Annotated in this window: 49 protein-coding genes (1 of these 49 cut by a window edge); 19 read left to right on the plus strand and 30 right to left on the minus strand. The window is 71.3% G+C overall.

What is annotated here, in order from left to right; all coding sequences use genetic code 11:
- Positions 1–825: 825 nt before the first annotated feature.
- Positions 826–1,179: a hypothetical protein gene (locus ACFVJQ_RS17490; RefSeq protein ID WP_385510971.1), complete on the minus strand. Its 354-nt coding sequence runs from the start codon at positions 1,177–1,179 to the stop codon at positions 826–828.
- A 303-nt stretch (positions 1,180–1,482) separates the two neighbouring features.
- Here ACFVJQ_RS17490 and ACFVJQ_RS17495 point away from each other — a divergent pair, with 303 nt between their 5' ends.
- Positions 1,483–1,968 (plus strand): GNAT family N-acetyltransferase, encoded by a 486-nt coding sequence (locus tag ACFVJQ_RS17495; protein ID WP_385785118.1) that lies wholly within the window; start codon positions 1,483–1,485, stop codon positions 1,966–1,968.
- Between the two features lie 27 nt (positions 1,969–1,995).
- On the opposite strand, the gene ACFVJQ_RS17500 is transcribed toward ACFVJQ_RS17495, so the two are convergent.
- From ACFVJQ_RS17500 to ACFVJQ_RS17510, 3 genes are all read right to left on the minus strand, one after another.
- The gene (locus ACFVJQ_RS17500) at positions 1,996–2,571 is read right to left on the minus strand and encodes a hypothetical protein (protein ID WP_385784771.1); all 576 of its coding nucleotides are present in this window, start codon (positions 2,569–2,571) and stop codon (positions 1,996–1,998) included.
- A gap of 73 nt (positions 2,572–2,644) precedes the next feature.
- Entirely contained in the window at positions 2,645–5,230 is a 2,586-nt protein-coding gene (locus ACFVJQ_RS17505; protein ID WP_385784774.1) for a bifunctional FO biosynthesis protein CofGH, read from the minus strand.
- A gap of 38 nt (positions 5,231–5,268) precedes the next feature.
- Positions 5,269–6,117: an LLM class F420-dependent oxidoreductase gene (locus ACFVJQ_RS17510; RefSeq protein ID WP_385510974.1), complete on the minus strand. Its 849-nt coding sequence runs from the start codon at positions 6,115–6,117 to the stop codon at positions 5,269–5,271.
- A gap of 57 nt (positions 6,118–6,174) precedes the next feature.
- Between ACFVJQ_RS17510 and ACFVJQ_RS17515 the strand changes: the two genes are divergently transcribed.
- Positions 6,175–7,689 (plus strand): CehA/McbA family metallohydrolase, encoded by a 1,515-nt coding sequence (locus ACFVJQ_RS17515; RefSeq protein WP_385785121.1) that lies wholly within the window; start codon positions 6,175–6,177, stop codon positions 7,687–7,689.
- Here ACFVJQ_RS17515 and ACFVJQ_RS17520 read toward each other — a convergent pair.
- Both ACFVJQ_RS17520 and ACFVJQ_RS17525 read right to left on the minus strand, forming a co-directional pair.
- The gene (locus ACFVJQ_RS17520; RefSeq protein WP_385510975.1) at positions 7,676–8,074 is read right to left on the minus strand and encodes a protease inhibitor I42 family protein; all 399 of its coding nucleotides are present in this window, start codon (positions 8,072–8,074) and stop codon (positions 7,676–7,678) included. The genes ACFVJQ_RS17515 and ACFVJQ_RS17520 overlap by 14 nt on opposite strands.
- Positions 8,075–8,403: 329 nt before the next feature.
- Positions 8,404–9,228 (minus strand): endonuclease/exonuclease/phosphatase family protein, encoded by an 825-nt coding sequence (locus ACFVJQ_RS17525; protein ID WP_385784777.1) that lies wholly within the window; start codon positions 9,226–9,228, stop codon positions 8,404–8,406.
- A gap of 82 nt (positions 9,229–9,310) precedes the next feature.
- Between ACFVJQ_RS17525 and ACFVJQ_RS17530 the strand changes: the two genes are divergently transcribed.
- Positions 9,311–9,718, plus strand: coding sequence for a nitroreductase/quinone reductase family protein (locus ACFVJQ_RS17530; RefSeq protein WP_385510979.1), 408 nt, complete (start codon positions 9,311–9,313; stop codon positions 9,716–9,718).
- A gap of 3 nt (positions 9,719–9,721) precedes the next feature.
- Here the strand turns inward: ACFVJQ_RS17530 and ACFVJQ_RS17535 are convergent, their stop codons facing one another.
- The 6 genes from ACFVJQ_RS17535 to ACFVJQ_RS17560 all read right to left on the minus strand — a co-directional run bounded on the left by ACFVJQ_RS17535 (position 9,722) and on the right by ACFVJQ_RS17560 (position 17,128).
- Positions 9,722–11,164: an aldehyde dehydrogenase family protein gene (locus ACFVJQ_RS17535; protein WP_385784780.1), complete on the minus strand. Its 1,443-nt coding sequence runs from the start codon at positions 11,162–11,164 to the stop codon at positions 9,722–9,724.
- Entirely contained in the window at positions 11,161–12,891 is a 1,731-nt protein-coding gene (locus ACFVJQ_RS17540) for an amidohydrolase family protein (RefSeq protein ID WP_385784783.1), read from the minus strand. The genes ACFVJQ_RS17535 and ACFVJQ_RS17540 overlap by 4 nt, the downstream gene beginning before the upstream one ends.
- Positions 12,892–12,987: 96 nt before the next feature.
- Complete coding sequence (locus ACFVJQ_RS17545; RefSeq protein ID WP_385510983.1) at positions 12,988–14,106, minus strand: LLM class flavin-dependent oxidoreductase; 1,119 nt, start codon at positions 14,104–14,106, stop codon at positions 12,988–12,990.
- A gap of 101 nt (positions 14,107–14,207) precedes the next feature.
- Positions 14,208–14,978 (minus strand): SDR family NAD(P)-dependent oxidoreductase, encoded by a 771-nt coding sequence (locus tag ACFVJQ_RS17550; protein ID WP_385784785.1) that lies wholly within the window; start codon positions 14,976–14,978, stop codon positions 14,208–14,210.
- Between the two features lie 9 nt (positions 14,979–14,987).
- A complete protein-coding gene (locus ACFVJQ_RS17555; protein ID WP_385784787.1) occupies positions 14,988–15,908 on the minus strand; it encodes an LLM class F420-dependent oxidoreductase in 921 nt (306 codons plus the stop codon).
- Positions 15,905–17,128, minus strand: coding sequence for an amidohydrolase family protein (locus ACFVJQ_RS17560; RefSeq protein ID WP_385784790.1), 1,224 nt, complete (start codon positions 17,126–17,128; stop codon positions 15,905–15,907). The genes ACFVJQ_RS17555 and ACFVJQ_RS17560 overlap by 4 nt, the downstream gene beginning before the upstream one ends.
- Positions 17,129–17,394: 266 nt before the next feature.
- Between ACFVJQ_RS17560 and ACFVJQ_RS17565 the strand changes: the two genes are divergently transcribed.
- The 3 genes from ACFVJQ_RS17565 to ACFVJQ_RS17575 all read left to right on the plus strand — a co-directional run bounded on the left by ACFVJQ_RS17565 (position 17,395) and on the right by ACFVJQ_RS17575 (position 21,926).
- A complete protein-coding gene (locus tag ACFVJQ_RS17565; protein ID WP_385784793.1) occupies positions 17,395–20,352 on the plus strand; it encodes a BTAD domain-containing putative transcriptional regulator in 2,958 nt (985 codons plus the stop codon).
- A 204-nt stretch (positions 20,353–20,556) separates the two neighbouring features.
- The gene (locus tag ACFVJQ_RS17570; RefSeq protein WP_385784795.1) at positions 20,557–20,733 is read left to right on the plus strand and encodes a hypothetical protein; all 177 of its coding nucleotides are present in this window, start codon (positions 20,557–20,559) and stop codon (positions 20,731–20,733) included.
- A 740-nt stretch (positions 20,734–21,473) separates the two neighbouring features.
- On the plus strand, positions 21,474–21,926 hold the full coding sequence (locus tag ACFVJQ_RS17575; protein WP_385784798.1) for a phospholipase: 453 nt from the start codon (positions 21,474–21,476) through the stop codon (positions 21,924–21,926).
- Positions 21,927–22,021: 95 nt separating this feature from the next.
- Here the strand turns inward: ACFVJQ_RS17575 and ACFVJQ_RS17580 are convergent, their stop codons facing one another.
- Entirely contained in the window at positions 22,022–23,611 is a 1,590-nt protein-coding gene (locus ACFVJQ_RS17580; RefSeq protein WP_385784801.1) for a FadD3 family acyl-CoA ligase, read from the minus strand.
- Positions 23,612–23,703: 92 nt separating this feature from the next.
- Between ACFVJQ_RS17580 and ACFVJQ_RS17585 the strand changes: the two genes are divergently transcribed.
- Genes ACFVJQ_RS17585 through ACFVJQ_RS17595 form a run of 3 tightly spaced genes read left to right on the plus strand, consistent with a single transcriptional unit; the run spans position 23,704 to position 26,038 of the window.
- The gene (locus ACFVJQ_RS17585; RefSeq protein WP_385784804.1) at positions 23,704–24,852 is read left to right on the plus strand and encodes a lipid-transfer protein; all 1,149 of its coding nucleotides are present in this window, start codon (positions 23,704–23,706) and stop codon (positions 24,850–24,852) included.
- Positions 24,853–24,857: 5 nt separating this feature from the next.
- Positions 24,858–25,268 (plus strand): Zn-ribbon domain-containing OB-fold protein, encoded by a 411-nt coding sequence (locus ACFVJQ_RS17590; protein WP_385784807.1) that lies wholly within the window; start codon positions 24,858–24,860, stop codon positions 25,266–25,268.
- Positions 25,265–26,038 carry an enoyl-CoA hydratase/isomerase family protein gene (locus ACFVJQ_RS17595; protein WP_385784810.1) on the plus strand — a complete coding sequence of 258 codons (774 nt, stop codon included), beginning with the start codon at positions 25,265–25,267 and terminating at the stop codon, positions 26,036–26,038. Before ACFVJQ_RS17590 ends, ACFVJQ_RS17595 begins: the two co-directional genes overlap by 4 nt.
- Before the next feature lies 1 nt (position 26,039).
- Here the strand turns inward: ACFVJQ_RS17595 and ACFVJQ_RS17600 are convergent, their stop codons facing one another.
- From ACFVJQ_RS17600 to ACFVJQ_RS17610, 3 genes are all read right to left on the minus strand, one after another.
- A complete protein-coding gene (locus ACFVJQ_RS17600; RefSeq protein ID WP_385784812.1) occupies positions 26,040–26,564 on the minus strand; it encodes a hypothetical protein in 525 nt (174 codons plus the stop codon).
- A 220-nt stretch (positions 26,565–26,784) separates the two neighbouring features.
- The gene (locus tag ACFVJQ_RS17605; RefSeq protein WP_385510999.1) at positions 26,785–29,160 is read right to left on the minus strand and encodes a PQQ-binding-like beta-propeller repeat protein; all 2,376 of its coding nucleotides are present in this window, start codon (positions 29,158–29,160) and stop codon (positions 26,785–26,787) included.
- Between the two features lie 178 nt (positions 29,161–29,338).
- Positions 29,339–30,073: a VOC family protein gene (locus tag ACFVJQ_RS17610; protein WP_385784815.1), complete on the minus strand. Its 735-nt coding sequence runs from the start codon at positions 30,071–30,073 to the stop codon at positions 29,339–29,341.
- Positions 30,074–30,282: 209 nt separating this feature from the next.
- Between ACFVJQ_RS17610 and ACFVJQ_RS17615 the strand changes: the two genes are divergently transcribed.
- The gene (locus ACFVJQ_RS17615; protein WP_129796363.1) at positions 30,283–30,930 is read left to right on the plus strand and encodes a TetR family transcriptional regulator; all 648 of its coding nucleotides are present in this window, start codon (positions 30,283–30,285) and stop codon (positions 30,928–30,930) included.
- A gap of 57 nt (positions 30,931–30,987) precedes the next feature.
- Here the strand turns inward: ACFVJQ_RS17615 and ACFVJQ_RS17620 are convergent, their stop codons facing one another.
- Positions 30,988–32,199 carry an acyl-CoA dehydrogenase family protein gene (locus ACFVJQ_RS17620; protein WP_385784818.1) on the minus strand — a complete coding sequence of 404 codons (1,212 nt, stop codon included), beginning with the start codon at positions 32,197–32,199 and terminating at the stop codon, positions 30,988–30,990.
- 101 nt (positions 32,200–32,300) lie between these two features.
- On the opposite strand from ACFVJQ_RS17620, the gene ACFVJQ_RS17625 reads away from it, so the two are divergent.
- The 3 genes from ACFVJQ_RS17625 to ACFVJQ_RS17635 all read left to right on the plus strand — a co-directional run bounded on the left by ACFVJQ_RS17625 (position 32,301) and on the right by ACFVJQ_RS17635 (position 34,731).
- Entirely contained in the window at positions 32,301–33,467 is a 1,167-nt protein-coding gene (locus tag ACFVJQ_RS17625; RefSeq protein ID WP_385511002.1) for an acetyl-CoA acetyltransferase, read from the plus strand.
- A 112-nt stretch (positions 33,468–33,579) separates the two neighbouring features.
- Positions 33,580–34,005, plus strand: coding sequence for a pyridoxamine 5'-phosphate oxidase family protein (locus ACFVJQ_RS17630; RefSeq protein ID WP_385511004.1), 426 nt, complete (start codon positions 33,580–33,582; stop codon positions 34,003–34,005).
- A gap of 60 nt (positions 34,006–34,065) precedes the next feature.
- Positions 34,066–34,731 (plus strand): pyridoxal 5'-phosphate synthase, encoded by a 666-nt coding sequence (locus tag ACFVJQ_RS17635; RefSeq protein WP_385784822.1) that lies wholly within the window; start codon positions 34,066–34,068, stop codon positions 34,729–34,731.
- Positions 34,732–34,762: 31 nt separating this feature from the next.
- Here the strand turns inward: ACFVJQ_RS17635 and ACFVJQ_RS17640 are convergent, their stop codons facing one another.
- From ACFVJQ_RS17640 to ACFVJQ_RS17650, 3 genes are read right to left on the minus strand one after another with little or no spacing between them, the layout of a single operon-like run.
- The gene (locus tag ACFVJQ_RS17640) at positions 34,763–35,365 is read right to left on the minus strand and encodes a GNAT family N-acetyltransferase (protein ID WP_385784825.1); all 603 of its coding nucleotides are present in this window, start codon (positions 35,363–35,365) and stop codon (positions 34,763–34,765) included.
- 41 nt (positions 35,366–35,406) lie between these two features.
- Positions 35,407–35,793 (minus strand): Zn-ribbon domain-containing OB-fold protein, encoded by a 387-nt coding sequence (locus tag ACFVJQ_RS17645; protein ID WP_385511007.1) that lies wholly within the window; start codon positions 35,791–35,793, stop codon positions 35,407–35,409.
- On the minus strand, positions 35,790–36,242 hold the full coding sequence (locus tag ACFVJQ_RS17650) for a DoxX family protein (RefSeq protein WP_385511009.1): 453 nt from the start codon (positions 36,240–36,242) through the stop codon (positions 35,790–35,792). Before ACFVJQ_RS17650 ends, ACFVJQ_RS17645 begins: the two co-directional genes overlap by 4 nt.
- A gap of 111 nt (positions 36,243–36,353) precedes the next feature.
- Between ACFVJQ_RS17650 and ACFVJQ_RS17655 the strand changes: the two genes are divergently transcribed.
- From ACFVJQ_RS17655 to ACFVJQ_RS17670, 4 genes are all read left to right on the plus strand, one after another.
- A complete protein-coding gene (locus ACFVJQ_RS17655; protein ID WP_385784829.1) occupies positions 36,354–37,532 on the plus strand; it encodes a flavin-containing monooxygenase in 1,179 nt (392 codons plus the stop codon).
- 117 nt (positions 37,533–37,649) lie between these two features.
- The gene (locus ACFVJQ_RS17660; protein ID WP_385784832.1) at positions 37,650–39,878 is read left to right on the plus strand and encodes an acetate--CoA ligase family protein; all 2,229 of its coding nucleotides are present in this window, start codon (positions 37,650–37,652) and stop codon (positions 39,876–39,878) included.
- Between the two features lie 16 nt (positions 39,879–39,894).
- Positions 39,895–40,752 (plus strand): enoyl-CoA hydratase/isomerase family protein, encoded by an 858-nt coding sequence (locus ACFVJQ_RS17665; RefSeq protein WP_385511012.1) that lies wholly within the window; start codon positions 39,895–39,897, stop codon positions 40,750–40,752.
- 171 nt (positions 40,753–40,923) lie between these two features.
- Complete coding sequence (locus ACFVJQ_RS17670) at positions 40,924–41,514, plus strand: flavin reductase family protein (protein ID WP_385511013.1); 591 nt, start codon at positions 40,924–40,926, stop codon at positions 41,512–41,514.
- A 40-nt stretch (positions 41,515–41,554) separates the two neighbouring features.
- Here the strand turns inward: ACFVJQ_RS17670 and ACFVJQ_RS17675 are convergent, their stop codons facing one another.
- Both ACFVJQ_RS17675 and ACFVJQ_RS17680 read right to left on the minus strand, forming a co-directional pair.
- Positions 41,555–43,927, minus strand: coding sequence for a SpoIIE family protein phosphatase (locus ACFVJQ_RS17675; protein ID WP_385784836.1), 2,373 nt, complete (start codon positions 43,925–43,927; stop codon positions 41,555–41,557).
- A gap of 65 nt (positions 43,928–43,992) precedes the next feature.
- Entirely contained in the window at positions 43,993–45,324 is a 1,332-nt protein-coding gene (locus tag ACFVJQ_RS17680; RefSeq protein WP_385784840.1) for an MFS transporter, read from the minus strand.
- 71 nt (positions 45,325–45,395) lie between these two features.
- Here ACFVJQ_RS17680 and ACFVJQ_RS17685 point away from each other — a divergent pair, with 71 nt between their 5' ends.
- Positions 45,396–46,442, plus strand: a complete 1,047-nt coding sequence (locus ACFVJQ_RS17685; RefSeq protein WP_385784843.1) for a GlxA family transcriptional regulator — start codon at positions 45,396–45,398, stop codon at positions 46,440–46,442.
- On the opposite strand, the gene ACFVJQ_RS17690 is transcribed toward ACFVJQ_RS17685, so the two are convergent.
- The 4 genes from ACFVJQ_RS17690 to ACFVJQ_RS17705 form a co-directional block, all read right to left on the minus strand.
- Complete coding sequence (locus tag ACFVJQ_RS17690) at positions 46,347–47,597, minus strand: MFS transporter (protein ID WP_385784846.1); 1,251 nt, start codon at positions 47,595–47,597, stop codon at positions 46,347–46,349. The two genes, ACFVJQ_RS17685 and ACFVJQ_RS17690, sit on opposite strands and share 96 nt — an antisense overlap.
- Before the next feature lie 73 nt (positions 47,598–47,670).
- The gene (locus ACFVJQ_RS17695) at positions 47,671–48,720 is read right to left on the minus strand and encodes a Zn-dependent alcohol dehydrogenase (protein WP_385511019.1); all 1,050 of its coding nucleotides are present in this window, start codon (positions 48,718–48,720) and stop codon (positions 47,671–47,673) included.
- Between the two features lie 12 nt (positions 48,721–48,732).
- Positions 48,733–49,881, minus strand: coding sequence for an acyl-CoA dehydrogenase family protein (locus ACFVJQ_RS17700; protein ID WP_385511020.1), 1,149 nt, complete (start codon positions 49,879–49,881; stop codon positions 48,733–48,735).
- Between the two features lie 129 nt (positions 49,882–50,010).
- The gene (locus tag ACFVJQ_RS17705) at positions 50,011–50,925 is read right to left on the minus strand and encodes an SDR family NAD(P)-dependent oxidoreductase (RefSeq protein ID WP_385784850.1); all 915 of its coding nucleotides are present in this window, start codon (positions 50,923–50,925) and stop codon (positions 50,011–50,013) included.
- Positions 50,926–51,008: 83 nt separating this feature from the next.
- Here ACFVJQ_RS17705 and ACFVJQ_RS17710 point away from each other — a divergent pair, with 83 nt between their 5' ends.
- Positions 51,009–51,935 (plus strand): cyclase family protein, encoded by a 927-nt coding sequence (locus ACFVJQ_RS17710; protein ID WP_385784853.1) that lies wholly within the window; start codon positions 51,009–51,011, stop codon positions 51,933–51,935.
- Positions 51,936–52,352: 417 nt separating this feature from the next.
- Here ACFVJQ_RS17710 and ACFVJQ_RS17715 read toward each other — a convergent pair whose 3' ends face one another.
- From ACFVJQ_RS17715 to ACFVJQ_RS17730, 4 genes are all read right to left on the minus strand, one after another.
- Entirely contained in the window at positions 52,353–52,835 is a 483-nt protein-coding gene (locus tag ACFVJQ_RS17715; RefSeq protein ID WP_385511266.1) for an ATP-binding protein, read from the minus strand.
- Between the two features lie 482 nt (positions 52,836–53,317).
- Positions 53,318–54,316 (minus strand): acyl-CoA dehydrogenase family protein, encoded by a 999-nt coding sequence (locus ACFVJQ_RS17720; RefSeq protein WP_385784856.1) that lies wholly within the window; start codon positions 54,314–54,316, stop codon positions 53,318–53,320.
- Position 54,317: 1 nt separating this feature from the next.
- Complete coding sequence (locus ACFVJQ_RS17725) at positions 54,318–55,451, minus strand: acyl-CoA dehydrogenase family protein (protein ID WP_385511025.1); 1,134 nt, start codon at positions 55,449–55,451, stop codon at positions 54,318–54,320.
- Positions 55,451–56,053: the 3' portion of an amidohydrolase family protein gene (locus ACFVJQ_RS17730; RefSeq protein ID WP_385784860.1), read on the minus strand. It continues 591 nt past the right edge of the window; the window shows 603 of its 1,194 coding nt (coding positions 592–1,194); the start codon falls outside the window, past its right edge; its stop codon occupies positions 55,451–55,453. Before ACFVJQ_RS17730 ends, ACFVJQ_RS17725 begins: the two co-directional genes overlap by 1 nt.

Here is a 56,053-nt window from a genome sequence, read left to right on the forward strand (position 1 = left end):
CGAGGCGAAGACCATCGCGAAGCGGCGGCCCCGCCGCTTGGACTTGACGTCGTTGCGGGTGTCGGCGTTGGAGGTGTGAACGTTGCGAGTCATGGATTTTCTCCTTATGAGATGGATTTCTGACCTGCCCCGGAAACTCGGGACAGTGGCCGACGGACCGGTTCCGACCGGGACCGCCATGCCGGAATAACCAGCGATTCAGTGAGAGGGAGAACCCTCATCGAGGAGGATTACCGCCGCACCGTGCGGTCTCATTTCCTTCTCGGTGAGGCCCGCACTTCAATTAGGCCTGATCGACAAAGCGTCGTCATGCTCCGAGGACTCGGGACTTGACGGAGTCGGAGGCGTCGGGTAAAAGCCCGAGGAACTGCCGCCGGGCGCCCATGGCCGTTCGGGGTCCCGGTGGCCACGGCAGGGTCAAGTACGTCCTGAATAACCATCAATTTTTCAGGTTATTAAGGCTTCTGACGGGCCATCTGGTCGGCATTGCTCGACGCGGGCGTCGCCCACCTGTGGCGCGCTCCCGTGCGCTCAGCCGGGGACGCGCTTGCGCGGACCAGGCGGCGCCGGCGTGTCAGGACAAGAGGGGCGCCGGTGCCGTCGCGGTCACCGCTGCGGCCATTGGCGACAGCGGCGACCGCGGCATGGGCGACGGCGCGGGCGGCGAAAAACAGACGACGCGTCCGGATATTGCTGTGCATGAGAATTTTCCTTCCTCTTTCACGCGCTCTCGAGAATGATCGAAAATTTTCCTGCGGACATACGAACGGCCTGGCTGGGCGTTGCCGCCCAGCCAGGCCGTGAACTCGATGCTGCCTGCAGAAGTCAGGTCAGAGTGTTGCCGTTCCCATTGCCATTCCCATTGCCGTTGACGGTGTTGTTGTTCCCGATGACGATGATGGTGACGGGGCCGTTCCCATTACCGTTCCCATTACCATGCTTGGTGCTGCCGTGGCGGTTGTTCTTGTTGTGCTTGTTGTACTTGCTGTACTTTTTGTGCTTGCCGTGACCGTCGTGACCGCCGTGGCCACCGTGGTCGACTGCAGCCGTGGCCACAGTGCCGGCATGCGGCGTCGCCGGGGCGGCGAACGCATTGGTGGGCATCATCACACCTCCGGCAGCCAGGGCGGTCGAGGCGGTAGCCATCAGAAGGCGCTGCGTCCGAGAGGTGCGGGGCATGGGAATTCTCCTCCAGCGAGAAAAGTCGGGGGTGGGCCGGCTGCTCTGCGTGGGCCCATGCCTCAAGTAAGCCCTGGCAGACGAATCGCGTCATGCCGCTGAAATTCGGGACTTGACAGCTGGTGGCGATCCCAATAGGGGGCCATGGCCCCCGATCGACACGCGTCTCCCACCGCTTCGAAATCGCTGGACGCCTCCGGGCCAGTCGGCGAGCATTCGCAGGTGACAGACGAAGCCGATCACCTGAGGCCGCTCACGCAGAGCCCGAGACGTATCCGTTTTGTCGAGCTGTCCGGCGGGGTGATGTCCGCTTTGCTGGAGGGAGACCTGTCCGGAGCCAGCAGGATGGCCGGGGTTTCGCTGACCGAGTACTTCGTGACCGACAGAGCACGGTGGCTGTGGCAGTTCCGGCTCGACCAGATGGCCGCCGATCCCGGCCATGCGCGGTGGATGGTGCGGCAAGCGGTCGTCGGCGACAACGGTCTCGTCGTCGGACATGCCGGGTTCCACGGACCGCCCGATGAGGTCGGCATGGTCGAGATCGGCTATTCCGTCGCTCCCGACTTCCGTCGCCAGGGATATGCCCGCTCCACGCTGATCGAGTTGCTTCGCCGGGCAGCAGCGGAAACCGCAGTCACCACCGTGCGGGCGACGATCGGCCCCGACAACGTGGCATCCCTGGCCACGATCGCGGGCTTCGGCTTCGTCGAGGTCGGAGAGCAGTGGGATGAGGAGGACGGTCTCGAACTCGTCTTCGAGGTCCCTGCCTGCCGTGTTCCACCCGCATGACGGGAAGGTTCGCGGCAGAACGCCGAGCTACTCGACCACCGCCACCGTCGTCCCCGCGGTCCCGAACGTCCACAACGCCGAGCTGTCGGACGTCTTCATGCGGATGCCGCCGGTCTGGACGCCGGACGCGGCCGGTGGGGGCGAGGAGCCGTCGACCGCGGCGGAGAAGGCGATGTTGACGCCGGACTTGGCGGCGAAGTACACGACGTGCTCGATCTCCACGCCGTCGGAGCCCGTGGTGGCCTCCGTCCGCGTCCCGACCGTGTACGTGCCGGGGTCCGGGTCGACCGTGCCGGGCCACACGGTGAACGTACGGCGGGCGCTGTCGCTCGCGTCGACCAGCCACACGCGCCGCTCACCGAGGGAGTAGACGATGCGCCGCCCGGTACCGGAGCCGTCCGGTACTGCGGCGGGCCGGGATTCCGTCGGCGCGGTCGAGGGCTGCGCGCTCGCGGACGCCGAAGGGCCGGGCCGGGCCGCCGTGGCCGTGGGCCGGGGCCCCTCCTCGGCCTGGACGGCCAGGACGGCGACCCCCGCGATCGCCCCCACGGTCAGGCCGGTCACCCAGGCCCACGTGGGAAGCAGTCGGGCAGGCACGGGCACGCATCTCCTCAGTCTCCGACCCCCGGTGCCGGGGGTCGGATCATCGTACTGTGAGGGACCGAGCCCCCATCCCTCAGTCCAGTACCGGCAGCAACTCCGGCAGGTGTCCGTCCGAGGCCGCCGCCGCCCGCTGCCGTTCCTCCGGCACCTCGCCGTACAGCGTCGTCCGCGGCTTCGCCGGGCGGCCGGCCGCCTCGGCGACGGCCACCAGGTCGCGCACCGACTTGTACGAGCCGTAGGAGGAGCCCGCCATGCGGGAGATCGTCTCCTCCATGAGCGTGCCGCCGACGTCGTTCGCGCCGGAGCGGAGCATCTCCGCCGCGCCCTCCGTGCCCAGCTTCACCCAGCTGGTCTGGATGTTGGGGATGTGCGGGTGGAGGAGGAGGCGGGCCATGGCCGTCACCGCGCGGTTGTCCCGCATGGAGGGGCCGGGGCGCGCGATGCCCGCCAGGTACACCGGCGCGTTGGTGTGGATGAACGGCAGCGTCACGAACTCCGTGAAGCCGCCCGTCCGTTGCTGGATGCCGGACAGGGTGCGCAGGTGGCCGAGCCAGTGGCGGGGCTGGTCGACATGGCCGTACATCATCGTCGACGACGAGCGGATGCCCAGCTCGTGCGCCGTCGTGATCACCTCGATCCAGGTCGCCGTGGGCAGCTTGCCCTTGGTCAGGACCCAGCGGACCTCGTCGTCCAGGATCTCCGCCGCCGTGCCGGGGATGGAGTCGAGGCCGGCCTCCTTCGCCGCCGTCAGCCACTCGCGGATGGACATGCCGGTGCGGGTGGCGCCGTTCACGACCTCCATCGGGGAGAAGGCGTGCACGTGCATGCCGGGGACCCGGTCCTTCACCGCCTTCGCGATGTCGAAGTATGCCGTCCCGGGCAGGTCCGGGTGGATGCCGCCCTGCATGCAGACCTCGACCGCGCCCACGTCCCACGCCTGCTGCGCCCGGTCGGCGACCTGGTCCAGCGACAGCGTGTACGCGTCGGCGTCCGTGCGGCGCTGGGCGAAGGCGCAGAAGCGGCAGCCCGTGTAGCAGACATTGGTGAAGTTGATGTTCCGCGTGACGATGTACGTGACGTCGTCACCGACCGCCGACTTGCGGACGTCGTCGGCAACGCGGGTGAGTGCGTCCAGCGCCGGGCCGTCCGCGTGCAGCAGTGCCAGCGCCTCCTCGTCGGTCAGCCGGGTCGGGTCGTCGGCCGCCACCCGCAGCGCCGCACGCACATCCGTGTCGATGCGCTCCGGTGTCATACCGGGGGCGGCCGCCTCGCGCAGGGCCTCCCAGTCGCCGTAGACGACGTCGAAGTCCTCCCGGCGGTCGCCGGTACGGCCCTCGGTGTCGATCGTGGTGTGCAGGTCCGTACGGCCCGACGCCGTGAACGCCTCCTCCGGCTCCTGCCACGGGTGGCCCTCCACCACCGCGTCCGGGCGGGCGAGGCCGGTCTCCGGGTCCGCCAGCGCGCGGACGTGCGGCAGCAGTCGTGGGTCCAGCCAGGGTTCGCCCCGCGTGACGAACTCCGGGTACACGCACAGACGTTCCCGCAGCTCGAAGCCGGCCGCGCGGGACTTCTCGGCGAGTTCCTCGATCTGCGGCCAGGGGCGTTCGGGGTTGACGTGGTCGATCGTCAGCGGCGACACCCCACCCCAGTCGTCGATGCCGGCGCCGATCAGACGCTCGTACTCGGCATCCACGAGGTTCGGCGGGGCCTGGAGGCAGGCCGACGGGCCCATGATGTGCCGGGCGACCGCCACCGTGGCGACCAGCTCGTCCAGCTCCGCGTCCGGCATGCCGCGCATCGCGGTGTCCGGCTTGGCGCGGAAGTTCTGGATGATCAGTTCCTGGATGCCGTGGTACGACCGGGAAACGCGGCGCAGCGCGAAGAGGGACTCGGCGCGTTCCTCGTACGTCTCGCCGATCCCGATGAGGAGCCCGGACGTGAAGGGGACGGAGGAACGCCCGGCGTCCTCCAGGACGCGCAGGCGTACGGCGGGTTCCTTGTCCGGGGAGCCGTAGTGCGGGCCGCCGGGCTCGGACCAGAGGCGCTCGGCGGTCGTCTCCAGCATCATGCCCATGGACGGGGCCACCGGCTTCAGGCGCTGGAAGTCGGTCCAGGTCATGACCCCGGGGTTGAGGTGGGGCAGCAGGCCCGTCTCCTCCAGGATGCGGATGGAGATGGCGCGGACGTAGGCGATGGTGTCGTCGTAGCCGTGCGCGTCGAGCCATTCGCGCGCTTCCGGCCAGCGGTCCTCGGGCTTGTCGCCGAGGGTGATCAGCGCCTCTTTGCAACCCAGCGCGGCACCGCGCCGGGCGATGTCGAGGACCTCGTCGGGGGACATGAACATCCCGTGTCCCGCCCGGCGCAGTTTGCCGGGCACGGTGACGAAGGTGCAGTAGTGGCACTTGTCCCGGCACAGCCGGGTGAGGGGGATGAAGACGCTCTTCGAGTACGTGATGACGCCGGGCCGGCCGGCCGCCTCCAGGCCCGCGTCCCGCACCCGGGCGGCGGACGCGGCGAGGTCCTCGAGGGCCTCGCCGCGGGCTTGTAGCAGAACCGCGGATTCCGTCACATCGAGCGCGACGCCGTCCCGGGCGCGCTTGAGAGCGCGACGCAGGGAGTTCTCGGTGGGTCCGGTTCCGGAGGTCGCGGAAGTCGTCATCCTTCGAGCATACGGTCGAGGTGATCAGGGCCGGGCGGTCAGCCCAGGAAGCCGCCGTACCCGTCCAGCGCCCGCAGCACCTCCGCCTCCCCGGCAGGCGGCAGTTGTACGACGACCTCCTCGATGCCCAGCTCCGCGTAGTGCGCGAGCTTGCCCGGGGTGGGGTGGACGGCGTACGGCACGACCTGCAAGGCCTCCGGGGCGCGGCCCGCGTCGGCCCATGCGGCGCGCAGCAGGGGCAGTGACTCGGACAGGCCGCGCCCGCCGATGGGCAGCCACCCGTCGGCGTACTCACAGATGTGCGCGAACAGCTTCGGCCCGGCGGCACCGCCGATGAGCGTGCGCGGCCCGGTGACCGGCCCGCGCGGCTTCTGCACCGGCTTGGGGTACGCGAAGCTGGCCCGTACGCTGCCGAACTCGCCCTCGTACGCGGTCGGTTCCTCCGCCCACAGCGCGCGCATCAGCGCCATCCGGTCCCGGACCAGCTCACGCCGCGTCCGCCATTCCACGCCGTGGTCGGCAGCCTCCTCGACGTTCCAGCCGAAGCCGAGGCCGAGGGTGAAGCGGCCGCCGGAGAGGTGGTCCAGGGTGGCGATCTGCTTGGCCAGATCGATCGGGTCGTGCTGCGCGGCCAGCGTGATGCCGGTGCCGAGGCCGAGGCGTTCGGTGACGGCGGCGGCCTGGCCGAGCGCGACGAAGGGATCGAGGGTGCGGCCGTACTCGGGCGGCAGCTCGCCGCCCGCCGGGTACGGACTGGTCCGCTCGACGGGGATGTGGGTGTGCTCGGGCAGGTACAGCCCGGCGAAGCCCCGCTGCTCCAGCTCACGGGCGAGCCGGGTCGGGGTGATGGTCTCGTCGGTGAGGAAGATGGTGACGGCGATACGCATGACCCATCTCTACCCGGGGACACCTCACCTGTCCATACCGACCGGTCGGCAGGCCTCCTGCAGCGTGCTGCGCGTGCGGCGCCGGTCGTGACGGGAGCGGTGGCCGCCCTTACGTTGGGTGGCGTGACCTTCCCGAGCGGCGCCGGGGCCGCGGACGGCGACCAGGAGACGCGGACGGTACGGGGCACCCTTCCGACTGGTTCGCCCGACTTCGTGTATGTACCGCTGGACATCCCTTCCGGGGTACGGGAGCTCAGGGTCGCGTACACCTACGACCGGCCCTCCGTCCCGGCCGGCACCGTGGGCAACGCCCTCGACATCGGCATCTTCGACGAACGCGGAACGGAGCTGGGCGGCCGGGGCTTCCGGGGCTGGTCGGGAGGCGCCCGCACGGAGTTCTTCGTCCGCGCGGACGAGGCGACGCCCGGCTACCTTCCGGGGCCGGTCCGCCCCGGCACCTGGCACATCGCGCTGGGCCCGTACACGGTGGCGCCGCAGGGGCTGACGTACGAGATCACGATCACGCTGACATACGGCGAGCAGGGCGAGGCCCCGGACGTGGTCTATCCGCCGGAGCGGGCGAAGGGCCGGGGCCGGGACTGGTACCGGGGCGACTGCCACCTGCACTCCTGGTACTCCGACGGCCGTCGCACCCCGGCGGAGATCGCGGCCCTCGCGCGTGCGGCGGGCCTGGACTTCATCAACACCTCCGAGCACAACACGCATGCGTCCCACGCCCATTGGGCCGACGCGGCGGGCGACGACCTGCTGGTCCTGCTGGGCGAGGAGGTCACGACCCGCAACGGTCACGTGGTGGCTCTGGGTGTCGAGCCGGGGACGTTCATCGACTGGCGCTACCGGGCCCGCGACAACCGCTACGGCCGTTTCGCCCGCCAGATCCGCCGCGCAGGGGGCCTGGTGGTCCCGGCCCACCCGCACGCCACCTGCATCGGCTGCAACTGGAAGTTCGGCTTCGGCGAGGCGGACGCCGTCGAGGTGTGGAACGGGCCGTGGACGCCCGACGACGAGATGTCGCTGGCGGACTGGGACAGCATGCTGGTGTCGTCGGTGCGGAACGGCCACGACTGGATCCCGGCGATGGGCAACAGCGACGCCCACCGGGACCCGGATGTCGTCGGCCGTCCACAGACGGTGGTGCTGGCCGACGATCTCACCCGGGAGGCGGTCCAGGACGGCATCCGCGCGGGCCGCTCGTATGTCGCCGAGTCCAGGAACGTCGTCCTGTCCTTCACCGCTTCCGGCGGGCGAGGCGAACACGCAGGCATCGGCGAGCGGTTGGACGTGGACCGCGAGACACCGGTGACCGTCCGCCTGGAGGCCAGCGGCGCCCCGCGCTGCACGGTCCGTTTCGTGACGGACCAGGGCGTGCTGTTCACGAGCGCGCCGCTGCCGGTTTCCGGAGCGGGAGTGGTGGAGTGGCGTACGACGCCGTCGTATGCGGCGTACGTACGGGCGGAGTTGCGGCACGAGGCAGCGCTGGGCCCGCTGCCGGGGGCGCTGGCGGCGTTCACGAACCCCATCTTCCTGGGGCGCGCGGTCACTGCACGGTGACGGTGTAGGTGGTGCGCTCGGCTGTGGGCAGGTTGGAGGGGGCGGTCGTGGCCGGGGCCGGGGAGGCGCTGCCGCCGGTGCAGGCGTAGACCGGGCAGTGCAGCAGCACGATCTCCGTGCGGCCGGCGCCGGTGGCCTCGAAGCTGAAGACGCGTCGGCCGCCGGACCCGACCAGGGTCCCGGAGTCGTCGTCGGCGTCATAGTCGTCGCCGCGGCTGCGGACCACCGAGGCGTCGGGCTTCGGGTCGACCAGGTACCAGCGCTCGCCGGTGGAGGGATTTTCGTCAACGGTGACGGTGAACTCTTCACCGGCGTCGATCGTGATGGCGCGATCCGCTTCGCCGTACTCGGCGGGGCCGCCGCAGCCCGCGGTGAGGGAGAGCAACGCAGCGACCGCAGCGGCGGTGACACCGGCGGTCCTCCACCGGGACGGAGACGCCGCCGCCGTACGCAACGCTGAACCAACTGCAGGCCCGCAGGCCATCGCCATCCCTCGATTCCGTCCCCGTTCATACCGACGTCATCACCATGGGCGCCTCGAAGGGGAGTTGCTCGTGATCACGTCGGCGGGGAGGCTAGCACGGGGTGGGGGCGGGCGGGTCGGCGTCTTCCTGCCGCTGGTCGGTCGACGCATCGACCCAGAACTGATCCGCCGCGACTGAGCACGGGGTCACTCCGCGCGGCCGGGCTGTCGAGTGACCGTGCACACGAGCGTCACGGCATCGGTTTGTCCGCCAGATCGGCGACGACCGCCGCGTGGTCGGAGGGCCAGACGCCGTCGACCGGCGCGTCGCCGGCCCGCCGGATACTCTGCACGTGGCCGAGTCCCTCCGGACCCGGCCGGCCGACGTGGATGTAGTCGATGCGGACCGCCGGGTCCCGGCGCCCGACATACGGGTTCGCCGGGTCCCAGGTGGCCGACGGGGCGGCCGGGTCGGCGTACTCCCAGGCGTCGATGAGGGCCTGGCGGGGGACGGCCGGCGCCGTCTTGTAGCCGCCGAAGAGGCGGATCTCGTCGGAGTCCGGCCAGGCGTTGAAGTCTCCGGTGACGACCGGCGGGAACGGCGTGTCGCCGCGGTGTTCGGCGACGAACTCGGCGAGTGCGGTGACCTGTCGGCAGCGGGTGGCCGAGGCGTGCAGGGCGGAGGTGAGGTGGGTGGTGAAGAAGGGCACCTCGTAGGCAGGGATGGCCAGCCGGGCGTACAGGGCGAGCCGGCCGTCGTCGACGTCCGCCGGCGCGGGGAGCGGGAGGACATCCTGCTCGGTGACGGGCCAGCGGCTGAGGACGGCGTTGCCGATACCGACGCGCTCGTCACCGATCCGGCGCTGCCAGCGCTCCGGGGCGTGCGACGGGGCCCAGGCGCAGTGCAGGCCGAGTTCCCCGGCGAGCCACTCGGCGAGGTTCTCGCCGTCCGCGTCCCACACCTCCTGGAGGCCGACGACATCGGGGCGCAGCTCCCTGAGTGTGGTGAGGATCGCCTTCTGCCGTTCTGCCCAGGGGCCGAACCGCCACCATAGATTCCAGGTCACGACCCGCATGGCCACCGCCCTCGTCGCACCGCGTCCGAGGGACCATTGAATCAACAACCGCCCCGGCCACGACACAGGAGCCGCACGGATCATGCCCCGTCTCGCCGACCTCAGATTCCGCGCCGCCACGACCGTCCAGCGCCGCCTCGCCAATCCGCTGATGCGCCGGCTCCCCCTCCACGCGGTGCTGGAGACCACCGGCCGCACCTCCGGCCTCCCCCGCCGCACACCGGTGGGCGGGCGCCGCGTCGGTGACTCCTTCTGGCTGGTGTCGGAGTTCGGCGAACGGTCCCAGTACGTCCGCAACATCCGGGTCGACCCGCGGGTCCGGGTGCGGATCAGGGGGCGCTGGTACGAGGGAACGGCTCACCTCCTCCCCGACGACGACCCCGTCGCCCGACTGCGCAGCCTGCCGCGCCTCAACAGCGCGGCGGTCCGGGTGATCGGGACGCACCTGCTCACGGTGCGGGTGGATCTGACGGACGGCGGCCGTCGCTGACCCTCACCCCGGCCACACGATCGCCTGCACCTCGCTGTACGCGTGCAGCGCGTACGAGCCGACGTCCCGGCCGACGCCGCTCTTCTTGAAGCCGCCGAACGGGGCCTCCATGTTGCGGCCGACCGTGTTCACGCCGACTCCGCCGGCCCGCAGGCGGCGGGCCACGCGGAAGGCGCGGGCCACATCGCCCGACCACACGTAGTCGATCAGGCCGTAGTCGCTGTCGTTCGCCAGGGCCACCCCCTCGTCCTCCTCGTCGAAGGGAATCACGACGACCACCGGGCCGAAGATCTCCTCCCGGGCCACCCGCATGTCGTTCGTGCAGTCGGCGAGCAGGGTCGGTGCCACGTAGAAGCCCCGGTCGAGTGCGGGCCGTTCGCCGCCCGTCACCACCACCGCGCCCTCCTTCCGGCCCAGTTCGACGTACGACTCCACCCGCTCCCGATGCTCCGCCGAGATCACCGGCCCGACGACCGTGGACGGGTCGCGCGGATCGCCGACCTTCAACCGGCTGGCGTACGCGGCCAGTTGCCCGACCAGACGGTCGTACACCCCGCGCTGCGCCAGCACCCGCGTCGGCGCCGTGCAGATCTGGCCGCTGTAGAAGGAGAACGTCGTGCCGATCCCGGACACCGCCGAACCGAGGTCCGCGTCGTCGAAGACGACCGCCGCTCCCTTCCCGCCCAGCTCCATCAACTGCCGTTTCATGGACCGCCCGCACACCTCGGCGATGCGCTGCCCGACGGCCGTCGAGCCGGTGAAGCTCACCATGTCCACATCGTCCGACTCGACGGCGGCCTCCCCGACCTCCACCGACCGTCCCGAGACGACGTTCACGACCCCGCGCGGCACACCCGCCTCCGCCAGCGCCTCCGCCATCCGGTACACCGACAAGGGATCCTGCGGCGCCGGTTTCACCACCACCGTGTTGCCCATCGCCAGCGCCGGGGCGACCTTGCCCGCCGGGTTCGCCCAGGGGTTGTTGTACGAGGTGATGCAGGTGACGACCCCGACCGGCTGCCGTACCGCCAGCGCGCCCATCACGCCGGCCTTGCCCATCGGCCCGGCCTCGTTGATCTGCGGCGGGATCGCCCACTCCGCCGGCTCCGCGCGCGCGTACCGGCGGAAACGAGCCGCACCCACGCCCACCTGCATGCCGCGGGCCGTCCCCGTCGTCGCCCCGGTCTCGGCCTGGGCCAGCTCGGCATACGGCACCAGACGGCTCCGGATGATGTCCGCAGCCCGCGCCAGGACCGCCGCCCGCTCCTCCGCGGGCGTGCGCGACCAGGGCCCGAAGGCCTCGCGGGCCGCGGCGCAGGCCGCGTGCACCTGATCCCGCGAGGCCTCCGGCGCCCAGCCGACGGTCTCCTCCGTCGCGGGGTCGACGACCGCGTAACAGTCCTCGGGCTCGACCCACTCCCCGCCGACGAACAACCGCTGGCTCACCTCGTGCTCACCGTCCGCGTGTCCCGCCCCGAGCGGAGCACCCGCCCCGGTACCGCCCCGCTCACCACGTCGTCCCGGATCGCCTCGACCCCGTTGACCCACACGGCCCGCACCCCGATCGCCTTGGAGTCCAGGCGCGGGCTGTCTCCCGGCAGGTCGTGCACCAGGGTGGCCGTACCGGCGTCGATGCGCTCCGGGTCGAAGAGGACGAGGTCCGCATGCCAGCCCTCCGCCACCCGGCCCCGCTCCCGCAGGCCGAACAGCCGCGCCGGGTCGTCCGTCAGCATCTTCACCGCCTGCTCGAGCCCGACGAGCTTCCGCCCGCGCAGACAGTCCCCGAGGAAGCGGGTGGTGTACGGCGCCCCGCACATCCGGTCCAGATGGGCGCCCGCGTCGGAGCCGCCCAGCAGGACGTCCTCGTGCTGCCAGGTCTCGGCGCGCAGCGCCCAGGACGCCGGGTCGTTGTCGGGGGGCATGGGCCACAGGACCGTACGGAGGTCGTCGTTCGCGCAGATGCCGACCAGGCAGGCGAAGGGATCCTGGCCGCGTTCCGCTGCGATGTCCCGGACGACCCGGCCGGTCAGCCCGGCGTTCGCCTCGCTGTACGTGTCACCGATGACATACCGCCCGAAGTCCGCCAGCCGCCGGAAGACGCCGGCTTCCTTGGAATCCGCCCGCTTCAGCATCCCGGCCCGCACGGCGGGATCCTTCAGCTTCGCGATCCGCTCGGGCACGGGCAGGCCCAGCACCGGGCCCCAGCCGGGGATGAGGTTCAGCGCGCAGAACGTGCCGAGGGACATGTTCATCGGCGTGAGGATCGGCATGGTCAGCGCCACCACCCGGCCGCCCGCCTTGCGCGCCCGTTCACTGGCGAGCAGCTGGCGGGGCACGCGCTCGGGGACGGCCGCGTCGATGGTCAGGACGTTCCAGTTCAGCGGTCGGCCCGCCGCCGCGCTCATCTCCACGAACAGATCGATCTCGGCGTCGCTGAACTGGTCCAGGCAGCCCGCGACGATCGCCTCGATCTGCGTGCCCTCGTGCTCGCCGACCGCCCGGGACAGGGCCAGCAGCTCGGCGGGCTGCGCATGCCGGGAGGCGACCGGCTTCCCGTCGCCGTCGGAGTGGGTGGACGACTGGGTGGTGGACAGGCCCCAAGCCCCCGCGTCCATCGCCTCGTGGAACAGCCGGAGCATCGCCGCGAGCTGTTCCTCACCCGGCTGCCCCCCGACTGCCTCCGGCCCCATCACGTACCGCCGCAGCGCGCAGTGCCCCACCATGAACCCGGCGTTGACCGCGATCCGTCCTTCGAGGGCATCCAGATACTCACCGAAGGTGTGCCAGCTCCAGGGCGCCCCTTCCTCCAACGCCACCAGCGACATGCCCTCGACCTTGGACATCATGCGGCGGGTGTAGTCGGCGTCCTCGGGGCGGTCGGGGTTGAGCGGGGCAAGGGTGAACCCGCAGTTGCCGGCGGCGACCGTGGTCACCCCGTGGTTGAGGGAGGGGGTGGCGTACGGGTCCCAGAACAGCTGGGCGTCGTAGTGGGTGTGCGGGTCGACGAAGCCGGGGGCGAGGACGAGGCCGTGCGCGTCCTCGGTGGTCCGGGCCTCTTCGCTGATCGTGCCGATGGCGGCGATACGACCGTCCCGTATGCCGATGTCGGCGGTGTACGCAGGCGCGCCCGTCCCATCGACGACGGTCGCGCCTTTGATGACGTGATCGAGCATGGGCCTTGCCTCCTTGAACTCCGGGCCGGTGGAGATACCCAGGGGCGCGGGGAACTGCGCGACCAGCCACAAACAACCGGCAGCCGCGAACGCTCCTCAGCCAGCCCTCCGGAACCGCGTAGTCCGATGCACGGGATCCGTGTCGATCTTCGGAATCACGTGCTCGCCGATGAGGCGAATGGTCTGCAACGTCTCCTCCTTCGGCACCCCCACCGGCAACCCGAAACTCAGCTGATCGGCCCCCGCCTGCTCCCACCGCTTGCACTGCCGCAGCACCTCGTCGGGGTCACCGCAGACCAACAGCTCCTCCTCGATGAGGACCTCGACGAACTCCTCCGTGTACTCGGGGAGCGTCTCCGGCCACACGGGGAAGCCCTCGGGACGCGGGAAGGTGTCGTGGTACCGGAACACCAGCGACGGCAAGTAGTGCAACCCACCGTTCGCCGCGATCCGTATCGCCTCCTCGTGCGTCGGCGCGCAGATCGCGGTGGTCGTCACCATCACGTTGTCGTTGACGAAGTCCCCGATCGGCTCGGCCTCGACGACCGCGGTCTTGTACTGCTCCAGCACCCACTCCATGTCGGAGACCTTCTGCACGCTGAAGCCGAGCACGCCGAGCCCCTTGCGGGCGGCCATCGCGTACGAGGGCGGCGACCCGGCCGCGTACCACATCGCCGGGTGCGACCTGCCGTACGGCTTCGGCAGGACCTTCCGCGGCGGCAGCGACCAGTGCTTGCCCTGGAAGCCGGCGTACTCGTCCTGGAGCCACATCTTGGGGAACTCGGCGATGGTCTCTTCCCAGATCTCCTTCGTGTAGTTCATGTCGGTGATCCCCGGAAGGAAGCCGAGGATCTCGTGGCTGCCCGCGCCGCGTCCGCTGCCGAACTCGAAGCGGTTCTCGGTGAGGTGGTCGAGCATGGCGACCTTCTCGGCGACCTTCACCGGATGGTTGACCTGGGCGAGCGGGTTGAAGATGCCGGAGCCGAGGTGGATGCGCTCGGTGGCGTGGGCGAGGTAGCCGAGGAAGACGTCGTTGGCGGAGAGGTGGGAGTACTCCTCCAGGAAGTGGTGCTCGGACGCCCAGGCGTACTTGAAGCCGGACCTGTCCGCCTGGATGACGTACTCGGTCTCCTCCATCAGCGCCTTGTGCTCGGCGAGCGGGTCGGTCTCGGCGCGCTTGCCCACGTATCCCTGTACAAAGAGCCCGAATTCCAAGGAGGTTCACCGTCCCGGGTCTTTTCTGATGCACCGTCAGGTTTCTTCGCTGCCGCCGACTGTGGCACCGGGGGTGCGCACCGTCAATAGCTGATGGCCCGTCAGATGACGCTGACGCCGGCCAGCCACCCCCCGTCGATCACGAACGGCTGCCCGGTGATGTACGAGGAGTCCTCGCAGGACAGGAACAGCGCCAGCCGCGCCACCTCCTCCGGCCGCCCGATCCGCCCCAGCGGCACCAGCCTGCGGTACAGCTCGTCCAGGGCCTGCGAGGTCTGCACGGGGTCCGCGTCCGGATCCAGGAGCGCCGGGTTGGACATGGCCGTGTCGATGGCGCCCGGGCACATGGCGTTGACGCGGATGCTCCGGTGGGCCAGCTCCAGGGCGGCGACGCGGGTGAGGCCGATGACGGCGTGCTTGGTCGCCGCGTAGGTGCCGACGGCCGCCATGCCGGTCATGCCGGTGTAGGAGGCGGTGTTGACGATCGTGCCGCCTGTCTCGAGGTGGGGCGCCACGGTCTTCATGCCCAGGAAGCAGCCGACCTGGTTCACCTGCACGACCTGCATGAACTCGTCGAGGGGCGTGTCCACGAGGGCGTTGAAGCGCAGGATGCCGGCGTTGTTGACGAGCCCGTCGACCCGGCCGTACGCCTCCTTGGCGGCGGCCACGGCGGCGCACCAGTCGTCCTCGCGCCCCACGTCGAGGTGGACGTACCGGGCTCCGATCTCCTTGGCGAGCGCCTCGCCCGCGTCGTCGAGGACATCGGTGACGACGACCTCGGCACCCTCCTCCCGGAACAGCCGGGCCTCCTGCTCCCCCTGCCCGCGCGCCGCACCGGTGACGATCACGACACGTCCGTCCAGCTTGCCCATGCGTTCTCCTCACAGGTACGGAGCCACGTCGGCGCCGAATGCGGTCATCTGGTCGGTCAGTTCGGTGCGGTTCCGGCTGCGGAACCGCACCTGGATCTGGTGCACGCCCATCGCCCGGTAGGCCCGCAGGGACTCGGCGAGGGCGTCGGGGTCACCGGTGAGGGTGCGGCGGCCGATGTCCCAGGTGGGGCGGCCGATGTAGAGCGGCTCGGTGAGGGCGCCGATGGTGAGCGGGGCCTCGATGCCCGCCTCCGCCCGCTGTGCTGTCAGCCGGGCGATCTGCCCGGGCAGCCGGTCCCGCGGGTCGCCCTGCGGCAGCCAGCCGTCGCCCTTGAGCGCGGCCCGGCGTACGGCGGCGGGTGAGGAGCCGCCGACCCAGAGGGGGACGCTCGGCTGGGCGGGCCGGGGACGCTGGCCGAGATCGTGGAACTCGTACAGCTTGCCGTGGTGTGCGGGGAACTCCTCCGGGCCGAGGGCGGCCCGGAGGGCGTCGATGGACTCGTCGAGTACGGCACCGCGCTGCCGGAAGTCCACCCCGAGCACCTCGAACTCCTCCGGCACGTGCCCGGCGCCGACCCCCAGGATCAGGCGACCGCTCGAGAGATGATCGAGGGTGGCGTACTGCTTGGCGGTGATCAGGGGGTGCCGCAGTCCGACGACGGCGACATGGGAGAGGAGCCGGACGCGTTCGGTGACCGCCGCCAGATGGGCGAGGGTGGCCACGGGGTCGTACCACACCGTGCTCATCGCGGGCGCGAGCCGGCGCGGGATGGCGACGTGATCGCAGCAGGCGACGTAGTCGAACCCGGCGCGGTCGGCGGCGCGGGCGACGGCGACGAGGTCGTCGGGGCCGGCGGCGGCCTCCCAGGGCTCGGTGTAGAGGGTGCTCTGGGACTGGACGGGGAGCTGGATGCCGTAGCGGAGGCTCATGGCCCACCCCACAGGCCGTCGTCGGTCAGCCCGAGCAGCTCGATGGCGTTGCGCCGTACGATCCGCTCCACGACGTCTGTCTCCAGGTGCCCCATCTGGGCCTCGCCGACCTCGCGGGACTTCGGCCACGTGGAGTCGGAGTGCGGGTAGTCGGTCTCGTAGAGGACGTTGCCGACCCCGATCGAGTCCAGGTTGCGGAGCCCGAAGGAGTCGTCGAAGAAGCAGCCGTAGACGTGCTCGGCGAACAGCTCGGACGGCGGCCGGTGCACCTTGTCGGCGACACCGCCCCAGGCGCGGTTCTCCTCCCAGACGACGTCGGCACGCTCGAGGATGTACGGAATCCACCCGATCTGCCCCTCGGCGTACATGATGCGGAGGTTCGGGAACCGCTCGAACTTGCCACTCATCAGCCAGTCGACCATCGAGAAGCAGCAGTTGGCGAAGGTGATGGTGGAACCGACGGCGGGCGGGGCGTCGGCGGAGGTGGACGGCATACGGCTGCTGGAGCCGATATGCATCGCGATGACCGTGCCGGTCTCGTCGCAGGCGGCGAGGAAGGGGTCCCAGTCGTCGGTGTGGACGGAGGGCAGGCCCAGGTGCGGGGGTATCTCGGAGAACGCCACGGCCCGGACGCCGCGCGCTGCGTTGCGCCGGACTTCGGCCGCCGCCAGCCCGGCGTCCCAGAGGGGGACGAGGGTGAGGGGGATGAGCCGCCCCTGCGCCTCGGGCCCGCACCACTCCTCCACCATCCAGTCGTTGTAGGCGCGGATGCAGAGCAGGCCGAGCTCGTGGTCGGCGGCCTCGGTGAAGGTCTGGCCGCAGAACCGGGGGAAGGTGGGGAAGCAGAGGGCGGACTGGACGTGGTTGACGTCCATGTCGGCGAGCCGGGCGGGTACGTCGTACGACCCCTGCCTCATCTGCTCGTACGTGATGATCTCGAGCTTGATCTCGTCCCTGCTGCAGCCGACGGCGGTGTCGAGGCGGGTGAGGGGGCGGTGCAGGTCCTCGTAGACCCACCAGTCGCCGATCGGGCCGTCGTCGCCCGGCTGCCCCATGACGGGCTTGAAGCGGCCGCCGAGGAAGGTCATTTCCTTCAGGGGGGCGCGGACGATGCGCGGCCCGGTGTCGAGGTACTTCTTCGGAAGCCGGTCCTGCCAGACGTTCGGGGGTTCGACGGTGTGGTCGTCGACGGAGATGATCTTCGGGAAGGAGGTGTCCATGGAGGCAAGGTAGCGCTGATCTGACGGACCGTCAGCAATGTCGACGGCAGCCGGACGGAAGCGATCTCGGCGGATCTCGGCGGGATCGATCGCGGTGTATCTCAAGCCGCACTTCGCGCTCAGTTCAGTGCGGAAGAGTGCGATGAGGGTGTGAGGGCCTTGTGATGTCCGCATGCCTGGCTGTGACTGGGGCCTCGCACGGCTGACGCACCTGCCAGAAGCAAGGCAAACTGACAGGGTTGTTCAGATTGTCTAGGGGGACGGCGATGGACGAGGTACCTCGAGTGCCGAAGCAGAGACGTCCGGGCTCTTCGGAGGAGCCGGAGACGCTGCGCTTCAGCGTGCTCGGGCCGGTGCGCGCCTGGCGCGGCGAGGAGTCACTCAACACCGGTTCCCCCCAGCAACGCGCCCTGCTGGCCGCGCTGCTGCTGCGCGAGGGCCGTACGGCGACCGCGGCGGAGCTGATCGACGCGCTGTGGGGCGAGGAGCCGCCGTCCCAGGCGCTGGCGGCACTGCGGACGTACGCCTCCCGGCTGCGCAAGGTCCTGGACACCGGCGTCCTGGTGAGCGAGTCGGGCGGCTACGCGATCCGTTCCATCGCGGACGGGGCGCTGGACCTGGCGGTCGCGCAGGACCTGGCGGCGGACGCAGAGAAGGCGAAGAACGCAGGAGACCTGTGCCGGGCGCGCGAGCTGCTCGGGCACGCGGTGGCCCTGTGGGACGGCGAGGCGCTGGCGGGCGTACCGGGGCCGTACGCGGACGCCCAGCGGGTCCGGCTGGAGGAGTGGCGGCTGCAACTCCTCGAATCCCGCCTGGACATGGACCTGGAGCAGGGCTGCCATGCGGAGGCGGTCTCGGAGCTCACGGCCCTGACGGCGGCGCATCCGCTGCGCGAACGCCTGCGTGAGCTGCTGATGCTGGCGCTGTACCGGAGCGGCCGGCAGGCGGAGGCCCTTGCCGTGTACGCGGACACGCGGCGGCTGCTGGCGGACGAGCTGGGTGTGGACCCGCGCCCGGGCCTGCGGGAGCTGCAACAGCGGATTTTGCAGGCGGACCCGGGGCTGGCGGAGCCGTCGGCACCGGTTGCGGAGCCCGCCGCTACCCCCGTCCGCCCGGCTCAACTTCCCGCAACCGTCCCCGACTTCACGGGCCGCTCCTCCTTCGTCGCCGAGCTGAGCGAGGTGCTGGCGTCGGCGGAGGGCCGGGTGATGGCGGTCTCGGCGCTCGCGGGCATCGGCGGCGTCGGCAAGACGACGCTGGCGGTCCATGTGGCGCATCAGGCGCGGTCGGCGTTCCCGGACGGGCAGCTGTACGTCGATCTGCAGGGCGCCGGCGCCCGGGCGGCGGAACCGGAGACGGTACTGGGTTCGTTCCTCAGGGCTCTGGGGACGGCGGACTCGGCGATCCCGGACTCCCTGGAGGAGCGTTCGGCGCTGTACCGGTCTGTGCTGGACGGCCGACGGGTACTGGTGCTGCTGGACAACGCGCGGGATGCCGCGCAGGTACGTCCGCTGCTGCCGGGGACCTCCGGCTGCGCGGCACTGGTGACCTCCCGCGTCCGGATGGTGGACCTGGCCGGTGCCCACCTGGTCGACCTCGACGTCATGTCCCCCGACGAGGCGCTGTCGCTGTTCACCAAGATCGTGGGCGAGGAACGGGTCGCGTCGGAACGGAAGGCCGCCCTCGACGTGGTGGCGGCGTGCGGTTTCCTGCCGCTGGCGATCCGGATCGCCGCGTCCAGGCTGGCAGCCCGCCGCACGTGGACGGTGTCGGTACTGGCGGCGAAGCTCGCGGACGAGCGACGCCGGCTGGACGAGCTGCAGGCCGGTGACCTGGCGGTGAAGGCGACCTTCGAGCTGGGGTACGGGGCACTGGAGCCGGCCCAGGCACGGGCGTTCCGGTTGCTGGGGCTGGCGGACGGGCCGGACATCTCCCTGGCGGCGGCTGCGGCGGTGCTGGACCTGCCGGTGGAGGAGACGGAGGACTTGCTGGAGTCCCTCGTCGACACGTCGCTGCTGGAGTCGGCGGCGCCCGGACGGTACCGGTTCCATGACCTGGTGCGGCTCTACGCGCGTGCTTGTGCGGAACGGGATGAGGAGCCGCCTGGTGAGCGGGATGCGGCGATGTCGCGGTTGCTGGACTTCTACCTGGCTACGGCGGCGGGGGTGTACGGGATTGAGCGGCCCGGAGAACGCGTTCTGGAGCACATAGCGGCCACCGACTGCCCCGGTCTGCGGTTCCCGGACCGGGACCGTGCGCTGGAGTGGCTGTTCAACGAGTCGAACTGCCTGCTGGCCTGCGCCCAGCAGATGGCCGCCGCGGGAATGCAGCGCAAGGCCGCGGACTTGTTGATGGCCGCGGTGGACCTCGGCGAATCGGGCGCCAATTCCCTGCAGTTCACCCAGGCCGCAGCCGCCGTGAGCGATGCGGCCCAAGCCACCGGTGACGCCTGGGCCGAAGGCAGGGCTCGTACGATGCTCACCCATGTCCACAGCGTGTCCGGGCGTTTCGCCGAGGCGGAGGCGGAGGGCAGGCGTGCCCTTGAGCTCGGCACCGCGGCCGCCGATCCGGTCGCCTGCGGGCAGGCCCCGAACCAGCGAGGCATCATCGCGCTCTACGAAGGGCGACATGCCGACGCCGAAGCCCACTTCGAGAGAGCGCTGGAAGCCTTCCGTGCGGACGGGAACCAGCCCGGAGCCGCCTCGGCCCTCTGCAACCTGTCCCGCGTCCACCTGGCCACGGGCCGCACGGACAGCGCGGTGACTCTGGCGCAAACCGGCGTCGAGATCTACGAGCAGGACGCCACCGGGCAGGCGCTGCGGCTCGCCAACGGAAAGTACGCCCTCGGTCTGGCGCTGACCAGTGCCGAAAGGACCGCCGAGGCTCGGTCCGCGCTTCTGGCTGCGCTGGAGGTCTTCCGCGACAGCAGACAGCGCCTGTGGCACGGGATGACGCTGTTCCGGCTGGCCGAACTCCACCTCACGGACCGCGCACCGGCACCGGCTGCCGCAGACGCCGAGCAGGCCCTTTCCGTGCTACGCGGAATCGGCGGCGACTGGCGCCGCGCCAATGTGCTGACGGTTCTCGGCCGCGCTCTGACGGGGATCGGGCACACCGACCGGGCGCAGGTGTGCTGGCAGGAGGCCCTGAAAATCTTCGAGGAGCTCGGCTCCCCTGAGGCCGCCGAGGTGCGCACGCTGCTCGCCCCGGCATCAGCTGCCTGAGCTGGGGTTTCAGGCGTTCATCATTCGTTTATCGCGGACCGGCAAGCTCATCAGTGCCGGTCCGTCGCGTCGGGGGGCAGACGGCTCGGCACCTTGGCCGCACCGTTAGGGTGAACGGCCTTACGAATGCCCGTCCGGCGATTCACGGGGGAGTCGCCGGACGGGCATGTTCGACCCTCATCACACTCAAGGGAGTTGACCGTCATGGCCGACAACACGGGCGAGACCAAGCCGGAAGACGCACACGCCACCGGCGAGGAGCTCACCACCCAGGACGCCCACGCGACCGGCGCCGATCTCAAGCCCGCGGATGCCCACGCGACGGGCGAGGAGGAGATCACCACCCTCGACGCCCACGCGACGACGGAGCGTCCCAACTAGTCCTCCATCACACGGGGATCGGCCGCGGCGGCGCGGAGGGGGAGCCGCCGCGGCCGACGTGTGTCATGACCAAGGAACCCGGCGAGTTGTCCACAGGCTCATACAGGCCTCCCTTCTCTCCAGCATCCTGAGGCGTGTGAAGCGCGGGGAGCTGGGGGCGAACACGGCCGCAGGAGGCGAAGGAAGGGGCGGGAGCGCAGACTCGCCGATGTCCCTGGCACGTCACGGATGCCACACCGACCCCATGGACCGCACCCCAGGAGCTAATTGGCCGATTTGACTCACGGGCAGGCAGCCCCACCTGGGCGTTCTCTCCCGGTGGATGAGCCAAATCGGCCAATTGCTGTTCCAGAGCCCGGAATCGGAGACTGAGGGTGGCACCCGGCGTGCCCCACCTCGCCGACGCGCCAAGCCACCCACCATCCGCTAGCCGCTGAGCCCACCCGGCGTGCATGCGAGGCGCTGACGCGTCCCCCAACCCCGGGCCAACCCCCAGCCCACCGCATGGTCGGCCGACCTGGGGCCCCGACGGCACTCTCCAACCCGCGGCCACCGCAGTGCCTCCAAGCTCGTGCCGCTGCCTCCAACCTCCCTCAGATTTCATGTTTTGAATGTCCGTCATGCCCAAGAGTTAATGGCCCATTAGGGCACATGAGGTGTAAAGGCATGGTTGCGATGCCGATCCTCTTGTCATGAACCTGTTGCCCGATGGGCGGGCAGCAGCCTCATGGAGGTGTGGGATGCACCGCAGACTCGCCACTGCTCTTGCCGCCTCGACTCTCTCCCTGGTCGCCGTCGTCGGTACCGCGACCGCCGCCACCGCCGCTCCGGCCGACAAGCCGCAGGTCCTCGCCGGCTGGACGCAGACCAGCGCGTCGAGCTACAACGCCTGGGCCGCCGCCCGTGCGAACCAGGCCGCCTGGTCGGCGTACGCCTTCGACTGGTCGACCGACTACTGCTCCTCCTCGCCGGACAACCCGTTCGGCTTCCCCTTCGCCATGTCCTGCGCCCGCCACGACTTCGGCTACCGCAACTACAAGGCCGCAGGCGCCTTCGACGCCAACAAGGCCCGCCTCGACAGCGCCTTCTACGAGGACCTCAAGCGCGTCTGCAACAACTACAGCGGCGGGACCAAGACCGCCTGCAACAGCACTGCGTGGACGTACTACCAGGCCGTGCGTGCCTTCGGCTGACCAACCCGCCGCGGGACGCCGTCGCCGGCCGGCGTCCCGCCGCACCACCGTCCGTCACCACGGCCGACTTCTTTCCGGACGCCCCGAGTGACTCCTCACCGGCGCTCCCTCAACTCCCCCTTCACCACCTTGCCGCTCGCGTTCCGCGGCAGCTCCCCCACGAACTCCACCGCCCGCGGCACCTTGTAGTTCGCCATCTCCCTCCGCGCCCATGCGATCAGGTCGTCTCCGGTCAGCACGGCCCCCGCGCGGCGTACCACGTACGCCTTGCCGACCTCGCCGAGGCGGGTGTCCGGTACGCCGATCACGGCGACGTCGGACACGTCCGGATGCAGACCGAGGACCTGTTCTATCTCCGCGGGGTAGGCGTTGAAGCCGCCGACGATGAACATGTCCTTGATGCGGTCGGTGATGCGCAGGTTGCCCGCCTCGTCCAGGACGCCCACGTCGCCGGTGCGCAGCCAGCCGTCCGGGGTCAGGACCTCCGCCGTGGCCGCCGGGTCCTCGAAGTAGCCGCGCATGACGTTGAAGCCGCGGACGAGGACCTCGCCGGGGGTGCCGAGGGGGGCGTCGACCCGCACCTCCGTGCCCGGGACGGCCCGGCCGGACGTCGATGCGATCACCGTGGGGTCGTCGCCGCGGCGGCACATCGTGACGATGCCGCTCGCTTCGGAGAGGCCGTACGCCGTGAGGACCGTCTCCACGCCGAGTTCGCCGCGCAGCCGTTCGACCAGGCGGAGCGGGACCACGGCCGCGCCGGTCACCACCAGGCGCAGCGCCGACAGGTCGTGGGCGTCGCGGGAGGCGTGGTCGAGGAGGGACTGGTGGAGGGCGGGCGGGCCGGGGAGGACGGAGACGCGTTCCGCCGCGATGTTCGCCAGGGCGGTGGTCGCGGTGAACACCGGCTGGGGGATCATCGTCGCGCCGCGCATGAGGCAGGCCAGGACGCCGGCCTTGTAGCCGAAGGTGTGGAAGAAGGGGTTCACGATGAGGTAGCGGTCGTCGTGCCGCAGGCCGGCCAGGTCGCTCCACACCTCGTATGCGCGGAGGGTCTGAGCGTGGGTGATCACGGCGCCCTTGGGGCGGCCGGTCGTGCCCGAGGTGAAGATGATGTCCGAGGGCCAGGACGGGTCGACCTGGGATGCGCGGGAGCGGACGGCGGACTCCTGCACCGCGTCGCCGCTCGCCAGGAAGTCCTTCCAGGTGCGGAAGTCGGCCGGGGCGTCGTCCGACAGGACCACCACCTGCTCCAGGGACGGCAGTCCGGGCAGTGGGCCCCGGCCGTCCCCGGGCCCCTCCCCCGCCGCCCGCCGCAACGACGCCACGTACGACGTGCCCAGGAACGTGCCCGTCACGAACAGCAGGCGGGCACGGCTGCGCCGCAGGACGTCCGCTGCCTCCGTCCCCTTGAAGCGGGTGTTCAGCGGGACCAGGACCGCCCCGGCCGACACCGCGCCCAGCGCCGAGACGATCCAGTCCAGTGAGTTCGGCGCCCAGATGGCGACGCGGTCCCCGGGCGACACCCCGTTCGCCAGGCAGGCCGCGGCCGCGCGGTCCACGCGGGCGCCCAGTTCGGCGTACGAGATCCTGGTCCGGCCCTCCACGACCGCCTCGGCGTCGCCGTACCGTTCGGCCGCGCTCCGCACCAGCCCCGGAATGCTGCCCCACTCCACGTCTCCGCGCACACCGGCCTCCCGAACGCATAGCTGACTGATCGTCAGATTAGCGCTAGCCTGACGGACTGTCAGCAAGCCGGTTCCGGTGCGGAGGTGTGCTCATGGCAGGGCTGAAGGACGCGACGGCCATCGTCGGGATCGGGCAGACCGCCTTCGCCCGGCAGCTCCCCGAGGACGAGCGGACCCTCGCCTGCCGTGCCGTCCTCGCCGCCCTCGACGACGCCGGGATCGCTCCGGGCGAGGTCGACGCCCTGGCCTCGTACACGATGGAGGAGACCGACGAGGTGGAGCTCGCCAAGGCCCTCGGGCTCGGTGACCTCACCTTCTTCGGCAAGGTCGGCTACGGCGGCGGCGGTTCCTGCGCCACCGTCGCCCATCTCGCCGCCGCCATCGCCACCGGGCAGGCCACGGTCGGGGTCGCCTGGCGGTCCCGCAAGCGCGGCAGCGGGCCGCGGCCCTGGACGAACACCACCGCCCAACTCCCCACACCCGCCCAGTGGACCCGCCCCTTCGGGCTGCTCCGCCCGGCCGACGAGATCGCCATGCTCACCCGCCGCTACCTGCACGAGTACGGCGCCACCCGGGATCACCTGTTCAACGTCGCCCTCGCCTGCCGCAACCGGGCCAACCAGAACCCCGCCGCGGTGATGTACGACCGCCCCCTCACCCGCGAGATGTACATGACCTCCCGCTGGATCAGCGAACCCCTCTGCCTCTTCGACAACTGCCTGGAGACGGACGGGGCGTTGGCCTGTGTCGTCGTATCGCGCGAGCGCGCCCGGGACTGCCGGCGCAAGCCCGTCTACGTCCACTCCGCCGCCCAGGGCCTGCCCGCCCAGCACCACGGAATGGTCAACTACTGGAACGACGACCCGCTCACCGGGCCCGCCTGGACCGCCGCCCGGCACCTGTGGAAGCACGCCGACTTCACCCCGCAGGACGTGGACGTCGCCCAGATCTACGACGCGTTCACGCCCCTCATACCGCTCTCCCTGGAGGGCTACGGCTTCTGCGACCGGGGTGAGGGCGGCGCCTTCACGGAGGGCGGCGCCCTCGAGATCGGCGGGCGGCTGCCGCTGAACACCGGGGGCGGGGGGCTCAGCGAGGCCTACGTCCACGGGTTCAACCTGATCACCGAGGGCGTGAAACAACTGCGGGGCACCAGCACCGCCCAGGTCCCGGGCGCCGCCACCTGCCTGGTCACCGCCGGCGAGGGCGTCCCCACCTCCGCCCTGTTGCTGAGGAGTTGAGGAGCATGCTGAGTCCTGTCATCGACCCCGACGGCGCCCCCTTCTGGCGGTACGCCGCCCAGGGCGAGCTGCGTGTCCAGGCCTGCGCCGACTGCGGTGAACTGCGCTTCCCGCCTCGGCCCTGCTGCCCGCACTGCCAGTCCTTTTCGTCCGAGTGGCGCCGGGTGTCCGGGCTCGGGCGGATCTGGTCGTACGTCGTCCCGCATCCGCCCCTGCTGCCCGACTACGCCGAGCAGGCGCCGTACAACGTGATCGTCGTCGAGCTGGCGGAGGCGCCGAGAATACGGCTGGTCGGCAACCTCGTCAGCCGTCCCGGCGCGCCCCTCGACTCCGTTCCGCCGGACCGGGTCCGGATCGGCGCGAGGGTCCGGGCCGTCTTCACCGACGCCGGGGTTCCGCAGTGGGTGTACGGATGAGCGGCCTGCGGATCACCGCCGACAAGGACACCGGCGTCGCCGTCGTCACCCTCGACCGGCCCGAGCGGCTCAACGCCATCGACCTCGCCATGGCCGGCGAACTCGCCGCTGTGTGGCGGGAGTTCCGGTACGACGACGCCGTGCGGGCCGTCGTCCTCACCGGGGCCGGGGAGCGGGCCTTCTGCACCGGCATCGACCGAAGCACCGAGGTTCCCCAGCCCAACTCGCCGTACATGATGGATGATCCGCTGCTGAGCGTGGGGCCGAAGGCGAACGACCTGTGGAAGCCGGTCGTCGCGGCCGTGGAGGGGACGGCCTGCGGCGGGGCGTTCTATCTGCTCGGGGAGACGGAGTTCATCGTCGCCGGGACGAGCGCGAGCTTCTTCGACCCGCACACCACGTACGGCATGGTCAGCGCGTACGAATCGATGCTGATGGCGCAGCGGATGCCGTACGGGGAGGCCGCGCGGATGGCGTTGATGGGCAGCGCCGAGCGGATCGGCGCCCAACGCGCCTACGACATCGGCTTGGTCTCCGAACTCACCCCGCCCGGCGAGGCGTTGGCCGCGGCGACCGCCTGCGCCACGGTGCTCGCCGGATACCCTCCCGAGGCCGTCCAGGGGACCGTACGGGCCCTGTGGGCGGCCCGGGAGGCGGCCCTGGCGCCGGCGTTCGCGCAGGCGCCGCACCTCATCGCGCTCGGGAACCTGCCGACCGAGCGGCAGGCCGAGCTGTTCCTGAGGCGCCTGCGCGAACACCGCATCCGGTGAGCTACACCGCCGTACGCGTCACGTCGTCCAGCTCGCAGCTGCTCCCGCTGCCGTCGCCGCCGCCCGCCGGGACGTAGGCGGCGGCCACGTCCAGGGTGTCCGTGCTGCCGGCGGAGACATACGGGATGGTGGAGTTGCTGGTGCGCACCAGCGTGCCTTCGGGGTCCTTGAAGGTGACGCTGAACTCGTAGGTGTACGTGGTGCTTGCGCTTGGGTTGCTGGCGCTGACCCGGGCGACGATGCCGCGGGCCTCGTCGAACACGCAGCTCTCGATCTTCACGTCCTTGGCGGCGTCGGCGGAGGCTCCGCTGCCGGTGTCGCTCGTCGCGCCGCTGCCCGACGTCGCACCCGTGTCGTAGTCGTCATCGTCGTCGTAGTGGCTGCCGCCCGTCGCGCCACCCGAACTGCTCGAGGAGCTGGAGGAGTTGGAGCTGTCGCAGCCGCCGCCGCTGGAGTGCCGGGCGCCGGTCAGTGCGACGACCACGCCGACGAAGACGGCGACGGCGCGGACATGGCGAAGCTTCATGGTGTGCAAACCCCCGTGATGATCTGTTCAGAAGTGCTGTGGCATACCACGCAGACGCTGGCATGCGCGCGTCAGGCTAGCGCAGCTTGCGTGGCGGCTCTCGCTCACGGGGCGTAGCGTCAGGTGTGAGCGCGGTGAAGGAGTCTCCACACGCTCACCGAGAGCGACGGCCGCCGTCCGGTACCCCTTCCGTGCCAGTACGACGGCCGTCCCCCGGGCGTCAGGCGCTGCGCGCCGTGCCCGTGCCCTTCTCCGCGTCCAGCGCGTACACGCAGCGGTCCTTGCTGCATGCGTACACGATGCCGTCCTTGACGACCGGGGAGCCGGTGATCTCGCCGCCGGTGGCGAGTTTCCAGCGCAGTCGGCCGTCGTCGGCTTTCAGGGTGTACAGCAGGTGGTCGGTGGAGCCGAAGTGGATACGGCCCTCGGCGACCGACGGTGCGCCCACGATGTCGCCGCCCGCCTGGAACCGCCACTTGGGGGTGCCGGTGACCGCGTCCAGCGTGTACAGGCCGGTGCCGCTGCCGACGTGGACGTGACCGGCGGCCACCAGGACCGGTTCGATGGACGCCCGCGACTCGGTGGCGATGCGCCAGCGGTCGCGGCCGTCGGTGGCGTCGAGGGCGTACACCGTGCCGAGGTAGTCGGCGAGGTAGATGCCTCCGCCGGTGACCGCGGGGCCGGGCGCGAAGGCGGGCGGGGAGAGGAAGACCGCGGGGGCCTCGAAGTGCCAGCGCACGTGTCCGCCGGCCACGTCGATGGCGAGGACGCGGGTGCCCGCGGACACGTACACGTATCCGTCGGATGCGGGGGCGACACGGACCGGTACGCCGCCGCAGGAGGCCGCGTCGCCGATCGGGTACGACCAGCGCTCGTCGCCGGTGCGGGCGTCCAGGGCGCGCAGCCGGGCGTCCTGCCAGACGTACACCGTGCCGTCGTGCAGGGCGGGCCCGGCCTCCGGGGACTCGAAGTCGCTCTGGCAGCCGGTGATCTCCCACAGCTTCTGGCCGTTCGCGGCCTCCCAGGCCTGCACGCCGCCGCCGCGGGTGCCGGTGACGACGGTGCCGCGGTCGGCCTTCAGGGAGTACACCCAGGCGTCCGTCGACAGCCGCCACAGGTCGGCGCCCTCGCGGGCTTCCAGGGCGAAGAGGGTGGGGCCGTCGGAAGCGTGGATCCGCCCGTCGGCGACCGCCATCGACCAGGCCACGTCCCGGGTCTTGAAGCGGCGCCGACCGGTGCCCACGTCCAGGGCGTGCACCTCGAAGGAGGTGACGTAGACGAGGTCGTCGGCGACGGCCGGGGTGCCCCAGACGTCGTTGGACATACGGAACCGCCAGGGGCGCCAGCCGGCCGGGTTCTCCGGGGGTGCGGGCTGCGGCGCCGGTACGGCGGGTTCGGCGCCGTTGACGCCGGGGCGGGGCTTGGCCCAGGACGCGGCCAGGCCCGCCTCGGGCGGGGGCGCCTTGACGGCGGCGGCGCGGGCGTCGGCGACGCGCGGGCCGGGGCCGATGGGCACCGCGGCGCCGGCCAGCCGTACGGGGCCGCCGTCGGGGGCGCCGACCGGGGCGGACACGGGTGCCGCGGGCGCGGGCGCCGTGTACGCGGGCGCCGGGACGACGGGGTCGTGGGGCGGTGGGGGCGGCACGGCGTGCGGCCGGCCGGAGCTGCGGCCCGAGCCGGAGGCGGGCTTGGCAGGGGGGCGGCCGCCGCGGCGGGACTCGATCAGGCCGACGGCCTTCTCGGGCAGCCACGCCGACGCCGTACCGCTGTCGTCGGAGCCGGAGCCGAACAGGTGCGGGGCGAGCTGGGCCTGGAGGTCGGCGGGGGTGGGGCGGGCCGAGGGGTCCATCTGCATACAGGACTCGATCAGCGGGCGCAGCTCGTCCGGCAGGCCTTCGAGGTCGGGGCCCTCGCGCAGCAGCATGAAGACGGTCTCGACCGGGTTGGCGCCGTGGAAGGGCGGGTGTCCGGTGGCGGCGAAGACGAGGGTGGAGCCGAGCGAGAAGACGTCGCTGGCGCCGGTGACGGAGCGGGAGTCCTTGGCCTGCTCGGGCGACATGTAGGCGGGGGTGCCGACGGCGACGTTCGTCATCGTCAGACGGGTGTTCGAGACACCGGAGGCGATACCGAAGTCGATCACCCGGGGGCCGTCCTCGACGACGAGCACGTTGGAGGGCTTCAGGTCCCGGTGGACGAGCCCGGCGCCATGGATGGACTGGAGGGCCTCCGCGACGCCCGCCGCCAGCCAGCGCACCGCCTGGGCCGGCATCGGCCCGCAGTCGTTCACTATCTCCTCGAGCGAGGGCGCGGGAACGTACGCGGTGGCCAGCCACGGCACGGCCGCACGCGGGTCGGCGTCGACCACGGCCGCCGTGTAGAAGCCGGACACCGCGCGGGCCGCCTCGACCTCGCGCGTGAAACGGACGCGGAACAGCTGGTCCTCGGCGAGCTCCGTCCGGACGGTCTTGATCGCCACGCGCCGGCCGGACGCCGAGCGCGCGAGATAGACCAGCCCCATGCCGCCGGCACCCAGCCGTCCCAGCACCTCGAACGGCCCGATCCGCCGCGGATCGTGCTGCGTCAGCTGATCCACCACTTGCCTGCCACCTCCCCGTACGAGCCGCGTCACCCACATATGTACGCGACCGCGTGCAGCGTCTCACCACCGCACCGCCGTGGCGGCACGCACCCCGATTCTTCCTGTCCGGGCCACAGGTTGCGAACCCAGTGACATATCGGGTGTCTCGCCTTATAGCACGACAAAAAGGTGCAGGTCAGCGCTGCAGTGCGGCGAACGAGGCCCCCTGGTCGTCCGTGGCCACGCCCACCGTTCCGTACGAAGTGTCGAACGGTCCCGCCTGGATGCGGCCGCCGAGCCGGTTCACCGTCCCGAGTGCGGCATCGCAGTCCTCGACCCCGAAGTGGACCAGGAAGTGCGGCGGCATCTCGGCCGGGAAGACCTCGGTGAGCAGGGCGCGGCCGAAGTCGGGCTCGGCGTCCGGGCCGACCAGGGCGTCGGTGAACAGACCCCCGTAGAAGGCGCCCGCAGCCTCGGGGTCGCGGGCGTACAGCTCGACCCGGACGAAGCTGCCGGGCACGTGGCGCTGCCCGAACCCCGGGTGCGTCCCCGGCTGCCACAGACCGAAGACGGCACCCTCGGGGTCGGCGGCGAGCGCGGCGACACCCAGTTCGCCGACCGGGATCGGTGCGGTGACGATCTGGCCGCCGGCCGCCAGGATCCGCCGGCACAGAGCCTCGGCGTCCGGCGTCGCGAAGTACACCGTCCAGACCGTGGGCAGGCGGCCGTCCGGCTTGTGCGCGAGCCCGGCGACGGGCTCGCCGTCGTGGTACGCCCACACGGTGCCGCCGTACGACTCCTCGAAGGTCCACCTGAAGAGCTCACCGTAGAACCGTTTTCCCGCCTCGACGTCGGCGAGCTGTGCGTCCACCCAGCAGGGGATGCCCTCCATGTACGCCGCTTCACGCGCAGATGCCCCATTTTCGGCCATGCTGTCAAGCTAACGTCCCCAGGGCCTGTCCGGCGGATCATGCCGCAGACGCGGGGACCGGCAGGGCGCCGCCGATTTCCTGCGACCTGATCCGCCGGACGGGCCCTGGCCACGCCCCACTCACCAGCCACATCACCCCCATTTCTCCCGTGCACCCCATTTGCAGTCGGCCGAATAGCGCTCCGATCATCCCTCGGTAAGCTGACGACATGACAGGACAAGTGCGTACCGTCGACGGCCGCGTGGCCGGTCGGCGTGGGCAGGCGACCCGGCAGAAGCTGCTCGACTGCCTCAGCGAGATGCTCAGCTCCTCCCCCTACCGGGACGTCAAAGTCATCGATGTCGCCAGGAAGGCGGGCACTTCGCCCGCGACCTTCTACCAGTACTTCCCGGACGTCGAGGGCGCCGTCCTGGAGATCGCCGAGGAAATGGCCGCCGAGGGCGCCGGGTTGACGGAACTGCTCGCGGGCCGTTCGTGGACCGGTAAGGCCGGCTGGCAGACGGCCCAGGAACTCGTCGACGGTTTTCTGGAGTTCTGGCGGAAGAACGACGCGATCCTGCGCGTCGTCGACCTCGGTGCGGCCGAGGGCGACAAACGGTTCTACAAGATCCGCATGAAGATCCTGAACTCGGTCAACAACTCCCTGGTCGACGCGGTCGCCGAGTTGCAGTCCAAGGGCCGGGTCGACAAGGACGTGAACCCTGCGGCGATGGCCGGTTCGATCGTCGCGATGCTGGCGGCGGTCGCCTCGCACCAGAAGGGCTTCCAGTCCTGGGGCGTCAAACAGGCCGAACTCAAGCCGAACCTTGCGCTGTTGGTGCACCTGGGCATCACCGGCCGGAAGCCGACCAAGTAGCCCGGAGCAACGGAAAACGCCTTTACCAAACCCAAGTCCTGTCAGGCGGGCGGTGGTTCACCCACGTGGACCACCGCCCGCCATGTTGTTCGCGGCCACCCTCCCCTCGAACAGCTCCGCCGCGTCGGCGGCGTGCGCGCGCAGCCGGTGGACGGGCCCGAAGAGCAGCTCGTCGCCGGCGGCGCGCTTGAAGTACAGGTGCGCGTCGTGCTCCCAGGTGAAGCCGAGGCCGCCGTGCAGCTGGATCCCCTCGGCCGCGGCGGTGCGCAGCGCCTGGAGGGCCTGGGCGAGGGCGAGCCCGCCGACGGCCTCACCGCGGCTGGTCGCCCAGGCCGCGTAGTACGCCGCCGAGCGGGCCGCCTGCACCTGGACGTACACGTCGGCCAGGCGGTGCTTGACCGCCTGGAACGAGCCGATGGCCCGCCCGAACTGCACCCGCTGCCCGACATGGGCGACGGTCCGCTCCAGGACGCGGTCGGCCGCCCCGACGGCCTCCGCGGCGAGGACGGCGGCGGCGGTGTTCCCCACGGAGGCGAGGGCGTCGAGGACATCGGCCTCTTCCTCGCCGAGCAACTCGGCTGCCACGTCCCGGAGTTGCAGTCGCCCCTGCGGGCGGGTCGCGTCCAGGGCGGTCTGCCGTACACGGACCAGCCCGGCGGCATCCCCCGGCACCAGGAACAACAGGGTCCGCGAACGGGCGAACCCCCCGGCGTGCGCGGCCACCACGAGCAGCCCCGCACTGTGCCCGTCCAGCACCTGCCCGACCTCCCCGTACAACCTCCAGCCGACCCCGCCCCGCCGCGCCTGCACGCCTCCCGCCCGGCCGCCGCCCGCCCAGTCGCCCCGGTTGGCGCCGGTCATCGCGAGGGCGGTGGCGAGGTGCGCGCCGGGTACGGCGAGGGCGGCGGTGAGGCGGCCGGAGGTGATGCGGGGCAGCAGGCCGGCGCGCTGGCCGTCCGTGCCGAGGGCCAGGAGGAGGGGGGCGGCGAGGACGGCCGTGGCGAGGAGGGGGGAGGGGGCGAGCGCCCGGCCGGTCTCCTCGGCCGCGAGAGCGAGTTCGGTCGCCGAGCAGCTGACTCCGCCGTAGGCCTCGGGCAGTGCGAGGCCGGGCAGGCCGAGGCGGGCGGCGAGGTCGGTCCAGAGGCGGGGGTCGTGTCCGGCCGGGGTGTCGAGGGCCGCCCGCAGCTGCTCGGGGCCGCAGGTGCGGTGGAGCAGGTCACGGAGGGTGCGGCGGATCTCGTCCTGCTCGGGGGTGAAGCTGGCGTCCATGGGCGGGGCCTCCCTGATCTGACGGTGCGTCATATTAGGGCAGCAGGCCGGGAGTGCCCAGGTCTGCCGAGGAAGCAGCTATCTGATGTACCGTCAGATTCATGCGTACCCGGAGAGTCGCCGTGGTGGGCGTGTCCCTGTCCTCCTGCGGCCGTGTGGACCAGGCAACCCCGTACACCCTGCACGCCCAGGCCGCCCGCCGGGCCCTCACCGACGCGGGACTGGACCGCGCGCTGGTCGACGGCTTCGCCTCCGCGGGCACGGGCATGCTCGCGCCCGTGGAGGTGGCCGACTACCTGGGCCTGCGCCCGACCTGGGTCGACTCCACCTCGGTCGGCGGCTCGACCTGGGAGGTCATGGCGGCCCACGCGGCCGACGCGATCGCCGCCGGTCACGCGAACGCGGTGCTGCTGGCCTACGGCTCGACGGCCCGCGCGGACATCAGGGCGGGCCGGCGCACCGGCACCCTCTCCTTCGGCGCCCGCGGTCCGCTCCAGTTCGAGGTGCCCTACGGCCACACCCTGATCGCCAAGTACGCCATGGCCGCCCGCCGCCACATGATCGAACACGGCACGACCCTCGAGCAGTTGGCCGAGGTGGCCGTCCAGGCGCGGGCGAACGCCGCCCTCAACCCCGAGGCGATGTTCCGTGACCCGATCACGGTCGACGACGTCCTGTCCGGCCCGCTGATCGCCGACCCCTTCACCAAGCTCCACTGCTGCATCCGCTCCGACGGCGGCGCGGCGGTGCTGCTGGCCGCCGAGGAGTACGTACGGGACTGCCGCACGGCTCCGGTGTGGATCCTCGGCACCGGCGAGCACGTCTCCCACGCCGCCCTGTCCGAGTGGACCGACTTCACCGTGTCCCCGGCCGCCGTGAGCGGGCGGCTGGCCTTCGAGCGGGCCGGGGTGCGCCCGGAGGAGGTCGACTTCGCGGAGATCTACGACGCGTTCACGTACATGACCCTGGTGACGCTGGAGGACCTCGGCTTCTGTGGAAAGGGTGAGGGCGGGGCGTTCGTGGAGAAGGGGCGGCTCAGGGTCGAGGGCGGGGAACTGCCGGTGAACACCGACGGAGGCGGTCTGTCGGCCCGGCATCCCGGGATGCGCGGGCTGTTCCTGCTGGTGGAGGCGGTACGGCAATTGCGGGGGGAGGCAGGCGAGCGCCAGGTGCGCGCCAGGGACGGAGAGCTGCCCCGGCTGGGGGTGGCCTCGGGGACGGGGGGCTGGTTCTGCTCCTCGGGGACGGTGGTTCTGGGACGTGACTGAATCCGTCCCGTGTCGACTCACCGGCTGCGCATCCCGGAATACGGGACGGTCCGCGGCATGCTGACACGGACAGGCGGAATCCGCGGACCTGGAGCACTCGAAGGAGAGCAACATGGCACTGTCCCGTGAGGAACGCGAGCAGTTTCTGGCCGAGCCGCACATCGCCGCGCTCGCGGTGAACGGGGAGGCGGGAAGGGCACCGCTGACCGTGCCGATCTGGTACCAGTACGCGCCCGGCGGCGACGTGTGGATCATGACCGGCCTCGACTCCCGCAAGCACCAGCTGATCAAGGCGGCCGGCCGCTTCACCCTGATGGTCGACCGCGTCGAACCCACCATCCGCTACGTCTCCGTCGAGGGCCCGGTCGTCGACACCAGCCCCGCCACCGTCGAGCAGCTCCGGGAGCTCTCCGCCCGCTACCTCCCGGCCGAGAAGGTCGACGGCTATGTCGAGTTCGCGCTGAAGAACCACGGCGAGAACGTCGTCATCCACATGCGGCCCGAGCGGTGGGTCTCCTCGGACCTCGGAACGGTATGAACGGTAGAGGGGGCAGGGTCCGGTCCGGGGGTGCTCCGTGGGTGCGGGGATACTCGGCCCATGGAACCGGATCTTCATGAGCTGCTGAGGTCGCTGCGGGTGTGGGACCCGGAGGTCACCGAGCTGCCGCCGTTCGACCCCGCCACCGCACCCGCCGAACCCCTCCTCCTGTTCACCGGCTGGTTCGCGCAGGCGGTGGCGGCGGGCCAGCCCGAGCCGCACACCATGTCCCTGGCCACGGCGGACGAGGAGGGCCGGCCGGACGTACGCATCGTGATGCTGCACGGCGCCGACGCCCACGGCTGGTCCTTCGCCACGCATGTCACCAGCCGCAAGGGCAGCCACCTCACCGCCCGCCCGTACGCGGCCCTGGGCTTCTACTGGCCCGTCCAGGGACGTCAGATCCGCGTCCGGGGCCCGGTGACGACCGCCCCCGCCGAGGAGGGCCAGGCGGACCTGCACGCCCGCTCCACCGGAGCTCTGGCGGCCGCACTCACGGGCCACCAGAGCGAACCCCTCGCCTCCCTCCAGGACCTCACCCTCGCCTCCGAGGCGGCCTGGACCCGAGCTCAGGACGACCCCGGCACCCCGGCCCCGACCTGGACGCTCTACCGTCTCCAGCCGGACGAGGTGGAGTTCTTCCAGGGCGACACCCGGCGACGGCACGTACGGCTGGCCTACCGGCGTACGGAGGACGGCTGGAGCCGTCAGCTGCTGTGGCCGTGATCCTCGGTGGAACGCCGGCCTGAGCCCACGGTCACTGCGCCACCGCCGGGTCGGTCGCCAGACGGCCGTGCAGGTGCACATCCCGGAACGCGTCGCGCCGCCCGGCCTCCCACATCGCGCCCCGCAGGGTCCCCTCGTACGGGAAGCCACACCGTTCGGCGATACGGCAGGAGGCGTCGTGGCCCAGGGCATGGCCCAGCTCCAGGCGGTGCAGGCCCAGGTCCGTCAGGGCCCAGTGGGCGGCCAGGGTGAGGGCGCGGGTGGCGACGTGCCGGCCGCGGGCCTCGGGGAGGATCCAGTAGCCGACGCGGGCGACGCGGAAGACGTGGTCGATCTCGTTGACGCCGATATGGCCCAGGGTCGTGCCCGTGGCGGCGTCCGTGACACGGAACGACGCGCTCGTGCCGTTCGCCCAGTTCTCCGCCTTGGCCCGGAGGGAGGCGCGGGCGTCGTCGAGGTCCGTGACCGGTTTCAGAGGAGTGTTCCAGCGCTGGAAGTCCGGGTCGGACAGCCCGCGCAGCCAGGTCCCGGCATCGGCGTCGGAGCGGGGGTCCCAGCGGCACAGGCGCAGACCGTGGCCGTTCAGCTCGGGGAAGGGGCGGGCGACTGAGGACTGGGCACGTATGAGGGACATCGGCCCATTCAATCCCGTCGGCCCTGTCGACTCATCCGGAATTACGGCGAACTCCGGAACACCGGCACGCCCTCCCGGAAGGCGACCGTCAGCTCCATCCCGGCCCGCAGCTCGCCCTCCGCGCAGTCGACGACCTCCGTCATCATCCGCGGCCCCTCGGCGAGGTCGACGACCGCGGCGACGTACGGCGTGCGCTCCCCGAAGGGCGGCAGGTCGTTGCGGTGGACGACGGACCAGGTGTAGAGCGTGCCGCGGCCACTCGCGTCCTGCCAGGTCACGTCCTCGCTCCAGCAGTACGGGCAGAACTCCCGGGGGTAGTGGTGCGCCCGCCCGCACGCCCCGCACCGCCGCACCAGCAGCCGCCCCTGCGCCGCCGCCTCCCAGTACGTCTGGGTGAAGGCGTCGATCTCCGGGAGGTCGTACCTCATCGGAAGAGTCCCAACGCGCTGTCCAAGGACCAGGTCTGCCACGACATCCCGAACAGAGCCACCAGTGAGATCAGCGCCATCATCGAGTTCTGTCCCTGCTCCGCCCAGTCGTGGATCATGAGCGTGAAATAGAGGACGTTGAGCAGCAGTCCGCCGACGAGGGCGAGCGGAGTCAGGAATCCGGCGATCAGCCCGAGCCCCAGGGCGAGTTCCGCGTACACGACGACGTATGCCATCACGCGTGGCCGGGGCGCGACGACGACCTCGAACCCCGAACGCACCGCGTTCCAGCGGTGCTTGGCGGCCACATCCGCGGCCCAGGCGATCCCGGTGCCCCGCTCGAACCAGCCCTTCCTGTCCTTGTGCCGCCAGCTCTCCAGCCACCACAGCCCGAGCCCTATGCGGAGCACGGCCAGCCACTCGGCACCGGTGAGCCAGATCGCATCCATGGACCTGACGGTACGTCAGCTAATGCGCTCCGGGAAGCCCCAAGAAGTCGGCCATCACGAAGTGACCGTTCCTGGAGACTGAGCGGGAGCTCTGTCAGTACGCTCCGGGACATGCCCGACTCCACAGCCCCCGCCGATCGCCCCGTCTACGTCATAGGTGGCGGCCCCGGCGGACTCGCCGCCGCCCACGCACTGCGCGCCCAGGGCATACGCGCGGTCGTCCTGGAGAAGTCCGACCGGGTCGGCGCGTCCTGGCGGAACCACTACGACCGGCTGCACCTGCACACCACCCGGCGGCTGTCCGCCCTGCCGGGGCTGCCGATGCCGCGCCGGTTCGGGCGGTGGGTGTCCCGGGACGACGTGGTGCGGTATCTGGAGAAGTACGCCGAGCACCACGAACTCGAGATCGTGACCGGCGTCGAGGTCTCCCGCGTCGACCGCACACCCGACGGTACGGGCTGGCTGCTGCACGCCACCGGCGGCCGCGAACTGACCGGCGGCGCGGTGGTGGTGGCCACCGGCTACAACCACACGCCCCGCGTCCCCGACTGGCCGGGCCGCGACACCTACACCGGCGAGTTCCTGCACGCCTCCGCCTACCGCAACGCCGGGCCCTACACCGGCCGCGACGTCCTGGTCGTCGGCATCGGCAACACCGGCGCCGAGATCGCCGTCGACCTGGTCGAGGGCGGAGCGAAACGGGTACGGCTGTCCGTGCGCACGGCGCCGCACATCGTCCGCCGTTCCACCGCCGGCTGGGCCGCCCAGTACACCGGCGTCCTGGTGCGCCGGCTGCCGGTCGGCCTGGTCGACCGGCTCGCTCGCCCGCTGGCCAAGGTCAGCGTGCCGGACCTCTCCGCCCACGGCCTGCCCCGCCCCGGCACCGGCCTGTACAGCCGGGTCACCGAGGGAGCGATCCCCGTCCAGGACGTCGGCCTCATCGACGCGGTACGCCAGGGCAAGGTCGAGATCGTCGCCGCCGTGGAGGCCTTCGAGGACGGCGAGGCAGTCCTCGCCGACGGCAGCAGGATCGGCCCGGACGCCGTCATAGCGGCCACCGGCTACGTCCGCGCGCTGGAGTCCCTCGTCGGCCACCTCGACGTCCTCGACGACCGGGGCAGACCCGTCGTGCACGGCGCCCGCACCCCGAAGAACGCCCCCGACCTCTACTTCAGCGGCTACACCAACCCCATCAGCGGCATGCTCCGCGAGCTGGCGATCGACGCGGAGAAGATCGCCCGGACCATCGCCAAGAGAGGCGCCGGACGGGTGTCCCGCCTCCCCGGCTGACCACACCGCCCACGATTGCCGCCTGCACGCCTGTTCCTGACACTGCGTCAGTTCAGTAATCTGACACTGCGTCAGTTAGTTGTTGCTGGTGGCTGTCACACAGGAGCGGGCGGACCGATGCTTGGATCAACCCACGGCACTCTCACCACCGACTCCCGCCGGGCCCGCGCCATCGCCTGCGGTGAGCAGCGGCCCGGCCCTGCCGTGCACGGCCGTCCGGCCGACGTGGACGACCTCGATGTCAGCGGCCGTCCGCTGTACTCCGTCGTCCCCGATCTGGACCGCTTCTTCCGCCCCGAGTCCGTTGCCGTGATCGGCGCCTCGGACGCCGACGGGCGTCCGAACACCGGCATCACACGGCAGTTGGTCGCGTGGGCCGGGCGGGTCGGGGCGCGACTGCACCCCGTGCACCCCACCCGCGAGTCCGTCTTCGGCATACCGTGCGCTCCTTCCGTCGCCGACCTGCCCGAGCAGGTCGATCTCGCCGTACTGCTGGTCGCCGACCCCCTTCCCGTGGTCGAGGAACTCGCCGAGGCCAAGGTGCGGTTCGCGGTGGCCTTCGCCTCCGGGTTCGCGGAGACCGGCGAAGAGGGTGCGGCCGCGCAGGACCGGCTCGCCGCGGCCGTCCGGCGGTCCGGGATGCGGCTGCTGGGGCCGAACACCAACCTCAACGCGTTCGAGGAGTTCCGGGACGACCTGGACGGGCCGGCGATCGCCCTGATCACCCAGTCCGGGCACCAGGGCCGTCCCGTCTTCGCCCTGCAGGAGCTCGGCGTCCGCCTGTCCCACTGGGCGCCGACCGGCAACGAGGCCGACCTGGAGGCCGCCGACTTCCTCTCCTACTTCGCCGAACAACCGGAGGTCGGCGCCATCGCCGCCTACGTGGAGGGCCTGAAGGACGGCCGGTCCTTCCTGCTCGCCGCCGACCGGGCCGCCCGGCGCGGGGTGCCGGTCGTCGCGGTCAAGGTGGGCCGCACCGAGACCGGTTCCCGTACGGCCGCCTCGCACACCGGCAAGCTGACCGGCGCGGACGCGGTGGTGGACGCGGCGATGCGGCAGTACGGGGTGATCCGGGTCGACGGGCTCGACGAGCTGCAGGACACCGCTGCTCTGCTGGCCCGCGCCCGCCCGCCGCGCGCCGACGGTGTCGTCGTCTATTCGATCTCGGGTGGCACGGGCGCGCACGTCGCCGACCTGGCGGTGTCGGCGGGGCTGCGGCTGCCGGTGCTCTCCGAGGCCAGGCAGTCCGAGCTGCACCAGTGGATACCGGAGTACCTCAGCGTGGCCAACCCGGTCGACAACGGTGGTCATCCGGTGGGCGACTGGCGCGGGCGGAAGATCATCGACGCGATCCTGGACGACCCTGAGGTCGGGGTGCTGATCTGTCCGATCACCGGGCCCTTCCCGCCCTTGAGCGACCGGCTCGTGCGGGACCTGGTGGACGCGGCCGAGCGGACGGACAAGCTGGTGTGCGTGGTGTGGGGGTCGCCGGTCGGCACGGAACCGGCGTACCGCGAGGTGCTGCTGAGCTCCTCGCGGGTGGCCACCTTCCGCACGGTCGGCAACTGTCTCACCGCCGTCCGCGCCCACCTCGCCCACCACCGCTTCGTCCGTGACTACCGCTCCCCCTTCGACGAGGCGCCGCGCACCCTCTCGCCCTCCTTCCGCAAGGCGCGCGAACTGATGCGGCCCGGGCAGCGCTTGAGCGAGCATGCGGCCAAGCAGCTGCTGCGGGCGTACGGGATCCGGGTGCCGCGCGAGCAGCTGGTGACCAGCGCGGCGGCGGCCGTCCGGGCGGCGGGGCTGGTGGGTTACCCGGTGGTGATGAAGGCGTCCGGCGCGCAGCTCGCCCACAAGACGGAGCTCGGCCTGGTGAAGATCGGGCTGACCTCCGCCGCCCAGGTCCGCGACGCCTACCGCGAGCTGACCGACATCGCCCGCTACGAGGGCGTCTCGCTGGACGGCGTCCTGGTGTGCCAGATGGTCGAGCAGGGCGTCGAGATGGTCGTCGGCGTCACCCACGACGACCTCTTCGGGCCGACCGTGACCGCCGGACTCGGCGGTGTGCTCGTGGAGGTGCTGCGGGACACGGCGGTGCGGGTGCCGCCGTTCGGCGAGGACCAGGCGCGGGACATGCTCGGCGACCTGCGCGGGCGGGCCCTGCTGGACGGGGTGCGGGGGCGGCCGCCGGCCGATGTCGACGCGCTCGTCGAGGTGATCCTGCGGGTGCAGCGCATGGCGCTGGAACTCGGAGACGGCCTGGCCGAGTTGGACATCAACCCACTGATGGTGCTGCCCCAGGGGCAGGGGGCGGTGGCGCTGGACGCGCTGGTGGTGTGCCGCTGAAATGGGTGCCGCTGAGATGAACATGCCTGATTTCCCCCGTACAGACGTGAATCCTGCGGAGAATCCGGTGACACCGGAAATTTCCGCTGAGTCATTGGTACTGCACGCCACTGACAATCAGGTCTGCCGCATCACCCTCAACCGCCCCGAAGCCCTCAACGCCATCACCCCTGACCAGCGCGAACACGTCATCCGACTGTTTTCCGAAGCCTCCGCGGACCCGGACGTACGGGCCGTGGTGATCACCGGCACGGGACGCGGATTCTGCGCGGGCGCGGACCTGCGCAGGGCAGCCGCGGCCGGTGAACCGGTCGTCGGTGACGTGGCCCGTACGATCCGGCTCGGCGCCCAGCGCCTGATCGCCGCCGTCCTCGACTGCGAGAAGCCGGTCATCGCCGCCGTGAACGGCACGGCGGCGGGCATCGGCGCACATCTCGCGTTCGCCTGCGACCTCGTCCTGGCGGCCGAATCGGCCCGGTTCATCGAGGTGTTCGTACGCCGGGGACTCGTACCGGACGGCGGCGGCGCCCATCTCCTCCCCCGCCTGATCGGCCCGCAGCGGGCGAAGGAACTGCTGTTCTTCGGCGACGCGCTCACCGCGGCCGACGCCGAGCGCCTCGGGCTCGTCAACCGTGTCGTCCCGGACGGGGAGTTGGACAAGACGGCCCGCGAGTGGGCGGCCCGCCTCGCCACCGGCCCGACCCGCACCCTCGCCCTCACCAAGCAACTCGTCAACGCCTCCCTCGACACCGACCGCGCCACGGCCTTCGCCGCCGAGGCCGCCGCCCAGGAGATCAACATGACGACGGAGGACGCCCGGGAGGGCCTGGCGAGTTTCGTGGAGCGCCGGAGCCCTCGGTACCGAGGGCGGTGAAGGCGGCCGTCAGTCCCGCCGTCGAGTCCGACGACCACGCCGCCCCGCTCCTCGGGGCAAATGCCCGGCCGCTTTTTCCCCACCCCATGAGGCGGAGCGTACGCCGGGGCTTGGCGAGGTCCGCCACGAGGCTTCTCATCTGACGAATCGTCAGCTTCAATAGTGAACGTGATGGGACAAGCAGGGACCGCCGAAGCCGCTGTCCGCTACCTCAGGTCGGCCGGGACCCACGGTCCCGTGGAGGCGTTGCCGCGCCCGGAGTTGCGCTGTGTCCGCGAGGACGAGCGGGCGCCCGTGAACCAGCAGGAGTTCCGCCGCGTCCTCGGAAACTTCGCCACCGGCGTCACGGTCGTCACCGCACCCGCCGCCGACGGCCCCGCCGGTTTCGCCTGCCAGTCCTTCTCCTCCCTCTCCCTCGACCCACCCCTCGTCGCCTTCATGGTCGGCCGTACGTCGACGACCTGGCCGCGCATCGCCCGCACCGGCGTCTTCTGCGTCAACGTTCTGAGCGCGGGCCAGGGCGAGCTGTGCCGGGGCTTCGCGGTGAGCGGCGGAGACAAGTTCGCGGGGGTCGCGTACGACACCGCGCCCGTCTCCGGCTCACCCCGCCTCGCGGGCACCCTCGCGTGGGTCGACTGCACGATCCACGCGGTGCACACGGGCGGGGATCACCTCATCGTGGTGGGGCGGGTGGCGGCGCTGGGCATGGGCGACAACGAGGACGGGGCGCCTCTGCTGTTCCACAAGGGGCGATTCCGCTGAGGCCGCTCCGCCAGAACTTCCCCTGGGCAGACCAGCGAGGCTAGGGGATGGCCAGATCAGCCCAGATGGTCTTCCCGGACGAGGTGTACCGCGTGCCCCAGCGCTGGGACACCTGGGCGACAAGGAACAGGCCGCGGCCTCCCTCATCGTCCCGACGCGCTCGCCGCAGGTGAGGTGCGGTGTGCGCGTTGTCGGAGACCTCGCACAGCAGGGAGCGGTCCCTGATCAGCCTCAGCATGACCGGTCCGGTGGCGTACCGGATGCTGTTGGTGACCAGCTCGCTCACCACGAGTGCGGCGCTGAATGACAGTTCGGGCAGACCCCAGGTCTCCAACTGGCGCTCGGTGACTGCGCGGGCGTGAGCCACCATGGCCGGGTCGGACGGCAGCTCCAGGTCCGCCACATGGTCGGCGTCGAGCCGCCGGGTGCGGACGAGCAGCAACGTGGCATCGTCCGCCTGTGGTCCGGGCGGCAGGGTCGACAGCGCCCGGTCACACAGTTCCTCCAGTGGGCTTCGTTGCCAGGTGAGCACATGGGCAAGGCGGTCGATTCCGGTGTCGATGTCGGTGCGCCGGTCCTCCACGACGCCGTCGGTGAAGAACGCCACTATGCTGCCGTCGGACAAGCTCAGCTCCACGTTCTCGTAGGGCAGGCTGCCCAGCCCCAGGGGCGGTCCCGGCGCCAGCGCAGACAAGGCCACCGAGCCGCTCGCATCGGCCACGAGCGGCGGGGGATGGCCCGCGCTCGCCCAGACGCAGCGGCCGCTGACCGGGTTGTAGATCGCGTACAGGCAGGTCACCCCGAGCCCCTCGTCGCTCAGCCCGTCATCCGCGTGGGGTTCCGAGTCCTGCGCGACCAGGCCGTCCAGCCGGGTGAGCAGCTCGGCCGGGTCCAAGTCCAGCAGGGCCAGGGTCCGTACGGTGGCGCGCAGTCGGCCCATGGTCGCGGCCGCGTGCACGCCGTGGCCCACCACGTCGCCGACCGTCAGGCCCACTCTGGCACCGGACAGCGGGATCAGGTCGAACCAGTCGCCGCCCACGCCCACGCGGCTGTCGGCAGGCAGGTAGCGGTACGCCACGTCGACCGCGCTCTGCTCAGGCAGGTGCTGTGGCAGCAGGCTTCGCTGCAGTACCAGGGCTGCCGCATGCTGGCTGGTGTAACGGCGGGCGTTGTCGATGCCGACGGCGGCTCGCTCGGCCAGTTCCACGGCGAGCGTCTGCTCCTCGGGCCCAAAGGGGTCGGGGTTGCTGCTGCGCCGGAAGGTGGCAAGGCCCAGGACTGCATCGCGGGTGAGCAGCGGGACGAAGAGGCAGGAGTGCGAGGCGGCCGATCCCGTCTCACCTGGTGCCTCGGGCGGGGAGGCGTCGACGATGAGGCGGCTGGTGGCCAGACTCAGAGCCTGCGGTGACGATGGCGGGTAGGAGACGGGAGTGGTCCGAAAGTCTTCCGGGGTCCGGCCGTGCATCCGCAGCAGATTGTTCCCCGGCGCCGAGCCCGTCGGCGGCTGCCGTCCCTCGATGACCGCCGGCGGCAGGTCCACCAGCACCTCGTCGGCCAGCTGCGGTACCGCCACGTCGGCAAGCTCCGCAGCTGTGCGACGCACGTCCAGCGAGGCGCCGATGCGCTTTCCTGCCCGCACCAGCAGCGACAGTCGTTCCTGGGCGCGGTAGCGGTCGGTGATGTCCAGGGACTCCTCGAACAGCCCCAGCAGTTCGCCTCGGGCGTCCACCAGCGGGTGGTACGAGCAGGACCAGACGTGCTCGCGCACCGGGTCGGCGGGGGCGCGCCCGCGATAGTGCATGCCCATGATCGGTTCCCCCGTCGCCATCACGTGCTCCATCACCTGGTCTTCGTCCGGGTGGTGGTGGCGGGAGATGAATTCGCCTTCGGGAAAGAGAGCCGCGGCCGGTCGGCCGATGTACTGGGCAATCCCCGCGAGCTCCAGATCGGTGGAGACGTTCCCCCAGACGACCCGCTTGTCGGTGTCGAAGATCGTCAGGCCCACGGGAGACTCGGTCGCCAGTCCCTGCAGCATCGCCAGCTGCGCCTCCCAGCCGCGCAGCGCCTCCAGGTCGGCCGCGACCACGACGGTCGCAGCGATGCCCTGGTTCACGAGCGGGCTGAATGTCACGGCCGCGCGCAGTACGCGTCCGTCCCGACAGCAGAGGTCCAGGACGGTGCTGCGGGGCTTGTGCGCCTTGCAGAGGGCGGACAGTCGCTGCCCGGAGGTCGCCGCCAGCAGCCGGGCGGCCGACTGACCGAGCACGTCCTCGGACGGGTGTCCGAGGAGGCGCTGGGCCGAGGATCCCCACCCGGAAATGCGGCCGTCGGCGTCCAGTACTGCGGCGGCGGCCTTGGAGAGGTCCAGAGGGCTGTGGAAATCGACGTTGGCCGCATTCGGAAAACGATCCATGGCACCGCTTCCCTTCGTGCACCCTCAGCATCCCGTGCCGCACGACGGACGACAACCGCACGCCCTCAGGCCACCGCGACGGCCCCCGCCGCCGGCCGTCGCCGGATCACCAGCGCCATCAGCGCCGCCGCCGCGCACAGTGCGCCGGACGCGTACCAGACCACGTCGTACGAGCCGAAGACGTCCCGCGCGACGCCGCCCAGGAAGGCGACGACCGCCGCGCCGACCTGGTGGGAGGCGAGTACCCAGCCGAAGACGATGGCGCTGTCCTCGCCGTACTGCTCCCGGCACAGGGCCATGGTGGGCGGCACGGTGGCGACCCAGTCGAGGCCGTAGAAGACGATGAAGAAGAGCATCGGCGGGTGCACGCTGGGCGCGAGCAGCATCGGCAGGAACAGGAGCGAGATGCCGCGCAGGGCGTAGTACACGGCCAGCAGGCGGCGCGCGTCGAAGCGGTCGGTGAACCAGCCCGAGGCCACCGTGCCGACCACGTCGAACACCCCGATGACCGCGAGCAGCGAGGCCGCCGCCGTGATGGGCATGCCGTGGTCGTGGGCCGCCGGGACGAAGTGGGTCTGGATCAGGCCGTTCGTGGAGGCACCGCAGATCGCGAAGGTGCCGGCGAGCAGCCAGAACGGGCCGGTGCGCACCGCGGACAGCAGAACGGTCACGGCGCGGCGGGCGGCGCCCGGCACGGGAGCCGGCTTGGGCACGAACTCCTTCGCGCCGTACGGCTTCAGGCCCACGTCCGCCGGGTGGTCGCGCAGCAGCAGCCAGACGAACGGGACGACGGCGAGGGCGGCAAGGGCCACCGTGACGGCCGCGGGGCGCCAGTTGTGCGTCTCGACGATCCAGGACAGCACGGGCAGGAAGATCAGCTGGCCGGAGGCCGAGGCGGCCGTGAGGATGCCGGTGACCAGGCCGCGCCGTTCGGTGAACCAGCGGTTGGTGACCGTCGCCGCGAACGCCAGCGCCATCGAGCCGGACCCCAGCCCGACCAGCAGGCCCCAGCACAGCAGCAGCTGCCAGGCCGCCGTCATCCACACCGTGAGCCCCGAGCCGAGCGCGATCACGGTCAGCGCCACGGCGACGACCCGGCGGATGCCGAAGCGGTCCATCAGCGCGGCCGCGAAGGGGGCGGTGAGCCCGTACAGCGCAAGATTGATCGAGACCGCGGCGCCGATCGTGCCGCGCGACCAGCCGTACTCCTGGTGCAGCGGGTCGATGAGCAGGCCGGGCAGGGAACGGAAGGCGGCCGCGCCGATGATGGTCACGAAAGTGACGGCGGCGACGAACCAGGCACGGTGCAGTGACATTTTGCGGCTCCGCCGCAGGCGCCGCTTCTTGCTGGTACCGGATTCCTCTACGGCTGTGGTGGCGTCGGTTGTCTGGGTCACGCCATAGAGCATCCGGTCTGCGATCACTCCGATCGAGTGGCCCGAAGGACAGCATTCACTAGGATCGGGCCATGACCATCGAGCGGCACACCGAGCAGCACACCGGGGAAGACTTCCGTCCGCACCGCGTCGTCGTCCTCGCCATGGACGGCGCGCTGCCCTTCGAGCTGGGCATCCCGCACCGCATCTTCGGACGCCCCAAGGACGCCGCGGGGCGCCATCTGTACGAGGTCGTCACCTGCTCGATCCGGCCGCCGGGCCCGGTCCGGACGGACGCCGACTTCGACATCATGGTCGCGAACGGCCCGGAGACCCTGGCCACCGCCGACACCGTGATCGTCCCGGCGTCGTACGAACTCGGCCCGGTCTTCGAGCAGGGCGTGCTCACCCCCGAGCTGGCCGCCGCGCTCGCACACATCCGCCCCGGCACCCGGCTCGCCTCCATCTGCACCGGCGTCTACGTCCTCGCCGCCGCCGGCCGCCTCGACGGCCGGCCCGCCACCACCCACTGGGCCGACGCCGAGCGTCTCCAACGCCTGTTCCCGCAGATCAAGGTGGACGCCGACGTCCTGTACGTCGACGACGGCGACGTCCTGACCTCCGCGGGTGTCGCGGCCGGCGTCGACCTGTGCCTGCACATCGTGCGCCGTGACCACGGCACCGCCGTCGCCAACGACGTGGCACGCCGCACGGTCGTACCGCCGCACCGCGAGGGCGGCCAGGCGCAGTTCATCCAGCGCCCGATGCCGGAGCCACAGCTGGCCACCACGACCACGGCCCGCGTCTGGGCCCTCGGCCGCCTCCACGAGCCGATCCAGTTGCGCGACATGGCGGACCAGGAGTCCATGTCGGTCCGCACCTTCACCCGCCGCTTCCGCGAGGAGGTCGGCATCAGCCCGGGCCAGTGGCTCACCCAGCAGCGAGTGGAACGCGCCCGGCACCTGCTGGAGACCACCGGCCTCTCCGTCGACCAGGTCGCCCGGGACGCCGGCTTCGGCACGGCCCAGTCGATGCGGCAGCACCTACAGGCGGCGCTCGGTGTCACACCCTCCAGCTACCGGCGCACCTTCCGCGCCGGCAGCGACGGTGTCAACGGGCAGGTCTCCAGCGGCACTTGAGCGGTCCCGCCGACCCTCTCCCCACCAGCCGAGCGCCGTCAGCAGCAGGGTCAGCAGCACGCCGGCCAGGATGGCCGTGGACGGCGCCACCAGCTGGAGCAGGCCGCCGGCGAGGGAACCGGCCGCCGCGTACCCCGCGCCCGCGGCCGCGTACATCACGGAGTAGCCCGCGGCCACGGCACCCGGTGGCACGGCCTCGCGCAGGGACAGGTTGCGGGTGATCAGCGCGCCCGACTGAAGCGTGCCCGCCAGAACGAGGGCGACCGCGATCCCGGCCGCCCCCGGTATCAGTGCGGCGAGGGTCACGAAGACCGACATGCCGCACATCAGCACCACACTGCGCGCCCGGAGCCGCCCCGGCCACGGCCGGAGGCCGTACAGGAACGCGCCGACCGCCGCTCCCACCGCCAGCCCCGCCAGCATCGGCCCGGACCAGCCGACACCGATGCCGCGCTGCTCCAGCAAGGCGGGCAGGGTGAGTTCGGCCAGGCCGAGCAGGGTGAGACTGGCCGCGCCCGTGACGTACACCGGCCAGGCGCGTATCAAGACCCTGAACCGCCCTGCCTCCCCATCCTGCTCCCCCTTGCCCCAACCGGCCGGCAGCAGCCAGTGGCCCGCGATCGACGACGCCATCAGGGCGGCCCCGAGGAGCAGCGGCACCCGGGGCGCCACCCCGAGGGCGAGGCCGGCGACCGCAACCGGGGAGACGGCCCACACGCCCGACATCAGCATCGACTCGGCGGACAGCGCCTGCGCCACGGCACGCTCCGGAACCAGCGAGGTCAGCAGCGCCCGCTGCCCGCCGGCCGCAGCGGCGGGAGCCGCACCGGCCAGGAACGCGAACGCCCCCAGCACGACGGGGTGTGCCCCGGCCAGCACCCCGAGCCCCGCGAACCCCGCCGCCCCGCCCGCGAGCCCGAAGGCCAGGTGCCGACGGCCGTGCGCCGGGTCCAGCCGCATTCCGAGCACCGGCGCCCCGATGATCTCGCCGATCACATAGGCCGCCGCGAGCGCCGCCCCCAGCGAATAGCCACCGGGCCGCTCCCGCACCAGGAACACCAGGGCCAACGGCGCCATGGCGACCGGCATACGGGAGGCGACGGCGGTGCAGGCCCAGATCAGGACCTGCTTGGAGGCCACGTCTCGATAGGTCATGCGTCGACGCTAAGGGCTGGGACCGACAGCGCCCCAGGAGTTTTCCGGCGCCTGTGGAAAACCTCTGGCATGTTCAGAAGGTCAGCACCCCCCGAGCCACCTTCCCCGCCTCCGCATCCGCCGCCGCCCGCTCGAACTCCTCGACGGGATAGGTCTGCGTCACCAGCTCATCGAGCAGCAGCCGCCCGTCCCGGTACAACTCGGCGTACAGCGCGATGTCCCGCTGCGGACGCGAGGACCCGTAACGGCACCCCAGGATCGACTTGTCCAGGAACATGGACGCCACGACGAAGGACGCCTCCGCCCCGGCCGGCGGCATACCGAGCAGGACCGCCTGCCCGTGCCGGTCCAGCAGATCGACCGCCTGCCGGACGAGCTCCACCCGCCCGACGCACTCGAAGACGTGATCCGCCCCCGTGGGCAGCAGCTCCCGCACCCCCTCCGTCGAGGTCAGGAACTCGGTCGCCCCGAACTGCCGCGCCACCGCCTCCTTGGCCGGATTGGCATCGACGGCGACGATCCGCAGCGCACCCGCGATCCGCGCCCCTTGAAGCACATTGAGCCCGATCCCACCGGTCCCGATCACGACCACGCTGTCCCCGCGGTCCACCTTCGCCCGGTTGAGCACGGCCCCGACCCCGGTCAGCACCCCGCACCCGATGAGCGCGGCCGAAGGCATGGAAATGTCCTTCGGAATGCGAACCACCTGCACGGCCTTGACCACGGTCCGCTCGGCGAACGCCGAGTTGCACGCGAACTGGAAGACAGCACGCCCACCTTGCGTGAACGGCTGCCCGGGCCGCCCGATCGCCCGCCGGCACATGGTCGGCCGCCCCCGGTCACAGTCCGCGCACGTACCGCAGTTGGCAAGCGTGGACAGAGCCACATGATCCCCGACCGAGACATGTGTGACCCCGTCCCCCACCGCCTCCACCACACCCGCCCCCTCATGCCCCAACACCACAGGCACAGGAAAGGGAATGGTCCCGTCCACCACGGACAGATCGCTGTGGCACAGCCCGGCCGCCGAGATCGCGACCCGCACCTCACCGGGTCCGGGATCCCGTACCTCCAGATCGTCCACGACCTCGACCCGCTGCCCGTCGAACACCACGCCCCGCATCACACCGCCCCCTCAGCCCTTCGGTTCCCTCGGCAGGCCGAGCGCGCGCTCGGCGATGATCGTGCGCTGGATCTGGTCCGAGCCGCCGTAGATGGTGTCGGCCCGGGAGAACAGGAACAGGTGCTGCATCGCGTCGAGTTCGTACGGCGCCGAGTCCGACCAGTCCGCCGGCCCCACCCCGGCCGCCGCACCCCGCACCTGCATCGCCAGCTCCCCGAGCCGCTGGTGCCAGCCGCTCCACAGCAGCTTGGCCACGCTCGACGCGCCCGGGTCCGCCGAACCGCCCAGTGTCCGCAGGGCGTTCCACCGCATTGTCCGCAGCTCCGCCCACTGCCGGACGAGCCGCTCCCGTACGACCGGATCGGCCACCGAACCCGAGGCGAGAGCCGCCCGCACCACCCGCCCCAGCTCCTCGGCGAACCCGATCTGCTGGGCCAGCGTCGAGACCCCGCGTTCGAACCCGAGCAGGCTCATGGCGACCCGCCAGCCGCCGCCCTCGCCGCCGACGACATGCTCCACGCGCGCGTGCGCCCCGTCGAAGAACACCTCGTTGAAGTCGCTCGTGCCGGTCATCTGGCGGATGGGGCGGACCTCGATCCGGCCCGGCTGGTCCATGGGCACCAGCAGGAAACTGAGCCCGTGGTGGCGTCGCGAGCCGGGTTCGGTGCGGGCCAGCACGAAGCACCAGTCCGCCTCGTGGGCGAGCGAGGTCCAGATCTTCTGGCCGGTGATCCGGTACGACGTGCCGCCCGGCTCGCGTACGGCCGTCGTGCGCACTCCGGCCAGGTCCGAGCCGGCGTCCGGCTCGCTGTAGCCCTGGCACCACAGTTCGTCCCCGGCGGCGATCGGGGGGAGGAAGCGGGCCTTCTGCTCCGCTGTGCCGTGGGCGATGAGGGTGGGGGCGAGGAGGTTCTCGCCGATGTGGCCGGAGCGCGGCGGTGCGGGCGAGCGGGCGTACTCCTCGGCCCAGGCGACCTGCTGGGTGAGGGTGGCGGTGCGGTTGCCGTAACCGGGTTCGGGCCAGCCGAGGCCTATCCAGCCGGATTTGCCGAGGGTACGTTCCCAGGTACGGCGGTCCGGGGTGCCGTCGGCATGGGCAGCGAGCCATTCTCGCGCCTCGGCTCGAAATGCCTCGTCCTCTGCCGTGAATCCAAAGTCCACGGGGTCTCCTCTCAGCATGGGGTGCGTCCAGCGACCCCAGGGGCGCGGGGCTGTGACATATGCGGCTCTGCCGTGTGGGTCCGACCAGCCACGACGAACCCGCAGCCGCCGTACGACGCATCCCCCGAGCTACTGGGCGTTCGGCCGGCCCCCCTCTCGCGCCGCCCTCTCCATCCCCGCCAACTGCGACAGCATCGGCATCGGATCCACCCCCACCGTCCCCGGCAGGAAGTCCGCGATCCGTTCCGGCGTCCAGGAGCCTTCGGCGTACGCGGCGCGCAGCTCCCTCGGCTGGGCCCAGACGGCGATCTTCGGGCCGGCGATCGTGTACACCTGCCCGGTGATGCCGGCCTCCCGCGCCCGCTCCGACAGCAGGTAGGCCACGAGCGCGGCGACGTCCTCCGGCTCGCCGATCTCCGCCAGCTCCATCGGCACGTTCGCCGACATCCGCGTACGAGCCACGGGCGCCACGGCATTCGCGGTCACCCCGTACTTGTGCAGGCCGAGCGCCGCGCTCCGCACCAGCGAGATGATTCCGCCCTTGGCCGCGCTGTAGTTGGCCTGCGAGACGGACCCCTGGTGGTTGCCGCTGGTGAAGCCGATCAGGGTCCCCGACCGCTGCTTGCGCATCACCGCCGAGGCCGCCCGGAACACCGTGAACGTCCCTTTGAGGTGGGTGGCGACGACCGGGTCCCACTCCTCCTCGGTCATGTTGAACAGCATCCGCTCGCGCAGGATCCCGGCGACGCAGACGACGCCGTCGAGCCGTCCGTACGACGACAGCGCCGCGTCGACCACCCGCTGACCGCCGGCCATCGTGGAGATGTCGTCGGCCACCGCGACCGCGTCGCCGCCCGCCGCCGCTATCTCCTTGACCACGGCCTCGGCGACCTCGCTGGTCGGGGAGGCACCGTCGACGGCCACCCCGTAGTCGTTGACGACGACGCCCGCTCCCTCGGCGGCCGCCGCGAGCGCGACCGCCCGCCCGATGCCCCGTCCGGCCCCGGTCACGGCGACGACCTTGCCGGCCAAGAAGTTCCCCACGCCCGGCCCCTTCCCGCAGTTTCTGACGACCCGTTAGATTTTTGTCCCGCCAGACGCCTGGAGACAAGCCCCGGGGAGGGCTCATGTCACTGCCGGTCGAGTTCCACGACATCGCGGGGCGCGTGAACAACTGGGGCCGCTGGGGGGCGGACGACGAGCGGGGGACGCTCAACCTGATCACCGACGAGGTGGTCCGTGCGGCCGCCGCCGAGGTCCGCACGGGACGCCGCGTCCCCCTCGCCCTGCCCCTCCAACAGGACGGCGTACAGACCGGGATGATCCCCGGGCGGGTCAATCCCCTGCACGTCATGGTGCAGATCAACCAGGAGCTGTTCGGGCCGGGCACGGTCGCGTGCAGCGACGACGCCGTGACCATGGGCCTGCAGGCGGCGACCCACTGGGACGCGCTGACCCACGTCTCGCACTCGGGCAGGCTCTACAACGGCCGCCCGGCCGACACCATCACCCCCCACGGCGGCGCCGAGTTCAGCGGTATCGACAAGGCGCGGCACATCGTCTCGCGCGGGGTACTCCTGGACGTCGCCCGCGCGCGAGGGACGGACCGGCTCCCGGGCGGGCATGCGGTCACTCCGGAGGATCTGGACGCGGCCGAGGAACTCGCCGGTACGCGCGTGCGTGCCGGCGACATCGTCCTCGTACGGACCGGGCAGGTGCAGGTCTGCCTCGCCGGTGACAGGCACGGATACGGGTATCCGTCGCCGGGTCTGTCGATCCGGACTCCGGAGTGGTTCCACGCGCGCGATGTGGCGGCCGTGGCGAACGACACGCTCACGTTTGAGATATTTCCGCCCGAGATCGAGAATCTCTGGCTTCCCGTGCATGCGCTGCACCTGGTGGAGATGGGGATGCCACAGGGTCAGAACTGGAATCTCGAAGAGTTGTCCACAGCCTGTGGACAAACGGGCCGCTACACGTTCCTGCTGTCGGCGATGCCCGAACCGTTCGTCGGCGCGACCGGGACGCCGGTGGCGCCGGTCGCGATCCTGTAGATGATCCGGGGATGAGTCCGGCTGGCGACGCGCCAGCGCCCGCCCCGAGCACCGCACCACGCGCCGCCATCCGACTCCGGCGTACCCGCCCCGATCCCTCCTGGCCCTGAGAGAACCGACGCCGAATCGCGACCCGCACTCGTCGAGGACTCCCGTCACCGAAACCCTCGTCGTCCCCTCGCGGCGAATCGCTGACCAACAGCGTGATCAACCCGTCACGTGACGTCAACACCCGTTCGGAGATTTACGACTTACGCCCTTTTTGACGCAGGCGCGCATGGAAGCACATCCCGGCGCGCCGCCCCTCACCCGACCCGAAAAGCCCGGCGCCGCTGCAACCGTGCCCCCGACCTGCCCCGCCCCCGACCCGACCTGCCCCGACCTTTGCGGAAACCGGCACAACCGGACCCGGTCGCCTCACACCGCCTCGTAGGCCAGCCCCTCGTACCCCTCGAAGTCCTCGTACCCGGAAGCCCGGCCACCCCCGCATGCCACCGCGGCCGTCCGGGACTCGGCGCAGCGGTCCAGTTCGCACCAGATGTGCTTGCCGGCGCCCTCGGGGCTCCAGCCCCAGCGGTCGGCGAGGCCGTCGACGAGCGCCAGGCCGCGGCCGCCGGTCTCTTCGCCGTCCACCCACCGGGGCAGCGGGGCCCGTGTGCTGCCGTCGGCCACCTCCAGGCGGACGGTGGCCGGTTCGGCGGTCGGCTGGGGCAGGGACAGCCTCAGAACGGCCGGACAGCCGGTGTGCACCACGGCGTTGGTGACCAGTTCGGAGACGAGCAGGACCAGGGTCTCGGCAAGCGGTTCGTCGGCCTCTATACCGGACCCGGCGAGCCGTGAGCGCGTCCATCTGCGGGCGCGCCCCACTTCCGCGGGGTCGGGCCGGATCTCCAGCTGCACTTGAAGCACCTGCACCGCTCACACCATCCGAACCGGTGGACACAAAGGCTCGCGCCTCACGAGGGCCACGATCGTAGCCATTTTCTGCATGACCAGAACAACAGCGAGGGCAGGGTTCACGGAACGTGATTCCCTTACGAACCAGCATGGTTGACGTACAGTCACCCCAACAAGCGCTTCGGGCATATTCCAGCGCGAAGGAGTACCCGTGCGGCATACTGTGCGACGCTCGTCGCGGGGGGTCGAACAGGCGGTGGAACAGGGCCTTCCCGCCGGGCGAGCAGCGGCGCGCACTGCTGGATCCGGAGCCGCCCCAGGGGCAACACCGGCACGGCTCGCGCTCGGAACCACTCGCATCCCACACAAGGTACCGGAGTGGACCTTCGACTCCGGGACGTGACGAGTCACACCTGGGACACAAGGCGATATCAACGCTCAGTGATACCGGTATGCCACAATCCGCGACACGCGCGGCGGCCTGTTCACCGAGTCCGCAGCCCAGCGCCGTGTCGGTCCATCCCGGTTGACAGGTCCTGCGCCAAGAGCTCCTCACTCTCCGTGCCGCCGCCCGCACGATGGGTTCGCACCCAGGCGCGCTTCAGATGCAGATGCACCTCCGCCTCCCAGGTGAAGCCCATGCCGCCGTGCACCTGGAGGCAGTCGCGGGCACCGCGCACGGCCGCCTCGTCGGCGAGCAGCCGGGCCGCGGCGATGTCCACGGGGTCGGCGGTGACGGCCGCCGCGTACACGGCGGCGCGGGCCACCTCCACGCGGACCAGCATCTGCGCACACAGGTGCTGTACGGCCTGGAAGGCGCCGATCGGACGCCCGAACTGCTCGCGGGTACGGGCGTGTTGCACCGCGAGCTCACAGGTGCGGGCGGCGCTGCCGAGCTGCTCGGCGGCGGTCAGGAGCACGGCCATCGGATCCGCCGCGCCCAAGGGGGTCGGCTCCGCGCGCAAGGGCGTGCGCGAACCCTTCGCCCCAGGCGGTCTCGTCGCGCCGCGCCCGCCTGCCACCACCGCGGCCCCGGCCGCCTCCGGCACACGATGCAGCGGCGTGAGCGGGTCCACCGACCGTAGTGGTACGGCCCCGTGCGCGTCCCCGCGCACGACGTCGGCCTGCGCCAGCCACTCCACCAGCCCGCCGCCGTCGACCGCCGCCACGACGACCGAGCCGTCGGCCGCCCCCGGCACCGCGCCCGCCGCGAGATGCGTGGCCAGCAACGGGCCCGGCAGCAGGGCCCGTCCGGCCTCCTCGAAGGCCAGCACTGCCTCGGCCGGCCCGAGTCCGACCCCGCCGTCCGCCTCGGGCAGTCGTAGCGCGAAGAACCCCGCCGCACCCAGCTCGCGCCACAGCCCCCGGTCCAGGACAGGCGCTTCCACGGCCGCCCGGAGCGCCTCGCCGTCGAAGCGCCGCGCGAGCAGCTGCCGTACGGCGTCCCGCAACGCCCGCTGTTCCTCGGTCGGTTGGAAGCGCACGTCAGCGTCCCTTCGGCAGCCCGAGGATCCGTTCGGCCACGATGTTGTGCTGGATCTGCGAGGTGCCGGCCGCGATGGTGTACGACAGCGACGACAGCCGGTCGGGCACCCACGGCCGGTCCAGGTCGAGCGACTCGGCGCCCAGGACGTCGGCCGCGGCGTCGTACAGCTCCTGACGCGCGTGTGAGTACCTCAGTTTGAAAACCGAACCCCCCACGCCGGGCACCCCGCCCGACGCCTCCGCCTCGCTCACGTTCCACTGGGTCAGCCGCCACAGCGCCCGGAACTCCGCGTTCAGCCGCCCGAGTCGCCGCCGCAGCACCGGATCGTCCCAGCGTCCGTTCGCGCGCGCTTGCCCTGCCAGCTCCCCCAGTACGCGCCGGCAGGCCACCACCTCGCCCACGAACGCCGTCCCCCGCTCGAACGACAGCGTCACCATGGTCACCCGCCAGCCGTCGTTCTCGTCCCCAACCCGGTTGGCGACCGGCACGCGCACGTCGTCGAGGAACACCTCGGCGAATTCGGCCGACCCCGCGAGCGTCCGCAGCGGCCGTACGGTGATGCCCGGCGCGTCCATGGGCATGGCCAGCCAGGTGATCCCGCGGTGCCTGGGCGCCTCCGGGTCCGTCCGCACCAGCAGTTCGCACCAGTCGGCGACCTCGGCGTGCGAGGTCCAGATCTTGGACCCGCTCACCACGTAGTCGTCGCCGTCCCTACGCGCGCGCGTGCGCAGGGCCGCGAGGTCGGATCCGGCGTCCGGTTCGCTGAAGCCCTGGCACCACACCTCCTCGCCGCGCAGGATGGGCGGCAGCCAGCGCGCCCGCTGCCCGGCCGTGCCCTCGGCCACGATGGTCGGCCCCGCGTGCAGCAGCCCGACGAAGTTGGCCCCCACATAGGGGGCGCCCGCTTTTTCCGTCTCCTCCAGGAAGATCAGCCGCATGGTCGGGGAGGCGTCCCAGTGGACGTCGGCGTATCCGGCGTCGTACAGCATCCGCTGCCACCCGAGGTCGTAGGCCCGCCGGGCGGGCCAGTCGGCGGGGGACGGTTTCGGCGGCAGCGTGGGCAGCACCTTGCCCAGCCACTCCCGCAGGCGCTCCCGGAAGTCCTCCTCCTCGGGCGTGTACGACAGGTCCATCAGCGGTCCAGGTCGAGATCCAGCATGCGGATCGCGTTGCCCCGCATCAGCTTGTACACCGTCTCGTCGTCGAGGCCCTTGACGTGGTCGAGGGCCACCTCCTTGGTGTGCGGGAAGGTGGAGTCGACGTGCGGATAGTCGGTCTCGAAGGTGGCGTTGTCGCGCCCCACGACGTCCAGCGAGGCGATGCCGTGCTTGTCGCGGAAGAAGCAGCAGTAGATCTGCCGGTAGTAGTACGTCGACGGCGGCTCGGGGATGGTGTCGCGGACGCCGCCCCAGGCGCGGTGCTCCTGCCAGACGTCGTCGGCGCGTTCCAGGGCGTACGGGATCCAGCCCATCTGCCCTTCGGAGTAGGCGAGCCTGAGCCTCGGGAACTTCACGAGCACGCCGCTGAACAGGAAGTCCATCATCGAGGCCATGGCGTTGTTGAAGGACAGCGAGGCCTGGACGGCGGGCGGGGCGTCGGGGGACGCGGCCGGCATCTGCGAGGACGAACCGATGTGCATGTTGACGACCGTCCCGGTCTCCTGGCAGACCGCGAAGAACGGGTCCCAGTAGCCGGAGTGGATGGACGGCAGCCCCAGGTAGGTGGGAATCTCGGA

This window comes from Streptomyces sp. NPDC127197 (assembly GCF_042672405.1).
Lineage (GTDB): Bacteria > Actinomycetota > Actinomycetes > Streptomycetales > Streptomycetaceae > Streptomyces > Streptomyces flavusporus.

What these genes read in the sequence shown, in the direction of transcription:
- ACFVJQ_RS17695 (WP_385511019.1), bottom strand. Translation starts at nt 48,720, where the DNA reads ATGCGGGGCGTGGTGTTCGACGGGCAGCGGGTCGAGGTCGTGGACGAT.
- ACFVJQ_RS17530 (WP_385510979.1), top strand. Translation starts at nt 9,311, where the DNA reads ATGCCCCGTCTCGCCGACCTCAGATTCCGCGCCGCCACGACCGTCCAG.
- ACFVJQ_RS17550 (WP_385784785.1), bottom strand. Translation starts at nt 14,978, where the DNA reads ATGGGCAAGCTGGACGGACGTGTCGTGATCGTCACCGGTGCGGCGCGC.
- ACFVJQ_RS17635 (WP_385784822.1), top strand. Translation starts at nt 34,066, where the DNA reads ATGGAACCGGATCTTCATGAGCTGCTGAGGTCGCTGCGGGTGTGGGAC.
- ACFVJQ_RS17525 (WP_385784777.1), bottom strand. Translation starts at nt 9,228, where the DNA reads ATGCGGGTCGTGACCTGGAATCTATGGTGGCGGTTCGGCCCCTGGGCA.
- ACFVJQ_RS17585 (WP_385784804.1), top strand. Translation starts at nt 23,704, where the DNA reads ATGGCAGGGCTGAAGGACGCGACGGCCATCGTCGGGATCGGGCAGACC.
- ACFVJQ_RS17710 (WP_385784853.1), top strand. Translation starts at nt 51,009, where the DNA reads ATGTCACTGCCGGTCGAGTTCCACGACATCGCGGGGCGCGTGAACAAC.
- ACFVJQ_RS17615 (WP_129796363.1), top strand. Translation starts at nt 30,283, where the DNA reads ATGACAGGACAAGTGCGTACCGTCGACGGCCGCGTGGCCGGTCGGCGT.
- ACFVJQ_RS17725 (WP_385511025.1), bottom strand. Translation starts at nt 55,451, where the DNA reads ATGGACCTGTCGTACACGCCCGAGGAGGAGGACTTCCGGGAGCGCCTG.
- ACFVJQ_RS17575 (WP_385784798.1), top strand. Translation starts at nt 21,474, where the DNA reads ATGCACCGCAGACTCGCCACTGCTCTTGCCGCCTCGACTCTCTCCCTG.
- ACFVJQ_RS17555 (WP_385784787.1), bottom strand. Translation starts at nt 15,908, where the DNA reads ATGAGCCTCCGCTACGGCATCCAGCTCCCCGTCCAGTCCCAGAGCACC.
- ACFVJQ_RS17570 (WP_385784795.1), top strand. Translation starts at nt 20,557, where the DNA reads ATGGCCGACAACACGGGCGAGACCAAGCCGGAAGACGCACACGCCACC.
- ACFVJQ_RS17675 (WP_385784836.1), bottom strand. Translation starts at nt 43,927, where the DNA reads ATGGATCGTTTTCCGAATGCGGCCAACGTCGATTTCCACAGCCCTCTG.
- ACFVJQ_RS17690 (WP_385784846.1), bottom strand. Translation starts at nt 47,597, where the DNA reads ATGACCTATCGAGACGTGGCCTCCAAGCAGGTCCTGATCTGGGCCTGC.
- ACFVJQ_RS17670 (WP_385511013.1), top strand. Translation starts at nt 40,924, where the DNA reads ATGGGACAAGCAGGGACCGCCGAAGCCGCTGTCCGCTACCTCAGGTCG.
- ACFVJQ_RS17590 (WP_385784807.1), top strand. Translation starts at nt 24,858, where the DNA reads ATGCTGAGTCCTGTCATCGACCCCGACGGCGCCCCCTTCTGGCGGTAC.
- ACFVJQ_RS17560 (WP_385784790.1), bottom strand. Translation starts at nt 17,128, where the DNA reads ATGGACACCTCCTTCCCGAAGATCATCTCCGTCGACGACCACACCGTC.
- ACFVJQ_RS17510 (WP_385510974.1), bottom strand. Translation starts at nt 6,117, where the DNA reads ATGCGTATCGCCGTCACCATCTTCCTCACCGACGAGACCATCACCCCG.
- ACFVJQ_RS17505 (WP_385784774.1), bottom strand. Translation starts at nt 5,230, where the DNA reads ATGACGACTTCCGCGACCTCCGGAACCGGACCCACCGAGAACTCCCTG.
- ACFVJQ_RS17655 (WP_385784829.1), top strand. Translation starts at nt 36,354, where the DNA reads ATGCCCGACTCCACAGCCCCCGCCGATCGCCCCGTCTACGTCATAGGT.
- ACFVJQ_RS17665 (WP_385511012.1), top strand. Translation starts at nt 39,895, where the DNA reads ATGAACATGCCTGATTTCCCCCGTACAGACGTGAATCCTGCGGAGAAT.
- ACFVJQ_RS17565 (WP_385784793.1), top strand. Translation starts at nt 17,395, where the DNA reads ATGGACGAGGTACCTCGAGTGCCGAAGCAGAGACGTCCGGGCTCTTCG.
- ACFVJQ_RS17660 (WP_385784832.1), top strand. Translation starts at nt 37,650, where the DNA reads ATGCTTGGATCAACCCACGGCACTCTCACCACCGACTCCCGCCGGGCC.
- ACFVJQ_RS17650 (WP_385511009.1), bottom strand. Translation starts at nt 36,242, where the DNA reads ATGGATGCGATCTGGCTCACCGGTGCCGAGTGGCTGGCCGTGCTCCGC.
- ACFVJQ_RS17595 (WP_385784810.1), top strand. Translation starts at nt 25,265, where the DNA reads ATGAGCGGCCTGCGGATCACCGCCGACAAGGACACCGGCGTCGCCGTC.
- ACFVJQ_RS17645 (WP_385511007.1), bottom strand. Translation starts at nt 35,793, where the DNA reads ATGAGGTACGACCTCCCGGAGATCGACGCCTTCACCCAGACGTACTGG.
- ACFVJQ_RS17685 (WP_385784843.1), top strand. Translation starts at nt 45,396, where the DNA reads ATGACCATCGAGCGGCACACCGAGCAGCACACCGGGGAAGACTTCCGT.
- ACFVJQ_RS17600 (WP_385784812.1), bottom strand. Translation starts at nt 26,564, where the DNA reads ATGAAGCTTCGCCATGTCCGCGCCGTCGCCGTCTTCGTCGGCGTGGTC.
- ACFVJQ_RS17495 (WP_385785118.1), top strand. Translation starts at nt 1,483, where the DNA reads ATGTCCGCTTTGCTGGAGGGAGACCTGTCCGGAGCCAGCAGGATGGCC.
- ACFVJQ_RS17490 (WP_385510971.1), bottom strand. Translation starts at nt 1,179, where the DNA reads ATGCCCCGCACCTCTCGGACGCAGCGCCTTCTGATGGCTACCGCCTCG.
- ACFVJQ_RS17640 (WP_385784825.1), bottom strand. Translation starts at nt 35,365, where the DNA reads ATGTCCCTCATACGTGCCCAGTCCTCAGTCGCCCGCCCCTTCCCCGAG.
- ACFVJQ_RS17610 (WP_385784815.1), bottom strand. Translation starts at nt 30,073, where the DNA reads ATGGCCGAAAATGGGGCATCTGCGCGTGAAGCGGCGTACATGGAGGGC.
- ACFVJQ_RS17630 (WP_385511004.1), top strand. Translation starts at nt 33,580, where the DNA reads ATGGCACTGTCCCGTGAGGAACGCGAGCAGTTTCTGGCCGAGCCGCAC.
- ACFVJQ_RS17620 (WP_385784818.1), bottom strand. Translation starts at nt 32,199, where the DNA reads ATGGACGCCAGCTTCACCCCCGAGCAGGACGAGATCCGCCGCACCCTC.
- ACFVJQ_RS17540 (WP_385784783.1), bottom strand. Translation starts at nt 12,891, where the DNA reads ATGCTCGATCACGTCATCAAAGGCGCGACCGTCGTCGATGGGACGGGC.
- ACFVJQ_RS17625 (WP_385511002.1), top strand. Translation starts at nt 32,301, where the DNA reads ATGCGTACCCGGAGAGTCGCCGTGGTGGGCGTGTCCCTGTCCTCCTGC.